Below are 57,671 nucleotides of genomic sequence, written 5' to 3' on the forward strand. Positions count from 1 at the left end.
TCTTGCTGAATCTCGGTTGATAAGGAATCGACAAGACCTTTTAGTTCTCCTGTTTCCAAAGCAAAATCCATACATAATGAATCTATTACAGAATCATCAAATAAAAACTTTTTCCAATTTGAATGTTGCCAGTTGTATTGCATTGAGTTATTTAATCTCATTAATCGCCTCAAATATAGTGTTTTTTTGAGGCGATTAACGCAATTAATTGCCTCAATTTTCAGTTTAATCCAATTTATACAGGGATTCAAGTTGAAAATAGAATTTGTCGCAAAGATTCAAAATTGTAATTAAATTTAAAACCGTAAATTTGTTTTTTAAAATACAATGAAAAGCAAATTCCTAAAACACATCAACAATCCTACCGATTTGCGCCAACTCGAAGAAGCCCAGCTTCCCGAAGTGGCACAAGAATTGCGCAATTTTATAATTGCCGTTGTAGCGGTCAAGGAAGGACATCTTGGCGCAAGCCTTGGTGTGGTAGAGCTTACCATTGCCTTGCATTATGTTTTTGATACGCCAAATGATTTATTAATTTGGGACGTAGGACACCAAGCCTATGGACACAAAATACTCACTGGTCGAAGAGCCAATTTTCATACCAATAGACAACTCAACGGCATTTCGGGTTTTCCCAAACGTAGCGAAAGTGTTTACGATGCTTTTGGCGTAGGGCATTCTTCGACTTCTATTTCGGCAGCTTTAGGAATGGCAATTGCTTCCAATTTGAAAGGAGATTTCGAGAAACAGCATATTGCTGTAATAGGCGATGCTTCTATCGCATCTGGAATGGCATTCGAAGGATTGAATCACGCCGGAGTTACAGATGCTAATTTACTAGTCATTCTCAACGACAACGCTATCGGAATTGACCCTAGTGTTGGCGCTTTGAAAAATTACCTCACTGCCGTAAAAGAAGGAAAAAACCACAAGCAAAACAACATGATTAAGTCCCTGAATTTTGATTATTCAGGACCCATTGATGGGAATGATATTTTTGCCGTAATCAAGGAATTAAAGCGTTTGCAAAAAATTAAAGGCCCCAAGTTTTTACACCTCATTACCACCAAAGGCAAAGGGCTACAACAAGCCGAAGATAACCAAGTACAATACCATGCGCCTGGTAAATTTGACGCCAACACAGGTGAAATCCTACCCAAATCCGAAGCAAATTTACCTCCAAAATACCAAGATGTTTTTGGGTTAACCATTTTAGATTTGGCGAAAGCCAATGAAAAAATAATCGGAATTACCCCTGCCATGCCATCAGGAAGTTCCCTGAAATTTATGATGGACGCGTTCCCAAAACGTGCTTTTGACGTGGGAATTGCAGAGCAACACGCAGTAACATTAGCCGCTGGAATGGCTACGCAAGGAATGGTTGTTTTTTGCAATATTTATTCTACTTTTTTGCAACGAGCTTACGACCAAGTCATACATGACGTGGCTTTACAGGATTTACCAGTTATTTTTTGTTTGGATAGAGCAGGTCTGGTTGGCGAGGATGGCGCCACACATCACGGTGTTTTCGATTTGGCCTATTTGCGTTGTATTCCTAATATGATGGTGTATGCTCCTTTGAACGAAATTGCCTTACGCAACATTTTATACACCGCACAATTGGGTTTAAATCATCCTATTGCAATTCGTTATCCTCGGGGTCGAGGGCAAATTGTGGATTGGCAAAAACCGTATCAAAAAATCGAAATTGGTCAAGCCAATTGCCTCAAAAAAGGAAGCCAAATAGCCGTTTTATCTAACGGAACTATTGGCAATAACGTGACTTTGGCATTGGCCAAAATGAACAATCCAGAAAGCATTGCGCATTATGATTTTGCTTTTGTAAAACCAGTAGACGAACCACTATTGCACACTATTTTCTCGGAATTTGAAAGTATTATAACTCTGGAAGATGGGGTTATAAAAGGAGGATTTGGGAGCGCAATTGTTGAGTTTGCAGCATCCCACAATTATAAATCCAAAATTGAAATTCTAGGCATTCCAGACGAATTCATCGAACAAGGAACCGTATCCGAGCTACAATACTATTGCAAAATTGACGTTTTCAGTTTAGAAATAATTTTTGCTAATGCCCTTTTTAGTTAAAATTTAAAATGGGATAATTACTTCAAATAATTATTTTTGCAAAAAAAAACAGATCAATAATGAAATTAGTGCCTACTCTTTTTTTACTACTATTACTCACTACAACAACTGGTTTTGCTCAAGAAATCACAAATGTAACACCGCAAGATACCGTTTCGAATTGGATTAAAAAAAATAGTGTGGGATTTGACATTTCCCAAATTGCTTTTGTAAACTGGAGTGCTGGAGGAACCAGTTCTGTATCCGGACTTTTGAAAGGAAATTTCCAACGAATTTACAAAAAAGACAATTACATTTGGGCTAACGAGCTTATTGTCAGATACGGTTTAAACAAACAAGACGGAATTGGCGTTCGCAAAACCGATGATGCGGTTCATATAAATTCCACTTTTGGCTACCGAAAAGACACTTTGACAAACTGGTACCACTCGGCTAAATTTAATTTCAACACGCAATTTACAAATGGATATTCGTACCCAAATAAAGAAATTGCCATTTCAAAACCTTTTGCACCCGCTTATATTTTTATGGGTATTGGAGCTGAAAATATCAATAAAGAGAAAAAAAGAAAGTTTTACATCTCCCCTTTTACGTTCAAAAAGACACTCGTTTTAGACCAAACGCTCGCTGACCAAGGCGCATTTGGTGTTACAAAAGCAACCTATGATTCCGAAGGAACAATGCTTACCAGAGGTAAAAGAACCAAGACTGAACTGGGTTTCTTGGTAACAACGCAGTTTAAAAAAGAAATTTTTCAAAATATAAATTTCGAAAACCGATTGAGTTTGTATTCGGATTATCTTAACCATTTTGGCAATATCGATATTGACTGGGATATGCAACTCGAATTAATTGTGAACCGCTATGTAAAAGCTACTATTGGTACACATTTTATATATGACGACGACATAAAATCCAAAAAAGAAGTAGATGGAATTCAAATTACCGAAGGCCCAAAAGCACAATTGAAACAACTTTTAGGCATCGGGATTTTATATGAATTTTAGGTTAATTATTTTTTCTGCCATTTATCATTTCGTATAATTTCAGGGCATTCCCATCAGTCAACATCGATACATAATGACAAATATGAAGCAATCGCTCGTATAGATTTTCTTTTTCTATATGATGCTTTTCGGGTAGCATTTTTAGAATCAAAGTATCATAATTAGACGCTTTCCCTTCGAATTTATTGCTAAAAGCGGTAATCATTTTATCTAATAATGTTTGAATAATTTGATACCCCACAATTTCCTTCTCGATGACTTCTCGGCTTTGGTAAATTGTATTTACACTCAACTTAATCACATCGTCCATTTGGGCTTTGTACTGGCTTTTATCCATTATCGAAAACGGAAATCTTCCTGCCAAAATCGCTTCTTCGTTTTCGATAAAAACTTTTACAGCATCATTAATCAAGCTACCAATTGCCAAAGCACGCAAATAACTGATGCGATCCTCCTTGGTGGTCAAAGTTTTGTATTTTTCGACGCCAATATTGTCTTTTACTAATTTTATCAAATATTCTAAAGCAAAATCCTCGGAAACTAAACCCAGATTTATTCCGTCTTCAAAGTCAATAATAGTGTAGCAAATATCATCGGCGGCTTCGACCAAATAGGCCAAAGGATGTCTCTCATAACCAATATCATCGCCCGTTTTATTAGGAATCAAACCCAATTCTAAAGCAACATCTTCAAAGAATTTTTTATCCGTTTGAAAAAATCCGTATTTTTTATCGGCTATGTTTTTAGTCGGTTTTTTAGGCAAGCTTTCTTTGGGATATTTCATGAACGCTCCTAAAATGGCATACGTAAGTCTAATACCGCCAGAAACTCCCGGACGGGAACTCGACAAAACCGAAAATCCATTGGCATTCCCTTCAAAATCGATTAAATCCTGCCATTCTTTGGCGGAAAGTTTATCTTTATATTGTTGTCCTTTTCCTATCGAAAAATATTCCCCAATGGCTTTTTCGCCTGAATGCCCAAAAGGCGGATTTCCAATATCATGCGCCAAAGATGCTGCAGCCACAATAGCCCCAAAATCATTCATTTGATAGCCATGAACTTCCTGTAAATACGGGTGTTTTTCGATTATTTTCTTCCCTACCAAACGACCCAAGGAACGCCCAACTACCGAAACCTCCAGACTGTGCGTGAGCCGAGTGTGCACAAAATCGGTTTTTGACAACGGAATCACTTGCGTTTTGTCCTGTAAACTTCTAAAAGCCGACGAAAAAATAATACGGTCATAATCGACTTCAAAACCCAAACGCGTTTCGTCTTGCTCAATTCGCAATCGCTTGCTTTTATCGCCTTGGCGCTTTAAGGATAATAGTTGTTCCCAGTTCATAGTGATTGTGGATTGTGGTTTAAGTATTTGTGAGGTTGGGAAAACAATTATAAACGGGGTCTTTGTGACCAATTTTTAGGAGAACGAGAAGTATGAAAAACACCAATAACTGTTATTTGATTTTTAATAAATACGTAATGAATTCCATAAGGGAAGCGTGAAATAAATCTAATTTTGATATGTTTATATCTTTTTTGAAACGCCTCGGGATTTCTTAAAACTGCTTCAATTTCTGCTTCTAAACAAAGTTCAAAATCATACGAAAGTCCTATTCTTTGTTCCTCATACCAGAGAACAACAGCTTCAATATCGAATAATGCTTCATTCGTAAATTGAATTTTATTCGTCATCGAATAGACTTCAAATGGTTTTTTACCTCATCCCAAGAATGCAACTCTGATTTTCCCTCTTCAAAAATTTGCAATCGAATATCTAATTCTCTTTTCAATTCGTCAGAAATTTCTATTTCATTTTTAGAAACACTATCCCATAATTGCTCGGCAAGTACAATCTTTTCGGCATTGCTATAGTTCAATAAATTCTTGATTTCCATAAATTCACATTTAGTGTTTACAAATTTAAACAAATAAAATTATAAAATCATATCAAATCGCCAATGCCGTGCTGTGCTTAATTTCGCCCATGACAAAAACGCTCTGCGTATTGCCAATATTCTCGATGGTCGATAATTTGTTCATTACAAAATCTTGGTAACTCGCCATATCTTCGACCAAAATTTTGAGCATAAAATCGTAATCGCCAGCAATGTTGTAGCATTCAATTATTTCGGGTAGTGCAACGATGTCTTTTACAAAATTGCTTCCTACATTTCGGGCGTGTTCTTTGAGGCGCACGTTGCAAAAAACGGTCATGCCAAGATTCAATTTTTTCTTATCTAATAAGGCTACATATTTCATAATATACCCCTCACGTTCTAGGCGTTTGATGCGTTCATAAACGGGGGTAACGGTCAGGAAAAGTTTGCTCGCTAGCTCTTTTGTGTTGCTATTTGAGTTCTCCTGCAGGTGTTTTAAGATTTGTAAATCGATTTTATCTAAATTTTCCATAGTTTTTTTTACTGCCAAAGTTCTTTTTATAACTTAATTACCAAACAAATTACTACAAAAACCTCCATAAAAACCTCATTTTACTGAAATAATTTCATTTTTAAAGTATAAAAATCTATTGCAATACATTTGTACCGTAAAAAAAACTTTTAAAAACATGAAAACAAACAACCTGGGTTACCCAAGAATTGGGAGCAATAGAGAACTAAAAAAAGCAAGCGAATTGTATTGGGCCGGAAAAATTTCGGCCGATGAATTGCTAGAAGCAGGAAAAAAAATCCGTGCCACAAACTGGCAATTGCAAGCCGAGGCAGGTATCGATTTGATTCCGTCTAATGATTTTTCTTTTTATGATCAGGTTTTGGATTTGAGTTTGACTTTGGGAGCAATTCCGAAACGTTACAGCGAAATCGCCAAAACAAACTCCGCTTTGGATTTGTATTTTACCATGGCTAGAGGTTCGCAAAAAGAAGGGCAAGACGTAGTGGCCATGGAAATGACCAAATGGTTTGACACGAACTACCATTATATTGTACCAGAATTTACAAAAAATCAAAAATTTGAATTGTTTTCGACCAAAATAATTGACGAATTTAAAGAAGCAAAAAACAACGGCATCATCACCAAACCCGTGCTTATTGGCCCCGTTTCTTATTTGCTTTTGGGCAAAGAAAAAGAAGCTGGTTTTGAAAAAATTGATTTGATAGAAAATATATTGCCCGTTTATTTTGAAATTTTAAAGGCTTTGCAAACCGAAGGCGCAAAATACATACAGATTGACGAACCCTTTTTGGCCTTGAATTTAACCGATAAAGACCGTGCTGCCATTACAAATGTTTACAACCAAATCAACAAAAAGTTCCCTTCTTTAAAAATAATTTTGACCAATTATTTTGATTGTTTTGGCGAAAATTTAGACACCGTTTTGGCTCTACCCGTTGATACTTTGCACCTAGATTTGGTGCGCTGCCACTCACAATTGGATGATATTTTAGATTCCGGAAAATTGGCTGCCAACATAAACCTTTCTCTTGGAGTGGTGGACGGAAGAAATATTTGGAAAAATGATTTCAAAAAATCTTTGGCATTAATCGAAAAAGCAACCAACGCAATTGGGAAAAACCGAGTTTTAATTGCACCTTCCTGTTCGCTAATTCACTCGCCTTGCGACTTGGATTTAGAAACCAATGACGCTACATTAACACCCGAAATCAAACAATGGCTGGCTTTCGCCAAACAAAAAATAGAAGAAATTGTACTGCTTCAAAATTTTGCTACAGACGAGGTAAGTCTGGTGGATTCGGTTTCATTTCAACAAAATACTATTGCGAATGAAAACCGTAAAACTTCAAAATTAATTCATAATGATGCCGTAAAAAATAGAGTAAAGAGCATTACAACTGGCGATGACAAAAGAGAAAATGCTTTTGCTATTCGAAGAGAAAAACAAATTGAAGCTTTGAATTTGCCTTTGTTTCCAACCACTACCATTGGATCTTTCCCACAAACTACCGAGGTAAGAAGCTGGAGAGCCCGATTTAAAAAAGGCGAATTATCACAAACAGCATACGATCATTTATTGCAAAAAGAAACCGAAGAAACCATTCGTTTTCAGGAAGAAACGGGCATTGATGTGCTGGTTCACGGTGAGTTTGAGCGCAATGATATGGTAGAATATTTTGGCGAACAATTGAGCGGATTTACCTTTACCAAAAACGGTTGGGTACAAAGTTACGGCAGCCGTTGCGTGAAACCGCCCGTCATTTATGGCGATGTTTCGCGCCCAACGCCCATGACTGTAAAATGGGCGCAATTTGCACAATCACTAACGCCAAAATGGGTAAAAGGAATGCTTACTGGCCCAGTAACCATCTTGCAATGGTCATTTGTGCGCAATGATCAGCCACGATCTGAAACTTGTACGCAAATAGCCTTGGCCATCCGTGATGAGGTGGTTGATTTAGAAAAAGCGGGCATCAAAATCATTCAAATTGATGAGCCAGCTATTAGAGAAGGATTGCCTTTGCGCAAAGAAGAATGGGCTAATTATTTAAACTGGGCCATCAAAGCCTTTAGAATTTCGGCCTCGGGCGTGAAAGACGATACGCAAATTCACACCCACATGTGCTACAGCGAATTTAACGACATTATTCAAAACATTGCCGATATGGATGCCGATGTAATCACCATTGAATGCTCGCGCTCACAAATGGAATTGCTGGATGTTTTTGCCGATTTTAACTACCCCAACGAAATTGGGCCTGGGGTCTATGACATCCACTCGCCACGCGTGCCTTCTCGCCAAGAAATGGTGCATTTATTAGAAAAAGCCGCCGCCGTGATCCCCGCAAATCAACTTTGGGTAAACCCCGATTGTGGCCTCAAAACCCGCCATTGGGACGAAACCAAAAAAGCATTAATCGAGATGGTCGCTGCTGCAAAAGAAATGCGAGTGGCTGTTGAGAATGTTGCATTGGTTTAAAAGCTATTATTTATAACCAAAAACCCCTAGTAGATTTTAGATTTACTAGGGGTTTGGTTTTTAGAAACTATAATTTATGTATTCCTTTTCGAGCATCATAAAATGCTAAAAGAGGAATGTTTTCATCTTGAATTTGATAATACAAAATAGTTTTTTTATTAATTACCGCTTTCCGAATTTCATTTTTATGTTGATAAACTGCAAAAAATTCCGGATTTATTTCAATATCTTCAACGGTTTTTGAAACATCAAAATAATATTTTTCAGCAACCAAATTCCCGAATTTATTTTTAATATAATCTATAATTTCGTCTAAAGTTAACTCCGAAGTTTCAGTCCAAACGATTTTCATTTTTCAGCGAACTTTACTTCAAAACGCTTTTTTACTTCTTCGTTCGAACTAACATTCCCTGATGAAACATCATTCAATCCTTTTTGAATTAGCTGATTTTCAAAAAACGAAAACTCATTTTTCTCTTTAAAACCTAGGATTTCTTGAATGCTTTTTTCATCATCAATTTTTTGAATCCATTGAATTATATTTTTCTTTTCGATTGAGATATCCATAATGATAAAATTGAATTATAAAATTACAAAATATTTTGATTGTTAATCAGAAAAACAAATTCAGAATTACTAATTTACTGAAGCTCTGAAAACTCCTTTTTACTAACCTCTAGCTTCTCTTTTTTAACCACAAATGTACCCGAATATTCATCATGCAAGCCTAGTCTTCTCCCTTTTAAAAAAGTTAAACACTCAAAGGGCATAATTCTTAATGTTGTTCTAGTTAAAATAGCAATGAAATTTGGTTTTGAGCCGTCTTTCAAAACAACAATTGTTTTTGTGAAATATTTGGCAAGTGTCCGAGCTAGAAAATATTCAGTAAATCCGTAATAGAAAAAACAGATTATGGTTCTATAAATTATTTTCTTGTAGGGATCAAATGAATCAATCCAATCTGAAACTAGAGGAAAATCTGCATTAAACTTTACAAAGCTAGCCAACAAATACGCTATTGAAAACACGATATTAATAAAAAAAACATCAACAACAAAGTGCAACATACGAGTGTTTTTTGAGGCTAAAATATAATTTGGTATTGTATATTTTGTCTTCATTTGATTATAAATATAAAACAAAAACAGCTACCGTAATTGATAGCTGCTTCTTTTATTCTATTTTCTAAAATTACGAACCACACATTTCACAATCTTCTGGCCCTGCGTTTTTGGCTAATTCGATCATGGCTCGGTATTCTGCTGGAGTCATTTCTACGGCATCGTTTAGAACAGCAATAGGCTGTAATTTCTGTTCTGCAATTGGCTCTTTTACCTCTAATGGTTCTGCTTTTTTATCGTTGTTCAAGGTGAATTTTATAGCATCAACAGCTGCTTTGGTTCTCAAATAATACATTCCTGTTTTCAATCCAGATTGCCAAGCGTAGAAGTGCATCGAAGTCAATTTAGAGTAATTGGCGTTTTGCATAAACAGGTTCAACGACTGTGATTGGTCTACAAAATACCCTCTATGACGGGACATATCGATAATATCTTTCATGGACATTTCCCAAACAGTTTTGTACAATTCTTTCAATTCTTGTGGAATATTCAAGTTCTGAACCGAACCATTTTCACGCATTAATTCTTGTTTCAAGGTTTCGTTCCAAAGTCCACGTTCTACTAAATCGTTCAACAAATGCTTGTTGACTACGATAAATTCTCCCGAAAGTACTCGCCTAGTATAAATATTGGATGTATATGGTTCAAATGCTTCGTTGTTTCCTAAAATTTGGGAAGTTGAAGCGGTTGGCATTGGCGCAACCAAAAGCGAATTTCTTACTCCGTGTTGCATCACTTCTTTTCTCAAGGAAGCCCAATCCCAACGTCCAGAAAGTTCTTCGTCCTTCATTCCCCATAGGTTGTGTTGGAATTCTCCTTGCGAAATTGGCGAGCCTTTAAAACTAGAATACGGTCCTTCTTCTTTGGCCATTTCCATCGAGGCGGTTACAGCTGCAAAATATAAAGTTTCGAAAATTTCTTGATTTAATTTCTTGGCTTCGTCACTCGTAAACGGCAAACGCAATAGTATAAAAGCATCGGCAAGTCCTTGAACGCCAAGCCCAATTGGACGGTGACGCATATTAGAATTTTCGGCTTCTTTTACAGGATAGTAATTTCTATCAATCACTTTGTTCAAGTTACGCGTTACTCGTTTGGTAACAGTAAACAGTAATTCGTGATTGAATTTTTTGTTTTCTACAAACATTGGCAACGAAAGCGAAGCCAAATTACAAACAGCAACCTCATCAGCAGAAGTATATTCCATAATCTCGGTACACAAATTCGATGACCTAATGGTGCCAAGATTTTTTTGATTTGATTTCCTGTTGGCTGCATCCTTGTACAACATGTAGGGCGTTCCAGTTTCAATTTGTGATTCTAGAATTTTTTCCCATAATTCATGCGCTTTAATGGTTTTTCTACCTTTACCCGCTTTTTCATAATCAGTGTACATTTTTTCGAAGTCTTCACCGTGAACGTCATACAAACCAGGACATTCATTAGGGCACATTAGCGTCCAATCGCCGTTTTCTTGCACTCTTTTCATAAACAAATCCGAAGTCCACATGGCAAAGAATAAATCTCTGGCACGCATTTCCTCTTTACCTGTATTCTTTTTCAAATCCAAAAATTCAAAAATATCAGCATGCCAAGTTTCGATATAAATGGCAAAACTTCCTTTGCGTTTTCCACCACCTTGATCTACATAACGAGCGGTATCATTGAAAACACGCAACATGGGAACAATTCCGTTGGAAGTTCCGTTGGTACCCCGAATGTAAGAACCCGTTGCCCGAACGTTGTGAATAGAAAGCCCTACTCCACCCGCCGATTGCGAGATTTTGGCAGTATTTTTTAGCGTATCGTAAATGCCATCAATACTATCGTCTTTCATAGCTAGAAGGAAACAAGACGACATTTGCGGTTTTGGAGTTCCAGCGTTAAATAAAGTTGGTGTGGCGTGAGTAAAGAATTTTTTCGACATTAAGTCGTACGTTTCTATTACTGATGTTAGGTCGTTAAGGTGAATCCCAACCGAAACACGCATTAACATGTGTTGTGGTCTTTCGACAATTTTACCGTTTATTTTCAACAAATAAGAACGTTCTAATGTTTTGAAACCAAAATAATCGTAATTAAAATCTCTGTTGTATATAATGTGTGAATTCAAAAATTCAGCATTCTCCATAATTACTTTATGCACTTCATCGGACAGTAAAGGAGCATATTGTCCGTTTCTAGGATTGACATAATGAAACATTTCGTTCATCGTTTCCGAGAACGATTTGTTGGTATTTTTATGCAAGTTGGAAATGGCAATTCGAGCCGCCAATTGGGCATAATCAGGATGAGCAATGGTCATTGAAGCGGCAGTTTCAGCAGCAAGATTGTCTAATTCCGAGGTGGTAACTCCGTCATACAATCCCTCAATAACTCTCATGGCTACTTTTACTGCATCTACCAAATCATTCAAACCATAGCATAGTTTTTTAATTCTATCCGTGATTTTGTCAAACATTACGGGCTCTTTGTGGCCGTCTCTTTTTACTACGTACATAATAATCTTGTTTTTTTTAAAATAGAAAATCCCTTTTCTATTTTGTCGAATTTGTATTAATGGTTTTGGGAAACTAATCCCGTTGAATTATTAGGTATTTTTGCCACGAAGTCACAAGGCGCAAATTTTTTTGGCTTTGCCATTCGTACTTAAATTAAGAATTCTTATTTTATATTTTTCTTCGTGGCTTGGTGCCTTTGCGGCGAAATATTAAAAATCAGCGTCAAATGTGATTTTTTGCGCTTCGGAATCGGTGTTCATTACGCCCGCTTTTTGATATTCAGCTACTTTTTTCTCAAAGAAATTGGTTTTTCCTTGCAATGAAATCATGTCCATAAAATCAAACGGATTGGTGGTATTGTATTCTCTTTCGCAACCTAGTTCTACTAACAATCTATCCGCAACAAATTCTAGGTATTGCGTCATCAAAACGGCATTCATACCAATCAAACTCACAGGAAGCGACTCGGTAATGAACTCTCTTTCAATATTTAAGGCGTCGACAATAATGCTTCTGATTCGTTCATTAGGCACTTTATTAACCAAATGGTGGTTGTGCAAATGCACCGCAAAATCGCAATGCACGCCTTCGTCACGAGAAATCAATTCGTTCGAGAAGGTTAATCCTGGCATCAAACCTCTTTTTTTCAACCAATAAATGGAGCAAAAAGCGCCTGAAAAGAAAATTCCTTCCACTGCTGCAAAAGCTATTAAACGCTCTGCGAACGAATCGGATTCAATCCATTTCAAAGCCCAATCTGCTTTTTTCTTAATCGCTGGAAAAACTTCTAACGCATTGAATAATTCCTCTTTTTCGGCTTCATCTTTCACGTACGTATCAATCAACAACGAATAGGTTTCACTGTGAATGTTTTCCATCATGATTTGAAAACCATAGAAGAATTTAGCTTCGGCATATTGCACTTCGTTAACAAAGTTTTCGGCCAAGTTTTCATTTACAATTCCATCTGATGCGGCAAAAAAAGCTAAAATATGTTTGACAAAATACCGCTCATCATCGGACAACTTATGATTCCAATCGTTTAAATCTTGGGACAAATCAATTTCTTCGGCGGTCCAAAAACTGGCTTCCATACTTTTATAAAACTCCCAAATATCATGGTGTTTGATTGGAAAAATAACGAAACGGTTTTTGTTTTCTTGTAAAATTGGTTCTAGTTGTGACATGGGATGTGTTTGTTTTTTTGAATTATCAGCCTATTTTTAGTCGTTCAGCGGATTACAAAGATTGTAAAATAATGCGGTTATAAAAAGCCAAACTTATTCACAATCGCTACTAGTTTTTAACAAAGCACCGAAATAAGAATGATTTTCATACATTTTTTAAATTACTGAAAATCAATATTTTAAAAACACAAAAACACGCTAAAACACCGCCAACTATAGGATTTTTAAAATAAGAAACAAGGAAACAACCGCTTTTTTTTATTTATTTTTTTAGGTCTTGAGCCACTTTTTCTAGCTCTAAATACCAATCTTCGCCAAACTTGCGAACCAAAGCTTCTTTGACGAATTTGTAGATGGGAACTTCTAATTCTTGTCCTAATGAACACGCAGGATCACAAATGTCCCAACGGTCGTAATTAACGGCAACAAACTCGGTAAAATCTTTTACTCGAATGGGATATAAATGACAAGAAACTGGTTTTTTCCAATCGATTATACCTTGATTGTAGGCTTGCTCAATACCACAAAGTGCGGTTTTGCCATCAAAAATCACATACGCACAATCCTTGTTGTCTATCAATGGTGTTTCGAGATCACCATCAGTTCCTGTTACCCAAACACCTTGCGCTTCGATGGCTTGAATGCCTTGTTTGCGAAGAAAAGGTTTCACTTTTGGATAAATAGTTTCTAGAATCTTGGTTTCCTCTAGGCTCAAAGGAGCTCCAGCATCGCCGTCTACACAACAAGCACCTTTGCAAGCCGATAAATTACACACAAAATCTTTTTCGAGTATGTCTTCTGACACGATGGTTTTTCCTAATTGAAACATTATTTTGAGGTACTGGGATTATATTTTGCAAAGGTAATCAATCTATGGGATTCTATTTTAGAATCTAAAAAACAATAGTTCAAAAAGGAGAACCCTAATCGCTACAACACGCATCAAAAAACACAAAAGTCCAAAACAATTTCACCGCATATTTTATTGTTATACCCTGAAATTCTATTCATTACGCTACCTTTGCACAAAAAATTGTTATGTTAGAATTTAGCTTCAAAGAAATTATTACCGTAGGAATGGTACTTTTTGCCGTTATTGATATTGTGGGATCCATACCTATTATTGTGAATTTAAGAGCCAAACATGGCCACATCGAATCCGAAAAAGCCTCATTAGTAGCGGGTTTAATAATGATTGTTTTCCTGTTTATAGGAGAGGAATTTTTGAGTTTGATAGGTATTGACGTGCATTCCTTTGCGGTAGCAGGTTCCTTTGTCTTGTTTTTTCTAGCCTTGGAAATGATTTTAGGCATCCGGATTTATCGCGATGAGGAAGCTAATTCGGCTTCGATTGTACCTTTGGCTTTTCCGTTAATTGCAGGCGCTGGAACAATGACTACTTTACTCTCGTTGCGGTCGCAATTTCATACTGTAAATATTGTAATTGGAATTATTTTGAATATCATATTAGTGTATGCGGTTTTAAAATCTTCGGGAAAAATAGAACGAATGTTGGGCAAAAACGGTTTGGGAGTGGTTCGCAAAACCTTTGGGGTGGTACTTCTTGCTATAGCTGTTAAATTATTCGCTGCTAATGTTAAAGGTTTGTTTGTCTAATATTTTTTTTTATAAATTTACCCACTAACTTTTAGTATTCGCAGACGGATTTAAAAAAACTGTTCTGTTTTTTATAAAAAACTACCTTCATGAAAATTTTTACAAGCATTTTAATTGTTTTAGCCCTTGCATTAATTGTTTTTAATGTGACGCTATTGGATTTTAGTAATCCATTGCAAGGAAATAGCATGGTTGCTTTTGTTGGAATTGCAGCTTCCTTTTGCGCTGTTTTGATTCTATTAATTTTTAGAATGTCTAAAAAAATAGAAGAAAAAATGAGAGACAATAATTAATATGTTTGATGTATTAATCATTGGTGGCGGGGTTTCTGGAATGTCATGTGCCTTGGTATTGGGTTCCGCCAAAAACAAATCTTTTGTCAGCACAAAAAACATTGGGATTTTTACCCATCAAAAATCGTCTTCGCTACAAGAAGCACTTTTTAATAATGCGTATGGCATTGCACCAAATACACTAGGCGCAGATTTGCTCACTCAAAGTACCCATCATTTAGCCACTACCTATCCGCACATCACACAAATTCCCGACGAGAAAGTACTTAAAATAGAAGGTAAGTTTCCTGAATTTAAAGTTTTTACCACAAAAAATTTGTACACAACCAAAACTATTGTCGTAGGAATTGGATCTGCTAATACTTTTGCCATTGAAGGTTTACTGTCGTTTATAGAACCTCATCAAAAATCACTCCCAGAGAAACAACGCATTCAATTAAAAAACACGGATCATCTTGTCGCCCAAGGCATTTATGCCATAGGAACATTGGCAGGCTGGAGAAGCCAACTAGCCGTAGCTGCAGGAAGCGGCGCAGCGGTTGCCACCGATATTTTGACTTTGTGGAATAACGGGATTCAAACACATGCCCACGACAGCAATCGCTAATAGCAAAATCTACTGTTTCAAAACGGCTTTTACCATTGTATCCTCTTTCAAAATAATTTGATAAAAATAGTCTTCGCCCAATAACTGCCGGGCTAATTCAGCGGTGAGTTCGGTTTTGACCAACGCTTTATTTTTGTCCAAGTTCAAATCCAATCCATTCTGGGAAACATACTTTTTAAAAGCGGTAAAATAGCGATCCGAAGCATTCATTTTGGTTTTTAGTTGTTCCAAAGTTAAACCGTTAAAATCGCTTCTATTTTTATCTAAAAGTTCAAAAATACAATGCCCCACAACTCCCGATTGCAATAAATAAGCACTACTTTCGGTTCCTTTTTCTACTTCTAAAGGGACAAAAATATCTGGGACAATCCCGCCACCGCCATAAACGATTTTGCCTTTTTTGGTTTTAAAACGCAAGGAATCAATCACTTTTATACTGTCTTTGGAATACATTTCGCCAGTTGCAAAACGAGAATCGGATTCTTTAAAGTAGTTTTCATTTCCTTTGGAATACGGTTTTTGGATGGAACGTCCCGTAGGAGTATAATACCTCGCAATGGTCAATCGCACGGCAGAACCATCGTCAAAATCCATTTCGCGTTGCACCAATCCTTTTCCAAAAGAGCGGCGACCAAGAATGATTCCACGGTCGTTATCTTGTATTGCACCTGCCAGAATTTCGCTTGCTGATGCACTGTTTTCGTTTAGTAAAACAAAAACTTTTCCGGTTTCGAAACTGCCTTTTTCGGTGGCAAATGTTTTTTCGATACTGCCTTTTTTATTTTTGGTAAAAACAATTAATTGCTTGTTTGGCAATAATTCGTCGGCAATGGCAATGGCTTCTTCCATGTAACCGCCACCATTATCACGAAGATCGATTACGAGTGATTTTGCCCCTTGTTTTTTCAACCTGTTTAATCCCGTCAAAAATTCTTGGTACGTGGTTTCGGCAAAACGATTGATTTTGATATATCCCGTTGTGGGGTTCAAGAGCAAGGCGGCATCTACACTTTTTATAGGAATAACGGCTCTTTTTACTTTTATTTTGAATTTTTTATGTGCCGATTTGCGATACACAAGGAGTTCAATTTCCGAATCCACTTCGCCTTTTAAAGTGGTAAACAAAGAGTCGTTGGGTAATTTTCGTCCAAATAATTTGGTTTTTCCAGCATATAAAATACGATCTCCAGACAGGATTCCCGCTTTTGCCGAAGGGCCATTTTCAATAGGTTTTATAACCGTAACGGAATCTTTGTACATGTAAAAACTAATCCCAATACCTACGAAATCGCCTTTCATACTTTCGGCAACTTCGGCTTGTTCACTGGGCGGAATATATACCGAATGGGGATCCAGTTTAGCGAGAATGGTATCTACGGTCAGATTGACAATAGAATCCGTATTGACAGCATCAACATATTCATTATCAATAAAATCAAGGAGTTTATTGAGCTTGTTTTTAGTGTTATTTTTGGCAAAAAAATGATTTTGATCCGGAAAATTCAAATTCCCACCAATCCAAATTCCTGTCGCAAGAGTGGCGCCAATGAGCAAGGGTAGGTATTTTGGATTTATTTTCATTTATTGGTCTAAATTAGCAATATGCACTACTTCTATGCCTGCTTTTATCAAAAACTGAATGCCTGAATCGTCCTTATATCCCGTTTGATACACGACTCTTTTCACGCCAGACTGATGAATTAACTTACTGCATTCCTTGCAAGGAGATAGCGTAATATATAAGGTAGCGCCTTCGCAAGATTGGGTAGAACGAGCTACTTTTAGAATCGCATTGGCTTCTGCATGCAAAACATCCCAGCGAGTCAATCCGTCTTCATCCTCGCAACAGTTCTCAAAACCTGATGGCGTACCGTTGTATCCATCCGAAATAATCATGCGGTCCTTGACGATAATTGCCCCTACTTGCTTGCGTTTGCAGTACGACAAAAGACTCCATTCTTTGGCAATGCGCAAATAGGCTTTGTCGTATTTATTTAATTTATTTATATTCATTTTTTATCTTAACCAAATTTTACTAGCAACAATCATAGGCAACACAACACCTACTATAAAGGATGACATGACCAATGTCCAATCTCTTTTAGAAAATCTAAAAACGGTTTGAACCATATAAGAGAGTATTAAAACCACAAAAACCACTACAATTTGAGCCGCTTCAATTCCTAATGCAAACTCGCCCAAGGGAACCAATTTAGAACTTGGACTACCTCCTAGTATGGTTTTGAAATAATTAGAAAAACCCAAACCGTGAACAATTCCAAAGAACAAAGTCACAAAAAACACCAAACTTATACTTTCTTTTTTGCTTGATTTTCCTGCGGTAAATAAGTTAAAAAGTGCCGTTATTAATATCGTAATAGGAATTAATAGTTCGACAACATTTACTTTTATAGCCACGATTTCATAAACCGAAAGCAACAACGCCAGCGTATGTCCCACGGTGAACATAGAAACTAAAAGCAAAATGCGTTTCCAATCGCTAAACGAAAATGGGACGGCCAATGCTATCAAAAACAAAACATGATCGTAAGCATGAATATCTAAAACATGGCGCAATCCTATTTGAAAATAAATCCAAAAATCTGACATAGGTAGTATATTATTGATGTTGGGGTTGTAAACTTACGATTAATTTTGAAAATGAAGGATTAGGAGTTGCAATTCCTTTAAATAAAAAGCCAGACAACACTGCTCCTTTTTGTCAGGGCATTCGCTTTTAAAACAAAAGACTTTAAATGCAAAAACATGCCGCAGAGCAGCCAATTTTTGAATTAGTGCAATAAAACAGGACTATTTTATTTTTAAAATCTGTGAATCTGCGATCAACTTTTTAAAAGTGAATCCCATACCTTTTTAAAGAAAAAATGAAACTTTATAAAAAAAATCAGTATCTTTAGTATAAACAAAAATCAAACATACTATGTCACTTTCAGATTTATTCGATAGCGAATTCAAACAAAGAAATAAAGGTCATTTTTCGGCCATTGCGCGTGTAGCACTTGCAGATGGGGAAGCAACTCAGGATGAATTGGCATTTTTATCAAAACTAGCCACTCGACTTGAAATTTCTCCAGCAGAATATGAAGAAATTTTAGAAAATCCTTTGAAATATCCCATCAACCCACCTTATTTGCATAGTCAACGATTAGAACGTCTCTATGATTTAGCCCGAATGGTCAACACAGACCACCATCTGGGAGACAATCAAGATCGATTGTTGCGAAAATTTGGTTTGGCATTGGGTTTTACCCCTGGTAATGTTAATTATATTGTTGATAAAGCCTTGGTATTGGTTGATCAAAAAGTCGATTCCGATACATTTGTTTACGAAATGCAAAATATGAATAAGTAACAATTTTGTTGATAAATAGCTTTTCTTTTAAGTCCAAATCCAAAAAAATGGATTACTAAAAGATTTACCATGTAAGGCATTTAAGGTCATATAAGTGTGATGCTAAAAAAATTTGGCTTCTAAAACCAATGGTACAACAACAACCTTATGTGACCTTGAATAACTTATATGGTTTAAAAAATAATTTTGTAGATAAATGGCTTTTCTTTTTAATTCCAAATCCAAAAAAATTTATTACAAAAAAAATTTACCATGTAAGGCATTTAAGGTCGTATAAGTGTGATACTAAAAAAATCTGGTTCTTAAAACCAATAGCACAACAACAACCTTATGTGACCTTGGATAACTTATATGGTTTAAAAAATGATTTTGTAGATAAATGGCTTTTCTTTTAAGTCCAAATCCAAATAATAGATTACTAAAAGATTTACCACATAAGGCATTTAAGGTCATATAAGTGTGAAACTAAAAAAAATTGGTTCTTAAAACCAATAGTACAACAACAACCTTATACGACCTTGGATAACTTATATGGTTTAAAAAAAGCCCTTTATTCTGGATATCGCTCGTAAACTGCTGTTTGTTAGTCCAAATCCGACTCTTACTTTTTGGCGTTACGCATAAAATCCTCCGCTTTTTCGACCATAGCATAACTTCCACAAAAAAACGGAACACGTTCATGCAATTCAGTTGGTCGAATTTCTAAAATTCGTCCAAAACCATCCGAAGCTTTTCCGCCAGCTTGTTCGGCAATAAACGCCATGGGATTACATTCATACAACAAGCGCAACTTGCCTTTTGGCGCTTTGGAACTCGTTGGGTACAAATAAATTCCACCCTTAATCATATTGCGATGAAAATCCGAAACCAAACTTCCAATATACCTTGACGTATACGGCCTATCGCCTTCTTCGAGCTGGCAATACTTAATATAATCCTTAACCCCTTGCGGAAAATGAACATAATTCCCCTCGTTGATAGAATAAATAATTCCCTCCTTCGGAAACATCATATTAGGATGCGACAAATAAAAAGTACCAATTGCAGGATTCAACGTAAAACCGTTCACGCCATGACCCGTTGTGTACACCAACATTGTTGACGTTCCGTAAATTACATATCCAGCAGCAACTTGATTCACGCCAGGTTGCAAAAAATCCTCTAACGCAACAGGTGTTCCTACAGGAGTTATGCGCCTGTAGACCGAAAAAATTGTCCCCACCGAAACATTTACATCAATATTCGACGAGCCATCAAGCGGATCCATCAACACGACATATTTATTAGTATGACTGTTATCCGACCCTCGAACGGTTATGAAATCATCATTTTCTTCGGAGGCAATGCCACATACAATTTCTCGATTAATAAGGGTTTGAATAAAAATCTCATTGGCATACACATCCAGTTTTTGTTGGTCTTCGCCTTGAATATTTTGTTCACCAGCGGCACCCACAATATCGACTAAACCCGCTTTGTTGACTTTGTAATTTACGACTTTTGCCGCTAAGCGGATGGCATTAATAATTCGAGATAATTCTCCTGATGAATACTGGAAAGATTTTTGGTTTTCGATGATAAATTCCCCTAGTGTTTTGTTGTGTTCTTTCATTACGAAATCGTTGTAGTTGTGTTGAAGTCACAAATATCGTTTTTTTTGTGAAAATGAATTAATAATTAATTGGATACTTTATCACTATTGTATATTTGCTATCAAAAGTGCTTTTACAAGCTGCTAAAGTGTTGGTTTTTTTATACTTTTAGCACCAAAAATTATAGAATTATGAATATTAGACAAGGAAGACCAGAGGATATGGAAGGCGTTTTGGCACTGATACAAGAATTAGCCGTTTTTGAAAAAGAACCCAATGCCGTTTTAATAACCGTTGCAGATTTGGTTCGCGATGGCTTTGGTGCTAATCCTTTATTTCATGTTTTTGTTGCTGAAGTTGCAGCTGAAATCGTAGGAATTGCATTGCATTATTACCGCTATTCGACTTGGAAAGGCAAAACCATCCATTTAGAAGATTTGGTGGTCAAAGAAAGCATGCGCGGTACCGGTTTGGGATACGCTTTGTACTCCGAAATTATCAAGCAAGCCAAAAAAGATCAGGTAAGACGCATTGATTGGAATGTTTTGGACTGGAATACAACGGCTATAACTTTTTATGAAAATTCAGGCGCCAAAGTATTAGACGAATGGCGTGTAGCACAAATGGATGAAGCAGGAATCAACTTTTTTGTTGAAAATAAATTAAAATAATAATAAAATACGGTTTCGTTTTTGGTCAAAAACTAAAAATTCGAAATCTAAAATCTGAATTAAAAATGAGAGTATTCAAATTTGGTGGTGCTTCTGTAAAAGATGCAGATGGGATAAAAAACGTATATGACGTTTTACAAAAAGTAGGATTCGAGGATGTTTTACTCGTAGTTTCGGCTATGGGAAAAACTACAAATGCCTTGGAAGAAGTAATAAAAAACTATTTTGAAAAATCGGCAGAGTTGAACTCCTCTGTACAAGAAGTAAAAAAATACCACAATCAAATCGTAATGGATTTATTTGAGGACGAAAAAAATGAAGTTTTTGCTGCTATAAATGCACAATTCAGCGATTTAGAATACTTCTTGGCACACAATAAATCACCAAATTACAACTTTGTTTACGACCAAATTGTAAGCTACGGCGAATTGATTTCGACTACCATTTTAAGTCATTTTATGTCCTTTATGGGTATCCAAACACAGTGGGTAGACGTTCGAAATTTAATCAAAACCGACGCAAATTATAGGGATGCCGAGCTAGATTGGAGTTTGACCCAAACCAACATTAGCAAAAACATCAAACGTAAAATCCTGAATATCACACAAGGTTTTCTGGGTTCTGACGAAAATAATTTTACAACCACACTAGGACGAGAAGGCTCGGATTATACCGCTGCCATTTTTGCCTATTGCTTGAATGCCGAGAGTGTGACCATCTGGAAAGATGTTCCTGGAGTGATGAATGCCGATCCGCGTTACTTTGAAAATGCGAGTTTGCTCAATCAAATTTCGTATCGGGAAGCTATTGAATTAGCCTTTTATGGCGCCACTGTAATTCATCCAAAAACCTTACAGCCGCTACAAAAAAAGGAAATTCCACTCTATGTAAAATCCTTCATCAACCCCTTATTAAAAGGAACTAGCGTGGCCAAAGGTGTTGACTTGGAACCGTATTTACCGTGTTTTATTGTCAAAAGAAACCAGCTTTTAATTTCGCTTTCGTCCATAGATTTTTCGTTTATAATGGAGGAAAACATCAGTGAGATTTTTGGGTTGTTTCACCAATTCAAACTCAAAGTTAATTTGATTCAGAATTCAGCGATTAGTTTTTCGGTTTGTGTAGAAGACAAATTCGACAATTTCAACGCTTTGAATGCACTACTTTCAAAAAAATTCAAAGTCGATTTTAGCGAAAATGTAACCTTATATACCATTCGCCATTTTAACGATCAAGCGGCACAAACGGTAGAAGAAAACAAGACCGTTTTGCTCAAACAAGTCAGTCGCGAAACCATGCAGGTGGTTATCAAAGAAAATTAAACAGCAAATCCCTTAAAAATTTTAAGGGATTTTTTTTGAGAAAAAAGGAAGGATTGGCACCAAGAATCAAACACAATTTTCCCAATTATAAATACTACTTTTGAAGCCTAGACGTTATACTTTTTATGTTTCAAAAACTAGTGCTGTTGTTGGTTCTTATTTACTTTTCTGGGCTTCATGCGCAGGAAGTGAATTCCGCATACAGTACCAAAAAAATTCCGTTCACACGGGATACTATTATTATTGAAAAAAAGAGCTTTAACCCCAGCTATTTCAAAATAATTGATTCAAATAACGAAGTATTAAATCCTGCATTATACGAAGTAAATTTCCAGAAAGGAACTCTTTTTTTTAAACAAAATGTCGCTGTAAAATTAGATTCTATAACCATCGAGTACCTACAACTTCCTGAAATGCTTACCAAAGAATACAGCATTTACAAGGACAGCCAAGTGATAAGCGACCCAAACGCAAGCTCCATTTTATATAAAATTGAAAGCAATACTACCAAAAAAGCAATCCCTTTTGACGGCTTAAATACCTCTGGAAGTATTACGCGTGGCATCACCATAGGGAACAATCAAAATGCCGTTTTAAACTCGAATTTAGACTTACAAATCACAGGGAAAATATCCGAAAAAGTGAGTTTAAGAGCCTCCATACAAGACAACAACATTCCGCTACAAGATGGTGGTTACTCCCAAAAACTAGATCAATTTGACAATATTTTCATGGAATTGTTCAGCACAAAATGGAGCATTCGAGCAGGCGATGTATTTCTAGAAAACAAGAAAACACAATTTTTGAATTTCAACAAAAAGGTGCAAGGACTCGCCACTAGTTTTGATTTTGGAAACGAAAATAGCAAAACAGCTATTTTTGCATCGGCGGCATTGGTCAAAGGACAATATTCGAAAAGCACTTTTATAGGGCAAGAAGGCAATCAAGGGCCGTATAAATTAAAAGGGCAAAATGGCGAGCTGTATGTATTGGTCATCTCGGGTTCGGAGCGCGTTTATGTGAATGGAATGCTGCTAAAAAGGGGAGAAAACAAGGATTATACTATCGATTACAATGCTGGCGAAATTGTATTTACGCCTTTGTTCACCATCACTTCCGAAATGCGGATTACAATCGAATACCAATATTCGGACAGGAATTACACGCGTTATGTAACCTATGCAGGTGGCACTCACGAAGAAAAAAAATGGAGCTTTGCCAGTTATTTGTATGCCGAAAGCGATTTGAAAAACCAGCCTTTGCAACAAAATTTATCCAAAGAACAAGCGCAAATACTCGTCAATGCTGGCAACAATCCGGATTTAATGAATGCTCCGTCAGCCTACCAGGATACATACTCGGACAATAAAATATTGTATAGAAAAACGAGCATAAATTCAGTTGCTGTTTTTGAATATTCCAATAATCCCGATGACGAGCTCTACAATGTGCGGTTTAGTTTAGTGGGGGCAAACAAAGGCAATTACGTGCTAAAAAGCAGTGCTGCTATTGGTCGCATTTATGAATATGTGGCTCCCATAGGAACCCTTTTGCAAGGAAATTATGAACCTACAATTCCACTAGTTGCCCCAACCAAAATTCAAGTGGCTACTTTTTTAGGAAACTACCATCCTACCGAAAAAAGTACAATCGATTTTGAAATTGGGGTAAGCAACAGCGATAAAAACTTATTTTCGAGCATAGACGACAGCAATAATAAAGGATTGGCGACCAAAATCAATACCAAACAACGGCTATATTCTGGAAAATGGGATCTGGATGCCTATGCCAATTATCAATATGTTGCCCAAAATTTCAAAACAGTCGAGCGGTTGTACACCATAGAATTCAATCGTGATTGGAATCTAGGCAGTGCTTTAGTGGGCAATCAAAGTTTACTGGTTTCGGGGTTGCAATTTAATTTGAATCCAAGAACAAGTGGCAATAACCAAGGAATGGCCAATTATCAATTCGAAAAATTGGATTTTTCAAACTCTTTTTCGGGGAGCCGACACAGTGTAAAAGGGTTGCTTCAGTTCAATAAATGGACATTTCAAAATCAAGGTAGTTTCTTAAAAAGTGACAATACCAGTACCACTTCAAACTTCATTAGAAACCAATCGCAACTGCGGTATCATTTTGACAAAAACTGGATTGGCAGCAGTTTTAGGATAGAAAACAACCAAGAAAAAAATAAAAATACCCAAGCCCTAACAGGAATAAGCCAGCGTTTTCAGGAATACGGTTTTTTTACGGGTCGCGGCGATAGTACTAAAGTTTTTGTAGAATTAGGCTATTTAAAACGAACGAATGACAGCTTGCAAAACGGAATTCTACAACGTGTAAACAACTCCCAAACATTTGTTTTAAAGTCCAAAATTATTCAAAACAGCAAAAGCGATTTGGCTATTTATGCTAATTATCGGGTGTTGGATTTTGTGAATTCCAACTATAAAAAAGAACCATCCTTGAACTCTAGAATTGTATATAACGACCGCTTTTTTAATAAATTAATACAAAGCACATCCGTTTACGAAACCAATTCTGGTACCATTGCCCAACAGGAATTCACCTATTTAGAAGTTCCCGCAGGTCAAGGTGTCTATGCTTGGAACGATTATAACGGCAATGGAATTCAGGAATTATTGGAGTTTGAAGTAGCTCCATTTGCGGATTTAGCCAAGTACATTCGGGTGTTTTTGCCCAATCAAGTGTATATAAAAACGCATCAAAATAAATTTTCGCAATCCGTAATTATCAATCCAAACCAATGGCAAAACGAGACGGGATTCAAAAAATTAGCTTCCTATTTTTACAACCAAACCTCCTTTATAATGGATCGGAAAATAAAAAACGATGGGGAAAATTTTGATCTAAATCCGTTTAGCATCGGCACCAAGGATGTGTTGGGATTGAATTCCAGTTTTAGAAACAGTTTGTTTTACAATCGCGGGAAGCAACAGCATTCCGTAACCTACACCTATTTGCAAAACCAGACCAAAAACTTGCTTTCGATAGGCTCACAAGAATCAAAAACGGCATCGCACCAATTGCAATACACGCATTTGTATCAAAAAAGTTGGTTGCTTGGGTTGTTTTGCAAAACGATAGCCACCTCCATTATTTCCGAAAATTATTCCGAAAAAAATTATACACTAACAGGCTATCAATTAGCACCAAAAATTAGTTATTTGTTTTCTAAAAATGCCAGTTTAGAGTTCTTTTATGAATTACAAAACAAGAAAAACCAAATTGGAAATTCCGAAACACTAGTACAAAACCGCTTGGGTACCGCATTTTCCTATGCTAGTAGTAAAAAATTCACACTTAATGGGGAGTTGTCTTTTTATCAAAACAAGTTTACAGGCAACGAACTTTCGGCGGTAGGATTTCAAATGCTGGAAGGATTGCAATCCGGACAAAACATGACTTGGCGATTGCTTTTGCAAAAAAATCTGACCCAATTTCTAGACATAAACTTCAATTACCAAGGGCGAAAAAGCGAGACAAGTGACACCATTCATACGGGAAACATTCAATTAAGAGCTTATTTTTAAAACAGTAATACTTTTTTTAAAATAAAAATAGTAGCTTTATTAAAAATTTACCTAAAACCTTAAATCATGAAAAAATTATTTTTGTTCTGTTTCGTTTTTATCCTAACGAACTCTTTTTATGCCCAAGAAGCGGCAATGAAAACCTCCCTTTCGGCAACCGAAAAAGCGGCAAAAACCAAAGCCTCTAACGAAAAAAGAAAGGCAACAATAGCTGCCAAAAAAGAAGCCGCAGCCACTGCCGATGCCGCCAAAGCCGAAAAAACCAAAGCATCAAACGAAAAACGAAAAGCGACAAATGCTGCCAAAAAAGAAGTCGCAAAAGCTACTGAAGCCGATGCAAAAGCAGAAAAAACAGTAGCCAAAGCCAAAAAAGAAGCCGCAAAAACTACCGATGCAACCGCAAAAGCAGAAAAAACAGTAGCCGACAAAACGGTCAAAGCCAAAAAAGAAACTGCTGTGTCCAAAAAATCTTCGGCTAAAATTAAAGAAACTACAGAGAAAGCACCAAAAGTAGCCGATAAAATCACTGGAGAATACAATGGTAAAAAAGTATATACCGGCCCTCGTGGTGGCAAATATTACATTAATGCTAACGGAAACAAAACCTATATTCAGGATTAATCCCTAGTTAAAAAAAAAAACAAAAAAGAGGCTTTCCTAAAACGGTTGGCCTCTTTTTATTTAACTCTTTTTATGCTTTAAATTAATATTTTGGTAATACAACAGCAATAATAGAACCCATTAGTTTGAGTATCTTTCGATTTCAAAACAAGATAAATAATTACATAATGACTTTGGATTCTACCAATAAAACAATACTTATTGCTCCTTTAAACTGGGGATTAGGACATGCCACCCGATGTATTCCCATTATAAAAGCCCTTCAAGACGAAAATTACATTCCCATAATAGCCTCTGATGGAATTGCCCTAGAATTGTTAAAAAAAGAATTCCCTTATATTCAAACGTTGCACTTGCCTTCCTACCAAATCGAATATGCTAAAAACGGCAAAAATTTTAAATGGAAATTAATACAAAATTTACCTAAAATGATCGATGCCATTTGGGAAGAAAAAAGATTGGTTCAAAAATGGGTCAAACAATACAACATTGAAGGCATTATATCGGACAATCGGTTGGGAGTTTTTAGTCCAAAAGTCCCTTCGGTATTTGTCACGCACCAGCTCCATGTAATGACTGGCAATACCACTTGGTTTACCAGTAAAATTCATCAATATATTATCAAAAAATACACCCAATGCTGGGTACCCGATCTTGAAAACGCTCCCAATCTAACTGGGAAATTAGGGCATTTAAAAACCAAACCATTCCCCATAAATTATATCGGGCCTTTAAGCCGATTGCACAAAAAAGAAATTCCAAAAGTATATGATTTGATGATTATTCTCTCTGGACCAGAGCCACAGAGAGGTTTTTTGGAATCTAAATTGCAAAAAGAAATACTCGAATACAAAGGAAATGTTGTTTTTATAAAGGGAATTATCGAAAAAGAACAAAAGAAAGAAGAGATAGGAAACGTTACTTTTTACAATTTTATGAATACCCGACAATTGGAACAAACCTTTAACGAAAGTGAAATAGTGCTTTGTCGGTCAGGGTATACCACCATTATGGACTTGGTAAAACTGGGTAAAAAAGCGTTTTTTATACCCACACCTGGGCAGTATGAACAAGAATATTTGGCACAAAAACTAGATGAAGAACGCATTGTTCCTTGTGCAACCCAAGAGCAATTTAAAATAGCTGATTTGTCTAAAATCAAGGATTACAAAGGACTGTCCCAAATGAATAGTACGATTGATTGGGAACTTCTTTTTGAAGTGTTTGAAAAATAAAACAGGGTTTTGATGCTAATTTACAAGAACAAAATTCGTTTTTTTAACCTATTTTACTTTTTATTATTTTTCATGAATATGGTTTATAACCCAAAAAAACCTCCCTTTCAGGAGGCATTTTGTTCATTCTTTTTTAAACTCATACTTTTTTACAAGCCTGTTAATTTCTTTTTCGAGATTTAAAATATCTATTGGAATTTCATCCCTTAAAAAAATCGTCTTTTGTTTTTCAAGACTATTTAAAATCAAAATTCTTAAATGTAAATCCGTTCTTTTGGATGTGTAATCGGTTTTGAGATTTTCATAATCGAGTTTATTAATTAGTATTTTGATTTTTTTAAAATCAACTGTTGTAATTTTGGCATAAAATTTACCACTTTTTTTAGTATTCTTAAATCCGTCGTATTCCATTTTTTTATCCTCAAAAAGCGTTAGACTAAAAGCTTCACATCTCCCGTAACATGGTTTACTTTCATAGACAACTACCCTTTTTGAAGTGGTATTTTGCTTTATATTGCTAGCACAAGAAAAGTGAAAAATGGCAAAAAGGAACACGATTTTTTTAAACATGATGCCACTTATTTTTTTACTATGATTTTTCTAACGGCAGTTTTACCTTCTTTTGTTGTAAGCTTTAAATAATAAATTCCATCGCTTAATTGACGAATATCTATTTTATTATTTTGAGCTATTGTTGCGGTGTTGGCTTTTTTTATAACCTGACCAGCGGTATTTATCAACTCATAATTAGTAAAAAGAGTCTCTAGATTGTTTATTGACAAATCGTCTTTAACAGGGTTTGGGTATGCAACTACTGCGCTATTCGCAAAATTTTCTAGCCCCAAAGCGGTGTATTTACTAATATTCAATTCATATTGTTCCGAATTTGTATCGGCAACATTATCTGCTCTAAATACAATTAAAGTATAGGCATCATAATTTTGATAATCCGAAACCGAAATTTCCAAAACACCATTAACTACTACAGCTTCGGAGACTGCTACAGTGCTTTGAGTTGAATTGTATTTCAACAATAACATTGAAACAGGAGAACTAGCACCAATAGCGCACTTTATTTTAAAATTTTGATTTGTGGTAAGGTCAAAATAATCAGCCCCAAATCTCATTAATGTTCCATTTCCTAAAGTTGTATTGGCGATTACCGTTGTATTGCTAGAATGTAACAATGTTGTTCCCGTAAAATTAAATCCATTTTCATAACAAACACTACCACAACTTTGATACTTTGCCAAGCTGCTTTTATAAGTTGCTGCTCTTGAATAGGTATATGGAGCAAGTGAAACCACATCAGTTAAAACATCTAACGAGATTAAATATTTTTTATACATTGTTTCGAAATCACTTGAATAATCGGAGTTCAATACCGTTTCAATCGCAAATATCTCATCATTTTCGGTAATTGTTTCCTTATAAATTTTTCTGATAAGGTCTGAACTTGTTTTTTCGGTAAGGTATCTAAAAAACAACCATCCACCATACCAGCGACTGTCATAGAGAGCTCCGTCATCACTATTCCAATTTAAAGCAACATCAGGCTGGCTGAACATGGGAGGCAAGTATTGCAAATTATCATCTATACCAGGATAAACCTCATCCTCGGACCAAGCTGCGGTAGCTTCGGCAATAAAATTAGTAGTATGTGATACGGTTCCAAACTGAACTGCATGAAAAAACTCATGAGCTGCTGTGACTTTTATAGCGTCTAATTCAGGCGTTGGAGCTACCCAAGAATAATCTTTATTCATTCCCATCCAACTCGAATAAGCATCCACCTCTGTTATAGTAGTTGATTGTGGATTATTTCCTATGGCTACATCTGGGCTTACAAAACCATAAAGACTACTCCCTAAATCACTAATATAAATGTCATATTTAGTAGAACCACCTCTAGTTCCATCCAGCGGGGGCATGGTATAATTTCGGTTTTTATATTCTAACCAAACATGCTCAAACACGGCAGCCATTTGCTCCACATAATCAGGAGTTCCAGAGGCATCCGCATCAGTAGTAGGCACAGCATCGGTTCCTGCAACATCATAATGAAAAGAATAATTTGTGGTATTAAATGTTTTTGACAAGACAGGTCTAGTAGTATATATCTTGAAAATTCCTTGCGCTTTTGGAGTTAGTTTACTCCAATTCTTTTTGGCTTCCAAGATTATCGAGGAAATACACGAACTTGTAATTGCCTTGTTCTTGACTTGCTTTCCAGTTTGTGTTTTGGTTTGCTGCAATTGGTTGATTAATTTATTGGACAATTCGACATCTTGTGCATAAATAGTTTGATTACAAATCAAAAAGATAAAAATGATAAAATAGTAAAGTTTTGCTTTCATATAAATAAATTTAAAGTAACACAATAATTGAGATAAAGATACAAAATCATTTAGTACGGTTTTTCGCAAAAATATATTTTTTTCGAAAATGATTTTTTTTGATTTCAAAAAAAATACCTCACTTTTATGAGGCACTTTAGAATAGTAAAAAAATTAGGTTCTTCGCCAAAAACAGTGGAATTTAAAAAAGGCAATTTATTAGTGAAACATAAAAAAATCTGCTAAATCTGCGGGAAGCAATTTAAAATTTATCCCGCAGATTTAGCAGATTTAGCGAATCCCATAGCTACCGAAAATTGATTTTCCATTAATTATGGCGAAGAACCAAAAATTATTTCAAAGCGTCTACTTTTGCTTTTACCTCCTCCAGAGATCCTTCAAAAACTTGAGTAGTTACAGCCCCTTTTTCGGTTGTGGTAACTGTTGCTTTTGCATTGCCATTAGTCGCAACAACAGTTACTTTAACCTGCTTTTTGGTCAAGGCATCGGTATTAAAACAAGATGTTTTGGTCGCATTAGCATACGTTCCGTTTTTGTCATAATGCGACAAACACATTTCTTTTTCTTCGGGAGAACATCCTTTTTTGTCACACATAGCGGCACATTCGGCTTTGGTCATAGTCGCCATTTTTGCTGGATCACATTTTCCCATCAAGGCAGATTTGTCTTTGCAACACGACATTTCTGAATTGTTTTCTTTGACCATCATAGTATTATGGTTTCCATTTCCTAAAATAGGCGCTATTACTAATCCTATCAAACAGGTTAATTTGATCAATATATTCATAGATGGGCCAGAAGTATCCTTGAACGGATCACCAACCGTGTCACCAGTTACGGCCGCTTTGTGCGCATCAGATCCTTTGTAGGTCATTTCGCCATTGATTAAAACGCCAGCTTCAAATGATTTTTTGGCATTGTCCCAAGCACCTCCAGCATTGTTTTGAAAAACTGCCCAAAGCACGCCCGATACCGTAACTCCAGCCATATAACCACCCAGCATTTCGGCGATTAATTGGTGGTTATCGCCATAAACAAGCAATCCCAAAAGGACAATGGCAATAGGAAAACCAATAGTCATAACTCCAGGCAACATCATTTCACGAAGGGCAGCTTTGGTCGAAATATCTACACATTTGGCATATTCTGGCTTACCCGTTCCTTCCATAATCCCCGGAATTTCCTTGAATTGTCGGCGTACTTCATACACCATATCCATAGCGGCTTTTCCAACAGAGTTCATGGCCAAAGCCGAGAAAACTACAGGAATCATCCCGCCCACAAAAAGCATCGCTAAAACGGGTGCTTTGAAAATATTAATTCCGTCGATTCCTGTAAAAGTGACATACGCAGCAAACAAAGCCAAGGATGTTAATGCCGCTGATGCGATTGCAAAACCTTTTCCTGTTGCCGCAGTCGTGTTTCCAACAGAATCCAAAATATCGGTTCTTGTACGCACTTCTTTTGGCAATTCGCTCATTTCGGCAATTCCTCCAGCATTGTCAGAAATGGGACCAAAAGCATCGATTGCTAATTGCATTGCGGTAGTTGCCATCATAGCCGATGCCGCCAATGCCACACCATAAAATCCTGCAAAAGCATACGAAGCCCATATCGCTGCTGCAAACAATAATACGGTAGGAAACGTAGAAATCATTCCTGTTGCCAAACCAGCAATCACGTTAGTTCCTGCTCCAGTCGACGATTTTTGAACAATAGCCATAACGGGTTTTGTCCCTAATCCCGTATAATATTCGGTTACGGATGAAATGGTTGCTCCAACGACCAATCCTACAATTGTAGCATAAAAAACCCGCATCGACGAAATGTCTTTTAGGCCTTCGCCAAAGAAACTCATTTTCATCGTTTCAGGCAGCATGTATTTTACCAAAACATAGCAAGCAATGGCAGTTAATGCAATCGAAATCCAGTTTCCTATATTTAATGCTTTTTGAACTTGTGCTTCTTTGGCAGTATCATCAGATATTTTTACGACCATAGTACCTATTATGGAGAACAATATTCCGAAACCAGCAATTGACATTGGCAACAAAATAGGGCCAATTCCGCCAAAGATATCATCAATTCTTCCGCCCATATCCTTGATCACGTAGTTTCCTAGCACCATGGCTGCCAGAACTGTGGCTACATACGAACCAAATAAATCGGCTCCCATTCCCGCAACATCACCTACATTATCCCCCACATTGTCAGCAATTGTGGCTGGATTACGAGGGTCGTCTTCAGGAATTCCAGCTTCGACTTTGCCTACTAGATCGGCTCCAACATCGGCAGCTTTGGTATAAATTCCGCCGCCAACACGCGCGAATAATGCAATCGATTCGGCTCCAAGGGAGAAACCAGCCAAAGTTTCGAGTACTTTGGTCATGTCTTCGGATGAAGTCCAAACACCGTGCATAAAATATTGAAAAAACACAATAAAAAAACCTGTTAATCCTAGAACGGCTAAACCAGCTACGCCCAATCCCATAACCGTTCCGCCACCAAACGAAACCTTTAAGGCTTGTGGCAAACTCGTACGAGCGGCTTGTGTGGTACGAACATTCGTTTTGGTTGCGATTTTCATTCCCATATTTCCAGCCAAAGCCGAGAAAAAGGCGCCAAATACAAAAGCAACAACAATTAAAATATGTGTTGTGGGTACTACAAACGAAACTCCTGCTAAAACAATACTTGCCAAAAGAACAAAAACGGCTAGTAATCGATATTCGGCTTTTAAGAAAGCCAAAGCCCCTTCGTAAATGTAATCTGAAATGGCTGCCATTTTGCCATCTCCAGCATCTTGTTTTAAAACCCAAGACTTTTTGATAGCCATAAAAGCCAGTCCAATAAGCGCCATCACAATTGGCACATAAATCATAATTGTATTCATAAAAAAAAGTGGTTTTGGTTAGTAATAGTTCAATGTATAAAACGAATTTAAACAAAAAAAGCAATACTCATTGCTGAATATTGCTTTTTTTATAAAAATATCGAGTAAAATTTATCTAATACTAAATAATCCCTCTGGTTTATTTTCAATTTGATTAAAACGCTCTGTGCATTCTATAATAATAGCGTGTGCTTCGCTCAAATCTCCCCATCCTTCGACATCTACTACTTTGTTTTCTAAATCTTTATAGACTTGAAAGAAATGTTCGATTTCCTTTAATAAATGCGGGTTGATATCCGATAAGTTTTCTAACGAGTTCCAAATTGGATCTGAAACAGGTACGCAAATTATTTTTTCATCTGGTCCTTTATCATCGGCCATGTGAAAAACGCCAATTGGTTTTACCTCCATTACACAACCTGGAAAAGTAGGTTCGTTTATCAATACCAAAACGTCTAATGGATCTCCGTCAAGTGCCAATGTTTCTGGAATAAAGCCATAATCGGCAGGATACATCATCGATGAGAATAACATTCTATCAAAACGCATTCTTTTTATTTCGAAATCATATTCGTATTTATTTCTGCTTCCTCTTGGTATTTCGATTAATACATCGAAAGATTTTAATTTTGCTGCGGTCATTTGTATTTTCTTTTTCTATAATTCGTTTGCAAAAATAAGAAAAATATACGTTTTTACCATCAAAAAGCAAGGTTATCTCTTCATTAAATTTTTAAGGATAGTCATTAATACACCACCGTTCTTTTTCTTTGTTTCAAATAATAATGCCAAAGCAAAAATGTAGCAACAGATCGATGCGGTTGCCATTGCTGGGCATAGGCTTCCATGGCGGGTTTGTCGTGAATATTCAAAAGTTCCTTAAGAGTAGTTATGACAGCCACGTCGCCTAAAGGAAGCAAGTCAGGCTCTTGCAAACAAAACATCAGGTAAACATCTATCGTCCAGTTCCCTATGCCTTTTATGGCAATGAGTTCCGCACGAACTTGCTCGGAACTTTTGGTCGACAAGCTTTCTAGATCAAGTTCTTTGTTTAAAATGGCTGTTGCCAAAGCTTTGATATACGTTGTTTTTTGACGGCTTACCCCAAGGATTCTAAAATCTTCGGCTGGCAAATCGATAAGTAGTTCAGGAATACAGGTTGTTACTTTGGCTTTTAATTTGTTAAAAGTCGCCTTTGCCGAGTCTATAGAAACTTGCTGTTCCAGAATCAACAATACCAATGTTTCAAAGCCTTCTGGTCGTTTAGGAATAACTGGCAAACCATATTTCTCGATGATATTCTTGAAAACAACATCCTTGGCACAAAGAAAATCTATAGCATCTTGCATGGGTTTATACTAGTTTTAAAAATGAAATCCAAATCCCGCTTTTACCGTAAACTGATTGGTGTCGGGTGTGTTTAAATAACTGCCACGCCACGCCAAATCGATTCGGAAAATTTTAAAAATATTCCCAATTCCCACATTGTATTCCCAGTAAATATTTTCGGGAGCATTGTACGGCAATCCCGATGCGTTGATGGCTCTATTCGCATCCGAAATCGTACCATAAACCCCTTTTACTCCTATAATTTCTCTCCAATTGAGCTTGCGCATAAACGGAATTCTAGCAAATAAGCGTCCGTTAAAATTATGTTCCCACTGCATCGTGGCGTATTGATCGCTTACAAATTCATAAAAGTTAAGATTACTAAAGGCATTATCTACCGTAAAATAGGTTTGATTTCCAGGAATGACACTCATCAATCCCAAGGGTACTGTCCCAAAAGTTTTTCCCACCTCAACAATAATGTTCGTTCGTCCCAAAGGGCCAATGATAATAGGTTGTTTGTAATACAATTGCAATTTATCGTACCTGAAATTGCTATTAAAAACTCCTTTGAAACCATGACTATAATTGATAAAAAAGCGACTATATGGATTGTCAACAACGCTTCGTTCTACCCCAAAATTAATCGTTTCGCGTTTGGGCGTAAACTCAATTTGCAAATTCATTTCGGATTGTCGGACATCGCTTTTAACAACACCCGCAGGATTTGCTGGCGTAGGCAAAGTGGTATAATAATCCAAACTAAACGTTGAGGAAGCCGATTCTAACGTTCGATTTGAAGCTCCCAATTGAAACGTTAAGTTCTTGATAGGTTCTATTTCGATAGAGGCTTTGGTCAAACTGATGTTGGTCAATTTCCCGTTGCTACCCGAGGTAAACAAGGACGAGGATGCCCCGCTCCTACCCAAAACATCATTGGTAGCGGTTAAACTAGAGCCAATTTGTTCAATATCCCGCCTATTCCCTCCCGAAATAATGATTCGGTTTTTCTTGTCAATCATCCATTTTCCGGAAATCCCGTATTTGAATTTATCGTCGTTAAAACCGTAAGCGGTATAGGCTTGCAGTCGCCAAGGGTCATTAGGACCAAAATACGTTCTTCCACCCGCACGCAACCGCACACCTTCGACTTCATTGTACCCAAAACTCGAAAAAATAGGCCCGTAATCAAAATTTTTATACTCAATATACCCACTTCCCAACACCGAAACTAAACTGTACAATTCCTTAAACTTACGCACCGTTTGTAGCGTATCGAGCATTTTATACACTCCCAATTCATCTTTGGTCAAATTCTCAAACCGGTTTTCTTTCCAATAATCATCCGTTTTATTATAGACTTCGTTGTCTATATAATTCACTTCTTCTTTATAAAAATTGGCTGGTTTTGGGGTATTAAAGTTGTGATTTCGATACAAAGTGGTTCTTTTGCCGTAGACTCCTTTTGATTTTTCTTTTTTGTTAAAAGCAAAATCCGACATCAAATAATCCTTGGTCAGCAAAAAAACCGAATCGTTGACCACGTCAAATTCTTGTTCGATATAAATGTCCTTTACCCAGTTAATATTAGCACTTTTGGTCACTGCCATATTGATTTTTTTGATGGCAAATGTGGTATCGCTTACCCAAAAATCACCTTTAAAAGTCAATTCATTTTTGCGTCTTGGATAAAAAACAATATTAAAACACCATTTTTTATCAATAAAAGCGCTGTCTTTCAAGACGTAATTATAAGTGTCAATTCCTGTTCTAGAAAGCGGACTCGTAAAACTTTTGTCAAAAAAAGTCAAGTGATTGTCATAAATATCATAATCCGAATACAAATCTTTGACAAAACCCAAAATTTGCTGATTGCCATTAAAACCAGCCGTTTTATTGGCTTTTATTTTTTGCTTTATCTTCTTTATTTTGTTGTCACCATAAACATCATACAAGGCCTCATTTATAAAAATGGGCAAGTATGTTTTTCCTGTAATTTTGGACGTATCGACTTGGTTAAAAATAAATTCCATGCCCTTAAAAAGTTTATTTTTCATAAAAGCACTATCAATCGTGTTCATGTCAAACTCTACTTTCTCGTATTTTTCCATTTGATATTGGTCAAACAGGTACAAACCATTTTTGCGCTTGCGTTCCCATATTTTGCGCAATATATCCAGAGCTGGGTTGGTTTTTTTGGAGGTTTTTCCGGTAAAAATGACCACTTCTTTTAGGTTTTCGGCGGCGTTGAGTACAATTTTGAAATTATAATTAATTGCTTTTTCCAAGGTAATTTCCTTGTCCGAAAATCCAACGGATGAAATCACTAATACCGAATACGTTTTGGGTGATTCGAGATAAAAACGCCCATCCTCATTGGTTACTATACCAGTATTAGAATCCTTAAAAACTACATTTGCAAACGGAATAGGAAGATTTTCTTTGTCCAAAACTATACCGCTCACTTTGGTTTGCCCCAAAACAGCATTGGCTACAGCAAACAAAAAAAACAGATAAAATACAGTACTTTTTTTCATAATTATCCAAAAAAAAACTTCATCAGAAAGCATTTCTGATGAAGTTTCAAATATAATTAATTAGAATTTTAGAACGATGCAATTGCTTGCTTTTCATCTAAAATTTAACCTAATATTAAGGGTTTCCCTTATTTTTTATACAGCACTTTTTTTACCGCTTTTACAACATCACCAGCATTAGGTAACCATTCTTTAAGCAAAACTGGCGAATAAGGTGCTGGAGTATCGGCAGTGGTAATGCGTTGAATTGGCGCATCCAAGAAATCAAAAGCTTGTTCTTGCACTAAATACGCAATTTCCGAAGAAACGCTAGCAAATGGCCAAGCTTCCTCGAGAATTACCAATCTATTCGTCTTTTTAACCGAAGTTAAAATAGCATCTTTATCCATTGGGCGAACCGTTCTTAAGTCGATAATTTCGCATGAAATCCCTTCTTTAGCCAATTCATCCGCAGCGATATAAGCCTCTTTGATAATTTTTCCAAAAGAAACAATGGTCACATCAGTACCTTCTCGTTTAATATCGGCAACCCCAATCGGAATCGTATATTCGCCATCTGGCACTTCGCCTTTATCCCCATACATTTGCTCTGATTCCATAAAAATTACAGGATCATTATCACGAATAGCTGATTTCAACAAGCCTTTGGCATCATACACATTCGATGGTACAACTACTTTTAATCCAGGTGTATTGGCAAACCAGTTTTCTAGCGCTTGTGAGTGTGTAGCTCCTAATTGTCCCGCCGATGCTGTAGGCCCACGAAAAACGATAGGAACATTAAATTGTCCACCAGTCATTTGACGCATTTTGGCAGCATTATTTATAATTTGATCAATTCCAACTAAACAAAAGTTGAACGTCATGTATTCTACAATAGGACGACAACCATTCATAGCCGATCCTACCGCAATTCCAGTAAAACCAAGTTCCGCAATAGGCGTATCAATCACTCTTTTTTCGCCAAATTCGGCCAGCATTCCTTTCGAAGCTTTATAAGCTCCGTTGTATTCAGCAACCTCTTCACCCATTAAGTATATGGACTCATCGCGACGCATTTCTTCACTCATCGCTTCGCAAATTGCCTCTCTAAATTGTATCGTTCTCATAGTTATATTTATATATTGTGTGTGTCTAATTTTTCGAAAAGCAAAAATAAATATTTTAAACCACTTAAAAGCATAAATCACGCTAAAATAATTAGGAGCTGTTTCCGGCTATACGCTATATCTTGCTGTGACTAAAGAAGTCACAGCAAGGATACCGCTGCTATCCGGGCTACGAAATCGATATAATGAATCAAACTCTTGTCCCAAATTCGTTTTAGAGTCCCAATCAAGCACGTTTAAGCAACAATTTCAAGTTTTTTTGTTGGAATTTTTGTTATCCTTTATACCGTATAACCCGTACACCAAAAGATAAAAACACCACAAAATAAGTATAGCATTTTGTTTGAAAAAACCTAACAGCCCGAAGCGCACTCGACCAAAAGAGAGAAAGTTGCGGTACATGTGAATCCTAAATTTCAAAACTTTATGCTTCTACCATTGTCATAAAAACAAACAAAACAACGAAATCGTAATAGGTATAAAAAATATTATGCACGCATAGTACTTTATTCAAATTATTATTTTAAATTTGTCAAGCATTTTTAGAAATTCAAAATAAACACCTATGAAAATATTAGTTTGCATCAGTCACGTTCCTGATACTACTTCCAAAATTAACTTTATCAATGACGACTCTCAATTTGACACCAACGGCGTTCAATATGTAATCAATCCTAATGATGAATTTGGTTTGACACGTGCCATTTGGTTTCAAGAACAACAAGGCGCAACAGTAACCGTAATCAATGTTGGCGGCCCAGAAACCGAACCTACTTTGCGCAAAGCCTTGGCCATTGGCGCAAATGAAGCCATTCGAGTAAATGCCACACCTACAGATGGTTTTTTTGTTGCCAAACAATTAGCCGAAGTCATTAAAAACGGTAGTTACGACATTATCATCGCCGGAAAAGAATCATTGGATTACAATGGCGGCATGGTACCGGGTATGCTAGCAGGAATTGTAGGCTATAATTTTGTAAATTCGTGTACGGGTTTGACCGTTGATGGTACAAATGCAACCGCAATTCGCGAAATAGATGGCGGGAAAGAAACCCTAACCACTAGTTTACCACTTATTATTGGAAGTCAAAAAGGATTGGTAGAGGAGAAAGATTTGCGCATTCCAAACATGAGAGGAATAATGACAGCCCGAACCAAAGTCTTAACTGTACTAGAACCAATCGAAGCTGGACAAACTACCAAAGCAGTAAAGTTCGAAAAACCAGCTCCAAAATCAGCCGTGAAATTAGTTGCCGCTGACAACCTAGACGAATTAATTAATTTATTACACAACGAAGCCAAGGTAATTTAAGAATTGGATTGAAGATTGATGAGTAACGATTTTTGATTGCTGATAGCAAAAAATCCAAAATCTTTAGTCCAAAGTCTAAAATCACAAGTCTAAAATCTAAAATCAAAATCATTATGTCAATAGTATTATACGCAGAATTCGCAGAAGGAAAATTCAAAAAAGTAGCACTAGAACTCGCTTCCTATGCCAAAAAAATTGCCGAGTCATTAGGAACTACAGTAACTGCCGTAACCATTAATGCCGGAGATGTTTCGGAATTATCGAAATATGGTGTCGATAAAGTACTCCAAGTTACCAACGATAAATTAGCAGGTTTTACAGCCAAAGCCTATGCCGATGTTATCAAACAAGCCGCCGAGAAAGAAAATGCCCAATTGGTTTTACTATCCTCCACAACAGATAGCATGTACCTCTCGGGATTAGTAGCCTTGGCTTTAAATGCTGGATTTGCTTCTAACGTAACGGGATTGCCTGTAAGCATTGCTCCTTTTCAAGTAAAAAGAACCGCTTTTTCTAACAAAGCATTTACAATTACTGAAATTAGCACCCCTATAAAAGTCCTTGGTCTTGCCAAAAACTCGTATGGGATTTTTGAAAACGCAAGCACTTTGACCCAAGAAGCATTTAACCCATCCCTTGCCGATGCTGATTTTGGTGTAAAAGTAACAGGAATAGAAAAAGCATCTGGAAAAGTGTCCATTGCCGATGCCGATATAGTCGTATCAGCAGGACGAGGTTTAAAAAGTCCCGATAATTGGGGAATGATCGAGGAGTTAGCTAGCGTTCTAGGAGCAGCAACAGCTTGTTCAAAACCCGTTTCGGATTTGGGTTGGAGACCTCACGGAGAACACGTAGGACAAACTGGTAAGCCGGTAGCTACTAATTTGTATATTGCCATCGGAATTTCGGGTGCGATACAACATATTGCAGGAATCAACTCTTCCAAAATAAAAGTGGTTATCAATAGCGACCCAGAAGCCCCTTTCTTTAAAGTCGCTGATTACGGGGTAGTAGGCGACGCTTTTGAAATTGTACCGGAATTAATCCAGAAATTAAAAGCATTCAAGGCGCAACACGCTTAATTTTTTTAAAATTCTAAACTTCAAATATAGCTTCCCAAAAATAAGATAATTGTATCTTTGCTTTGGGGAGCTTTTTTGTTCCATATTTTTTGATTAAAATTGCACCTTATATTCCAAAAAGAATCAACCCCATTAATGTGGTACTTTTGTACTTTTCATCTTTGCAACCATGAGTTTAGTTAAACTATCTATAAAAGGAATTTCTTACAGTCAAACCCAAAACGGCGCCTATGCTTTGATTTTGAACGAAGTCGATGGCGAACGGAAATTACCTATTGTCATTGGCGCTTTTGAAGCCCAATCTATCGCAATTGCTTTAGAAAAAGAGATCAAACCACCTCGCCCATTAACTCATGATTTATTCAAAAATTTTGCCGAACGTTTTGATATTGTAGTCAAGCAAGTAATCATTCATAAATTAGTAGATGGTGTTTTTTACTCGAGTATCATTTGCGAAAGAGATAAAATCGAAGAAATAATCGATGCTAGAACCTCGGATGCTATTGCATTGGCACTGCGCTTTAACGCTCCTATTTTTACCTACAAAAACATCTTGGACAAAGCGGGGATTTTCCTGAAAGCTAATCCGTCGCAACCCGACAAAGATGCTCAAGAAATAGATGATGTTCTCTCGCATCCTGACACTTTTGGACAGGAAGAAACCAATCAATCTGGGCAAACCTACTCGAATCATACCGTGCAAGAGCTCAACGAATTGTTAGATCAAGCTGTGGAACAAGAGGATTACGAAAAGGCAGCAAAAATTAGGGACGAAATCTCAAAACGATAATCTCATTCGTGTAATTTACTTTGATAATTCCGAGTAAATCCAGAAAAACGCATTCAAAAACCTAAACGATTACATTCAAATGAAACAATATTTAGATTTGGTACAACACGTAATGGAAAACGGTTGTCAAAAAGGAGACCGAACAGGAACGGGAACCAAAAGTGTTTTTGGATACCAAATGCGTTTTGATTTAAGTGAGGGTTTCCCTATGGTTACAACCAAAAAACTACATCTAAAATCGATTATTTTCGAGTTGCTCTGGTTCTTAAAAGGCGATACCAATATCAAATACCTACAGGAAAATGGTGTAAAAATTTGGGACGCTTGGGCTGATGCCAATGGCGATTTAGGCCCTGTTTACGGACACCAATGGCGCAATTGGAATAGCGAAGAAATAGACCAAATAAGCGACCTTATAACCGAACTAAAAACCAATCCGAATAGTCGTAGAATGCTCGTTTCGGCATGGAATCCATCCGTATTGCCCGATACGACCAAAACATTTACAGAGAATGTAGCCAATAACAAAGCGGCTTTGCCTCCTTGTCACGCTTTTTTTCAGTTCTATGTCTCTGACGGAAAATTATCTTGTCAATTGTACCAGCGTTCCGCCGATATTTTTCTTGGCGTTCCTTTTAACATTGCTTCTTATGCTTTGTTGACCATGATGATTGCACAAGTTTGCGGTTTAGAATCGGGAGAATTTATTCACACCTTTGGCGATGCCCACATTTATAACAATCATTTTGAGCAACTCGAATTGCAACTGTCACGAGAACCAAAATCATTGCCAAGAATGATTTTGAATCCAGACATAACAACTATTTTCGATTTTACTTTCGAAGATTTTACCTTGGAGGGATACGAGCCACATGCAGGAATAAAAGGAAGCGTTGCTGTTTAAACACAACTTTAAACTAAAAAATCCGCTTCACAGCGGATTTTTTTATTCTTATTACAACATTATAAGGCTATTTTCTGCACCAGCAAAATCATTCCAAATATACGAATCGGCTTCTGGCTCGTTTACAAATGCGCCGTCAACGATATATTTAAACTCATACGAAGTATCCTTGTTTAAATCGTAAGTTACTTTAAAAGTACCATTTTTTAATTTGCCCATAACACCTTCTTCGGCACTCCAATTGTTAAAATCCCCTACTACTGATACTGCAGTTGCATCTTTAGCTTCGACAGAAAACGTAACTTTACAAACTGGTTTCGACTTTATAAATTGTTTCTTAATTGACATAACTATTTCATTTTTAGATTTATGGGACAAAGAAAATAAATTCATTTGAACTAACAATAAAAAAAATGCAGATTTAGGATAAAAGTGAAAATTTTGTTAAAATTTGAAAAAATTAACAATTTTAAAGGACTAAAAACAGCATTTAAAAAGCACTTTCATCTTTTACAGTAAAGATTAAAAGAGAGGAAGTATCAATTTCCAAAATAAATTTTATCTTTATGAACTCAAAAAACAACCTATGGAAAGTACCCAACACGAACAATATGAATATGCCCGAAGTAGATTAAAACAAAAAAAGAGACTCTACTTTCATTTTGTTTTATTCGTATTAGTGAGTATATTTTTGTTTGTTGCCAATCACTTTTTCGAGATTTGTCCCCAAACCAATTGGTGTATTTGGGTGATTACCTTTTGGTTATTTCTATTTACACTTCATTTTATAAAAGTTTTCATCACCGATCGTTTTATGAATAAAAACTGGGAAAGGGATCAAATTAACCGATTGATGGCTTTACAAGAAAAAAAAATTAGTCAACTTCAACATAAAATAGAGGAAGACGACCTTACCAAAACACTATAGTTTATGATTATTATGATTGCTGCAGTTGCCCAGAACAATGCTTTGGGCAAAAATAATGAGTTAGTTTGGCATCTTCCTAACGACTTTAAACGATTTAAAACACTCACTTCGGGACATCATATCATTATGGGCCGAAAAACATTTGAAAGCTTTCCTAAACCGCTCCCCAACCGAACGCATATTGTCATAACACGCCAAAAAAATTACCATCCCGAAGGTTGTATTATTGCTGACAGCATCGAAAAAGCAATAGCCTCTTGCCCTGAAAACGAAGATGCCTTTATTATAGGTGGCGGCGAAATTTATGCACTAGGAATGCCTCTTGCCGATGCGCTAGAAATTACTTGTGTGCATCATGATTTTGAAGCCGATGCTTTTTTTCCTGAAATTAATACTACCGATTGGAAAGTAACCAGTGAAGAAGCCCACAGCAAAGACGACAAACACTTATACGACTATACTTACCTCACGTACCATAGAAAATAAAACAAAAAAACATCCTTTTTACAGGATGTTTTTTATTTAAAAGAAAAGAATGATTTTTGAGTAATGACCTACTCTTGATTCAGTATTTGATAAAATAAAATAAAAATACCAAAAAATAATAACGCTCCAGAAATGGAGAGAATTAGATTTGATACCTTCTCAGTGTACAACTCAAAATAGCCTTTAATACCAAATACCACGAAGATACTAAAGACAAAGAAAATTAAAATTTCCAAAAACAAATTTAATCCTAAGAACGTATTTTGCGCATTAAGATCTATCCCTTTTACGGAAATAGCTCCTTCAAAACCGCTTACAAGAACAAATGAGATCAGTAGCGCAAGCAAAAACCATTTGATTTGGGTCATTAAACAAAAATATATCATTAAACAATTTCTTTATGGGACAAATGTGACTATTAATTTGACACAAAACAATACCGGAAATTAGTGATTTTTTCATTTTTTTTCAAACCCCAAAAAACGCTTAAAAAAGATAAATTCTAATCCAAAAAGCCGTTACTGATTGATGTACTTTGTGCTATATTTGTACAAATTTAAAACGCAATGTCAAAAAATGTTACCCCTTATAAAAATTCTTCTTTAGGCAAAAAAGAACAAGTAGCACAAATGTTCGATACCATATCAGGCAATTACGACAGCCTTAATAGAGTCATTTCATTTGGCATAGACATAAAATGGCGAAAGAAAGTAGTAGCCATTATCGCTAAATCTAACCCGAAAATTCTCCTTGATATTGCAACAGGAACTGGCGACCTCGCTATTTTGATGGCGCAAACTAATGCCGAAAAAATTATTGGCCTAGATATTTCAGCTGGAATGCTGGAAGTAGGCGTACAAAAAATTGCCGCAAAAAAACTATCCAACCGAATCGAAATGCTACTGGGCGACTCGGAAAACATGCCCTTTGCAGACAACTATTTTGATGCTATCACGGTTGCTTTTGGGGTACGTAATTTTGAAACGCTCGAAAAAGGACTAGCCGAAATCTTGAGAGTTTTAAAACCAAATGGTGTATTCGTGATTTTAGAAACTTCGGTTCCTGAAAAATTTCCTTACAAGCAAGGCTACCACTTTTACAGCAAGAACATACTTCCCTTGATAGGAAAGTTGTTTTCTAAAGACAATACCGCTTATGGCTATTTATCGGAATCTTCGGCGGTTTTTCCTTATGGTGAAACCTTAAACAATATTTTAAGAAAAATTGGGTTTATAGAGGTTCAAGCAATGCCACAAACATTTGGCGTTGCCACTATTTATTCGGCTTCAAAAAAATAAAAACGAAACCTTTTTGGATTTACTATGAAAAAAATAACCATACTGATACTGTTAGTACTAGCAGCAAAAGGGAACGCTCAATTTAACAAACACCTGTTTAGCAAGGATCCTATAATCAATCTTGAAAACTTTCAAAAGCAACGATTGTACTTTGGGTTTTACATGGGTTTTAACGCCTATGATTTTAAAATTGATTACAAAACGGATGTTCCTGATATACTCGTAAAAAAAACTACTGGTTTCAATGTGGGTTTGGTAGCGGATTTAAAACTACAAGAATACGTCAACTTGCGGTTTGAACCTGGTTTGTATTATACCAAAAGGGATTTTTATTACCCTTCGAGTTATTTTCCAACTATTCCTTCAAACCAAGACAAAATAAGAGAGGTCAATAGCACGTACATTCACTTTCCGTTATTGGTGAAATTTTCGGCTTTGAGAACAGGAAATGTGAGGCCGTACCTAGAAGGAGGACTTTCTACAACGCTTAATTTATCGAGTAATTCGAAATCATTAGACGATAATTTAGACAATACGTTTAGGATGAAAGCCTGGACTACCAATTACGAATTGGGTTTTGGTATTGATATTTTCTCGGAATATTTTATTTTCTCTCCTTCCATTAGAGGCGTTTTTGGACTAAAAGACGAGTTAATTCGGGATAAAGATCCCAATAGCCCATGGACTAGCAATATCGAATCTATAAAAAGCAGGGCTGTATTTATCAATTTTACTTTCCATTAAATAAAAGTGGTTGGTTAGGCGTCTTAAATACTTCAAATTAACCCCGACGAAATTCACTCAATACAATTGCGGTGGCGGTAGCAACATTCAAGCTTTCGGTTTGTTGTAGTGCGCCAAAACGAGGAATGGTGAGTCGGTTTTTTATCAAATGCTCTAATTCTGCTGCAATTCCGTTTGCTTCGTTGCCCATAATGACAATTCCTTCTTGGGGCAAAGCAGTTTTATAAATAGAATCCCCATCCATAAAAGTTCCAAAAACGGGTAAACTTGTACTGCTCAAAAAATCAGTTAAAGACACATAATTTACATTAACTCGTGTAATAGAGCCCATTGTAGCCTGAACCACTTTGGGATTATAAACATCGACCGTTTCTCTAGAACACACCATTTGACTTATCCCAAACCAGTCGCACAGTCGCAAAATCGTCCCCAAGTTGCCTGGATCTCGTATGCTATCGAGTGCTAGAATGAGTCCCGCATTTTGAATATTGGCTTCGGCTGGCATTTTGAAAACCGCCAAGCAGGTATTGGGAGTTGCTAGAACACTTATTTTTCGCAAATCGCTCTCGGCAATATGGGATTTTTTATCCTTTGCAACAGCGTCAAAATCGTCTTGAGTGGTATATAAATGATCGAGTTCCAGAGAAGAATCTAGCAGTTCTTGAATGCATTTTACGCCTTCGGCAAAAAATAATTGATGGGCCAATCGAAATTTCTTTTGGTGCAAACTAGATATTAGTTTTATTTGGTTTTTACTAACCATAAAATAATGTACTTTTGAATTAAATATATTAGAACACTTGAAAAAGATTTCCACAAAAATAGTAGCATTTATTCTAATTGCAATATTTATTTCGGCATGTAATTCTTTAAAAAGAGTTCCTGACGGCAAACATCTCCTTACTAAAAACCAAATTTTAGTAAATGACAAAGCGGTAAAAGAGGAAGTGCTCTTTAATCAATTGTATCAAAAACCCAACAGCACCTTGCTGGGGTATAAACTGCGATTGAACCTTTACAATGCGGCAAATTTGAATCCTGACTCTACCTACCAAGCTAAATTTACCAATCATCCCGGAAAATACGAACGTATGTCGAAATGGTTATCTGCCAAGCAAGTGGATCGTTTAGGAAAATCATTTTACTACCATGGCATTCATGATTTTTTAAAAAAAGTAGGCGAACCTCCCGTAATAATTGACCGTACCAGAGCTGACAAATCCGTGTTGCGATTGAAATATTATTACATCAACAATGGCTATTTTAATGTAAAAACCAGTTATAGTATTGACACCATTGCTCCTAAAAAAGCGGCTATAAAATATGCCATTCAGTTGGGCAACCCCTTTCTTTTGGACTCTTTGAAAACGAGTATTCGAACACCTGCTTTGGATTCTTTGTACCAAAAAAACAAATTGAACAGCGTTATAAAAACTGGAAATCAATACAAAGTAGCTGATTTTGAAGAGGAAAAAAATAGAATCAGTACCAATTTTAGAAACAATGGCGTCTATCATTTTCAGCCTAATTATGTAAGTTTCAACATTGACACCATTGGTAAAGTCAACAAAGCCAATGTCAATTTGATCATTAATAATTATTCCTATCAGGAAAAAGATTCCAGTAAAACCGAGCCGTTTCGAGTTTTCAAAATTAGTGCTGTCAAAATTTACACGGATTATTCGCCTACCAATAGCAACGCTACCGTGACGGACAGTACCACATTTAACAATTTTATATTGTATAGCCACGGCAAATTAAAATACAAACCTCACGCCATAACCGATGCGATTTTTATCAATAAGGGAATGCTTTTTGCTGATTTTAGAACCGTTCTGACCAACCGGTATTTGAACAATCTCAAAATTTTTAATTACCCCAGCATTCAATACGAAGTCGACAAAAAAGATTCCACCGCACATTCCTTGATTGCCAAAGTGTATTTGACACCCAGAAAAAAATATAGTTTTGGCTGGACTTCGGATATTACACATTCTAACATTCAAGATTTTGGAATTGGAATGAGCATTTCGCAATCCATTAGAAACGTTTTTAATGGTGCCGAAACCTTTGAGATTGCGGCAAGAGGCAACATTGGATCATCAAAAGATTTGGCCAATCCCAACAACGCCTTTTTCAATGTAACCGAATATGGTTTGGATTTAAAATTAAACATTCCCAGATTGTTCACCCCTTTTAATACCGAGAAAATCATTCCAAAAAGCATGATTCCGTATACACAAATTACAGCGGGTTTTGCCAAACAAAGAAACATAGGACTTGACAAAGAAAATTTCACTGGCGCCATCACCTACAATTGGACGCCCAAACGCAACAATACCGCTCGTTTTGATTTGTTTAATGTACAATTTGTTCGGAATTTGAATCCATTAAACTATTTTAATGTGTACAAATCCTCCTATAAAGCATTGAACGCCATAGGAAAAACGTACAATGTAGATCCGCTTAATTTTGACAATATTGACGATAAAAATTTACTTATACCATCGGGAACGACCGGGTTTACTCAAAATGTATTTGATCAAACTACCACTTTGAAACCTACCGATGCCAAATACAAAGAGGTCGAAAGCATTGAGGAAAGAAGAAAACGATTGACCGAAAATGATTTTATTCTAGCGACCAATTATACGTTTACCAAAACAACCAAGAAAGACTTGCAAGACAATACCTTCTATCAATTTAAAGTCAAGGTAGAATCAGCGGGCTCGTTGCTGACTATGATTTCTAAAGCCAGTAATTTGCAAAAAAATGCCAATAATAATTATGAAATTTTCAATCTAGAATATTCCGAATACTTAAAAACCGAGTTTGACTATATCAAACATTGGGATTTATCCAAACAAAAAGTACTGGCAGTGCGAACGTTTTTTGGTATTGCAATCCCTTTTGGCAACTCAAAATACGTTCCTTTTTCTAGAAGTTATTTTTCAGGTGGATCTAATGACAATAGGGCTTGGCAACCGTATGGACTGGGACCTGGGAGCAGCGGAGGCGTCAATGATTTTAACGAAGCCAATATGAAAATTGCCATTAGTGGCGAGTTTAGATTCAAGATATTGGGAAGTCTAAAAGGAGCTCTTTTTGCCGATGCAGGCAATATTTGGAATGTCCTAGACAATGTCACCGATGAAAAATCAACTTTTACAAGTCTAAAAGATTTAGAAGATATCGCTTTGGGAACTGGATTTGGTATGCGATACGACTTTAGCTTCTTTGTCGTTCGTTTTGATTTGGGCTTTAAAACCTACAATCCTGCCTATGTATTGGGCGATCGATGGTTCAAAGAATACAATTTTGGACACTCTGTTTTAAATTTTGGAATTAATTACCCATTCTAATTCAAGAAATTCTTATTTTTGCAAACTAAAAACTAAAAAACAATTTAAAAAAAAGGACAATGGCACACAACATAAAACCGGGAGTAGCTACAGGAGATCAGGTTCAGGAAATTTTTAATTATGCAAAAGAAAAAGGATTTGCATTACCTGCAGTAAATGTTACAGGATCTAATACAATCAATGGCGTTCTAGAAACAGCTGCAAAATTGAATGCCCCAGTTATCATTCAGTTTTCGAATGGTGGAGCACAATTTAATGCTGGAAAAGGACTTTCGAATGTAGGTGAAAAAGCCGCTATTGCTGGTGGAATTGCTGGAGCAAAACACATTCATACCTTGGCCGAAGCTTACGGAGCAACTGTAATTTTACACACGGATCACTGTGCCAAAAAACTATTACCTTGGATTGATGGTTTATTAGATGCTTCCGAAGCCCATTTTGCTGCAACAGGAAAACCATTGTTTTCGTCGCACATGATTGATTTATCCGAAGAGCCAATTGAAGAAAACATCGAAATTTGCAAAGGATATTTAGAAAGAATGAGCAAAATGGGAATGACACTAGAAATCGAACTTGGCATCACTGGTGGAGAAGAAGATGGTGTTGACAACTCTGATGTAGATAGCTCAAAATTATACACACAACCTTCAGAAGTATCGTATGCTTATGAAGAATTATCAAAAGTAAGCCCAAGATTTACAATTGCAGCTTCTTTTGGAAACGTTCACGGAGTTTACAAACCAGGAAATGTAAAATTGACACCAAAAATCCTAAAAAACTCTCAAGATTACGTTCAAGAAAAATTCAAAACAGGACCAAACCCAGTTGATTTTGTTTTTCACGGTGGATCAGGATCTACATTAGAAGAAATCAGAGAAGGAATTAGCTACGGCGTTATCAAAATGAACATCGATACTGATTTACAATTCGCTTTTACTGAAGGAATTCGTGATTATATGGTAAAAAATATTGATTACCTAAAAACACAAATTGGCAATCCAGAAGGTGCTGATGCTCCTAACAAAAAATACTACGATCCAAGAAAATGGTTGCGTGAAAGTGAAGTGACTTTCAATACAAGACTAGAACAAGCATTTGCTGACTTGAACAACGTGAATACACTATAAATTCAAATTATGAATTATAAATTATAAATTATGAATTACATGGTGTTCATAATTTATAATTCATAATTCATAATTCATAATTAAAATAATCATGGCTTGGTTTAAAAGAAAAGAAAAAGGAATCACAACAGCTACCGAGGACAAAATGGATGTTCCAAAAGGGCTTTGGTACAAATCCCCTACTGGTAAAATCATTGATGCTGACGAACTAGCGCGTAATTTATACGTAAGTCCCGAAGATGATTTTCATGTTAGAATAGGGAGTGATGTCTATTTCGAAATTTTATTCGACAACAATGAATTTGTTGAATTGGATAAAAACATGACCTCCAAAGATACCTTGCATTTTGTAGATACCAAGAAATATGCCGACCGTTTGAAAGACGTGATGGAAAAAACCAAACTCAAAGATGCGGTTCGCACCGGAGTTGGAAAATCAAAAGGCAAAGAAGTAGTTATTTGTTGTATGGATTTTGCCTTTATTGGCGGTTCTATGGGTGGCGTTGTTGGCGAAAAAATAGTACGTGGTATTGATCACGCTATCAAAAACCAATTGCCCTTTATCATGATTTCAAAATCAGGTGGAGCGCGTATGATGGAAGCAGCTTATTCCTTGATGCAACTGGCCAAAACATCTGTAAAACTAGCACAACTAGCCGAAGCTAAATTGCCATACATTTCCTTATGTACCGATCCCACAACGGGCGGAACAACGGCTTCCTATGCCATGCTAGGCGACATTAACATCTCGGAACCCGGCGCATTAATAGGTTTTGCTGGACCAAGAGTCGTGCGAGACACCACAGGAAAAGATCTACCCGAAGGGTTTCAAACCGCAGAATTCCTCTTGGAACACGGCTTTTTGGACTTTATAACCCCTCGAAAAGAATTGAAAGACAAGATCAACTTGTACATCGATTTGATTCAAAATAACAATATTAGATAAACAAAAATCCCGAGCCATCGGGATTTTTTTTGGTTTTGTGTTTTCTGTAAGAGCAAAAGAGGAATACGCTCTTGCAGGATAATCTAAATAAAAAAATGCAAAATCACCTGATAATCCGCAAGTAAGTTCCGAGAAAAATATACTTGTTTGAATGATGAGTTAGCCGTAATTGTGTTAAATTTGTTTTAATTGCTCTCGTAAGTAGGCACGGATTGCAAATCATAAGTGTTCGAAACATGATATGCATATTTATTTTGAACATTATTTTTACTCAAATTGAGCTTTTTTCATCAGAAAAACAAAACCTTTTAGCCGATTTAATTAGGTGTAAAATTTTAAAGACAAGGTTTCGAACACTTATGATTGCAAATCTGCGGTATCCTACACGAGAGGTTTAGTGAATATCCGAGCGATCGGGTTAATGTATTCCCTCCACCTTCTCAAAATATTTCTTATTTTTGAACACCAATACAATTCTAAACAATACTACTCATGCTACTAAAATCCGTAAACGGTAAATCTCCCGTAATTCCTGATGATTGTTATGTTGCCGAAAACGCTACTATTGTGGGCGATGTGCGTTTTGGATCCTCTTGTAGTGTGTGGTTTAATGCAGTACTGCGGGGCGATGTGAATTTTATAAAAATTGGGAATAAAGTCAACATTCAAGATGGTGCTGTGGTGCACTGTACGTATCAAAAACATCCTACCATTATAGGCAATAATGTTTCAATAGGACACAATGCCATTGTGCATGGTTGTACTATTCATGACAATGTTTTGATTGGAATGGGCGCTATCATAATGGATAATTGTGTGGTCGAAAGCAACTCGATTGTTGCTGCAGGTGCTGTTGTTACGCAAAACACTGTTATTGCTACGGGATCCATATATGCAGGCGTTCCTGCCAAGAAAGTGAAGGATATTGACCAATCTAATTTTGCTGGCGAAATAGAACGAATTGCTACTAATTATGTGATGTATTCGAGCTGGTTCAAGGACGAAGAATAAGTTATACCACTACTGCTTAAGTAGCTTGTAGCCATTAGCTTTAAAGTCAATGTTTTAAACTTTAAAAATATATTGTTAAATTATTTCAAGTACTTATAAAATAGTGTTGGTGTTATTACAAGTTAATCTTTTCGAAAAAAGCATTTTTATAGCTTTCGCTAATAGGAATGCGTTTATCGGCAATAATGACTTTGTTTTTTTGGATGGATTTCACGTGCTTGATATTGATGATATACGAACGGTGAATGCGAGCAAAACCTTTGGCCGAAAGTTGGTTTTCGAGTTTGATTAAACTAATTAAGGTTAAGGTATATTTAGTATCCGTAGTATAAATTTTTACGTAATCCTTTAAGCCTTCGATGAATAATATATCCGAAAAATTCAGTTTTACATTTTCATATTCTGCCCTTACAAACATAAAATCTTGTTCAATTTCTGGGGCTTGCAGTGCTACTGGAATTGGCGCAAGCGGTTGCGGATTAAAAAGTTGTTGGGCTCTGGAAACCGATTTCAAAAACCGATGAAACGGAATGGGTTTTACTAAATAATCCACCGCACCCAGATTAAATCCTTCGACAGCATAATTAGAATAGGCCGTTGTAAAAATGATTAGTGGTTTTTTCTCGATGGCATTTATAAAATCAATTCCTGAAAAATGTGGCATTTCGATATCCAAAAAAATCAAATCCACCGTTGTCATATTGAGTGTCGAGAGCGCATCGATAGCATTTGTAAATGTGTTCACGAGTTCTAACGAATCTACTTTACTAACAAATTCCTTAAGCAAATCGACCGCTAATGGTTCGTCATCTATAATTACACATTTCATTTTTTATCAATTTTTAGCCTTCCCGATAGCCTGTGGCTTACATAGAAGTCTGGATTTTATCTAATTTTAAATTCAAATGGACACTATATTTAGCATCCGACTCGGTAATGGTCAGTTGATGCGCATTTGGATACAACAAATTTAAACGATTTTCGATATTAGACAATCCAATTCCTGAATTATCGGGATCTCGTACGTACTCTTCGACTTTATTTTCTACAAAAAAATCCAAAACCGTTCCTACAATGGTAATTTTAATTTTTACATAAGCGGCTCCTTTGTAATCCGTGCCATATTTGAAAGCATTTTCTATAAAGGAGATTAAAAGCAGCGGCTCAATGAACTTATTCTTGGTATCGCCATGAATATTGATGGTGATATTCTCGATATTATTCAATCGTAATTTTTGTAATTCGATATAATTTTGAATGTAGTTGATTTCTTTTTCTAGGAATACAAATTTGTTATCCGTTTCATACAGCATATAGCGCATGAGTTCCGATAGCGTTACGATGGCATCCGGAACTAAATCGGATTTTTTGTGTGCCAAAGAATAAATACTATTGAGTGAGTTAAACAAAAAATGCGGGTTGGTTTGCTTTCTCAAATAAATCAACTCGGCGGCTTGGCGTTGTGCCTCGGCAATTAATTCATTTTGCTGGTTGTTGTAATACTCGGATAAGGTTTTGATAATGGTGCTAATGGCAACCACCAGAATATAAAAAAAAGAAGGGATAATTTTGAAAGCAAAAGGCTGTTTTCTATGAAAAAAACGGTCATTGAAAACCGCTTTCCCAGCTCCATTCATCATTTTGTGTTGTCCAAACTCTTTGGGAATTACCATTTGGAATTCCGGTATAAAATACAAAATTCGAAGGGTCATAAAAACCGTTATAAGCCCCAGAATGCAGGCTAAATAATGCCAGTATTTTTTTTCTAAAAGAAATAAAGGAATGAAATAGAAATAGTTAAGATAAAACAAAACGATTCCCGAAATCCATTGGGCATAAAAATCGCTATTGATTCTAAAAGGGCCTTCGTAAAACTGAATTAAAGAGGCAACTATAAAAAAACACCAAATAATACTATGAAACAGTATGGTATTCGAATCATTCTTTTTTAGTGTATTTAAATTCATTTTAGGTTTTTATAGCTAATACAATTAATTCATTTCTGGTTACAGTTGGCGACAAATCGGCTTTTAATTTTTGTAAAACAAGATTCCCAACTTTAAGGGCTTCTTCCTCGGTATAAAAACTTTTATTTTCACTAATTACAGGAATTACGGTTTGCTTGATAATGATTTTGCCGTTATTAGTAATCACATATCCCCAGCCTGTGGGCGTTTTTAAGGAAACTAGGTTTAAATTTTGTTTATTATGACAAGCAATGAAGAACATTAAACTGCCTAAAAGTAGTACTTTTTCTTTTGAAATTCCAAAAGAAAAATTCTTCTGGATTGTCGCCCAGAAGAATTTAGTGGTGGTATTAGTTATCATCGTCATTTTGCTCTTCTAAAGGTTTGAATTCCCAGGAGTCATCAAAATAAGCACTTCCTGATTTCCCAAGCATCAAAAATCCTCTTTGATTGATTGAAAATCCTGTTGCATCGGTGCGTGCTGATCCTTCAAGAGCTGTTTTTTCTTTCCAAATATCGGTTGTTGGATTGTATTCCCAAATAGTTTTGGTAGTTTCACCACAAACTACATACCCCAGACCGTTTATAGAGAAACTATTTGCATTCGAGCGGGCAATTAAATAATCGTCATGATCATCTTCATCGTCATCAAGGTCTCTTTTCTTTGTCCAAACTTCGGTAGCAGGATCAAAAACCCAAAAATCTACTTGGTAACTTCCGCTATTTATCCCAGTACCTAAATAGGCTTTATCGTCAATTACAAATACGGTTGCGTTGCGGCGTTTATTGCCGCTAAATCCATTTACTAGCGTCCAAGCATTAGTGGTTTGATTGTATTGGTAAAAATCTTTTAGATAATTGCCATCATAACCGGTTCCAAAATACGCTTTTCCACCTACTTGAAATCCTACAGCGCCATAGCGTGCGGTTCCTGCAAAATCAGTTTTTTGTGACCAACTGTTGCTTGTAGGATTGTATTCATAAAAATCTTTTAATTTATTGGTTCCGTCATAACCCAAACCTACATATCCTTTTTCGCCTAAAGCAAATCCCGAAGCTGAACTTCTGGCAGCCCCAATAAAATCAGCTTTTTGTTCCCAATAATCGCCTGTTGAGCTGTACGCCCAAAGGTCTTTCATGTATTCATCACCTGTATATCCAGTGGTTACATAGGCATAGGTTCCAATGACAAAACTGGTTGCACTGGATCTTGCTGGGCCATCAAAGGATGATTTTTTTACCCAGTTGCCAACCAAATCATCTGTACTATCATTGCTGCAGCCAACAAAAATTAAACTCATAAAGAGTGAAGTTACTAGTATTCCTTTTTTTAAACGATTCATGTTATTTAGCGTATTAATTAATGTTTGTATTGTAAGCCAACCGAAAAAGTAGGCCCGTTATTTAAATTATAATCCAAGACTGTGGTATTTGTATTTGTTGTTTTTTGGTATTCTTTATTAAAAACATACCCAGTTTTTAAACTGATGTACCAATTTTTATCCATGTTTCTTTGGAATTCCAAAGCGGTTGTCATTTGCGAAAAGCGAACTCTGTCCGCAGTATTATTTTCGTCAAGATTAGTTGTGTGATCCAATTTGTAATAGGTTCCCGCAAAATTGTTAGAGAGACTAAAACTGTTTCTAGTAGTATTAGCATAGACAATCCTTGAATTAGGAAACCCAATTTCGGCAAAAGTCTGCTTGTTTATTTGTTGAAAAAGAGACACATAAGGCAATATTTCTGATTGACCAAAAACAGTGCTTCGCATGACGCCAAGGTTTATTTTGGTAGTATTCACATTATACTCCAAGGAAAACTGTCCCAAAAAATTGAAACTGGAAAACGTTCCCGTGTTTTGAAAATTCAATGTTGGATGCAGCGTCAAGTTCCATTGAATAGCTTTATTTATTGGTCTAGAAAATGTAAAAACATTTTCGATACTGATAAAATGATTGTTAGAATTGTGTAAATCATAGGATTCCAATTGATAATTTATACTGGTATTGGTATACGAAAGCACATTTTTTAGGGTACTAAAATGACTATTTTTCTCATAACTAAAACCTATTTTAGTTTCATTGACCGTTGTGTTTTTAGTAGGTTCTGTTTTTATATTCAAATCTACAGCGTATCCGTTTTGAGCTTTTGCGGTATGAAATGCCATGGCTAACAATAGGATTATAAAAGTCTTTATTCTCATTATTTATTTATTGGTTCAAAAGTAGTTGGGTTATCTATCATAAAAAAAGAAGATATATGAATGCCCCCTTTTCATAGACAAATGGGCGTATTAAAAAGCCGAATGGTTTTTTGAAATCAGAATCGGGGCTGTAGCAACAAAAAGCCTTTTTATAGACAAAAAAAAGCCTTTGGTATATGTTGTAATGCTGTCTCAAAGGATGTCTTTTATATTTGCGAAAAAAATAATTATGTTTAAAGGAGTCGTAGTATTGTTTTTTGGAATGCTCATTTGTTCCTGTAATTCGGATGGAGATGCAGGAGAATTTGTTGTTGGTTCGGATTATTTATCGGTGACCAACAAAGTGCTTTTGATCGATACAATGGCTGTAGATATGGCCACCATTAACTTTGATTCGCTAGTTACCTCCAGTCAAAATAGGATTTTGATAGGGAATTATGACGATCCTATTTTTGGAAAAGTAAAATCCGAAAGTTACTTTCAATTAACCCCTACGAGTTATCGCCTCTATAATGACAACTCGGATACGGATGCGCCCAATTATGTTTTTGATTCTATAAAAATGGTTTTGAAACAAAGTCACTATTATTATGGCGATACCACCAAGGTACAAACATTTAGTATTCATCAATTGACCCAAAAAGTCAAACCAAGCGGTGAAAACAATACTAGTTTTTTTAATAATTCAACCTTGACATACAATCCTGAAGTTTTAGGGAGCGTATCGTTTAAGCCCAGACCCAATGGCAAAGATTCGATTGCTGTGACGTTAAGTCCTGATTTTGGGGAGGCACTTTTTCAAAAATTAAAACAACATCAAATTGCAAATTATGATGAGTTTACGCAATACTTAAAAGGCTTTGTCATTAAATCAACATCGGCAAATTCTGCTAATGTGATTGGTTTTAATTTAACCAGTGCGCTCCGATTGTATTATTCCAAATACCAAGATGAATCCGATGTTTCGTTGATAAAAAACTTCACCATACTAGACGCTTCTAAACAGTTTAACAACATTACACTAGACAAAAAAGGGACTATTATTGAAAATTTACCCGTCTCGTCGAGCAAACTTTCAAGCACGCTCACGGGGAACAAAGCCTATATACAATCTGGGACTGGTATTGCCTGTAGAGTTGATTTTCCAAATATAAAACAGCTCAAATACATTGCTACCAAAGGGACAATTGTTGATGCAGAGTTAGTCATAAAACCTGTTAACAATTCCTATTCCGAAGCCTATCCATTAGTAGATTCGCTCAAAGTGTACGTTGCCGACAAACTCAATAGGATAAAAGGGACGCTGAACACTAGTACAGGAACTCCTATTTATGCGATTTTAAATAAACAAAGTGATGAGTTCAATGAGAACATTGGGTATAGTATTTCGGTTGGGGCATTTCTTCAAAGCGAAATGGTCAAACAAACCGATGCCAAGTATTCCCTGATTCTAACTTTGCCAAGTATCAACAAAGCCGTAGACCGAATTGTTTTGGGCGATCAAAAAAATGCAGACAACAAAATCAAATTAAAAATCTATTACATTACGTATTAATGAAGACTACACTATTATTTTTGA

At 36.3% G+C, this 57,671-nt stretch carries 57 protein-coding genes (2 of these 57 running past the window's edge); 27 read left to right on the top strand and 30 right to left on the bottom strand.

The features are described 5' to 3' along the window. Nucleotides 1–161: the 5' portion of a Fic family protein gene (locus FNW21_RS03395; RefSeq protein WP_235889581.1), read on the bottom strand. It extends 964 nt beyond the left edge of the window; only the first 161 of its 1,125 coding nucleotides appear in the window; it begins with the start codon at nt 159–161; the stop codon falls past the left edge of the window. Nucleotides 162–327: 166 nt separating this feature from the next. On the opposite strand from FNW21_RS03395, the gene FNW21_RS03400 reads away from it, so the two are divergent. Both FNW21_RS03400 and FNW21_RS03405 read left to right on the top strand, forming a co-directional pair. Next, nucleotides 328–2,106, top strand: coding sequence for a 1-deoxy-D-xylulose-5-phosphate synthase (locus FNW21_RS03400; RefSeq protein ID WP_144255322.1), 1,779 nt, complete (start codon nt 328–330; stop codon nt 2,104–2,106). 59 nt (nt 2,107–2,165) lie between these two features. Continuing rightward, on the top strand, nt 2,166–3,113 hold the full coding sequence (locus tag FNW21_RS03405; RefSeq protein WP_144255323.1) for a DUF3078 domain-containing protein: 948 nt from the start codon (nt 2,166–2,168) through the stop codon (nt 3,111–3,113). Between the two features lies 1 nt (nt 3,114). Here FNW21_RS03405 and FNW21_RS03410 read toward each other — a convergent pair whose 3' ends face one another. From FNW21_RS03410 to FNW21_RS03425, 4 genes are read right to left on the bottom strand one after another with little or no spacing between them, the layout of a single operon-like run. Beyond that, nucleotides 3,115–4,461, bottom strand: coding sequence for a deoxyguanosinetriphosphate triphosphohydrolase (locus tag FNW21_RS03410; RefSeq protein ID WP_144255324.1), 1,347 nt, complete (start codon nt 4,459–4,461; stop codon nt 3,115–3,117). A gap of 47 nt (nt 4,462–4,508) precedes the next feature. Beyond that, a complete protein-coding gene (locus tag FNW21_RS03415; RefSeq protein ID WP_144255325.1) occupies nt 4,509–4,811 on the bottom strand; it encodes a type II toxin-antitoxin system RelE/ParE family toxin in 303 nt (100 codons plus the stop codon). After that, a complete protein-coding gene (locus tag FNW21_RS03420; RefSeq protein WP_144255326.1) occupies nt 4,808–5,014 on the bottom strand; it encodes an addiction module protein in 207 nt (68 codons plus the stop codon). The genes FNW21_RS03415 and FNW21_RS03420 overlap by 4 nt, the downstream gene beginning before the upstream one ends. Before the next feature lie 52 nt (nt 5,015–5,066). Then, a complete protein-coding gene (locus tag FNW21_RS03425) occupies nt 5,067–5,528 on the bottom strand; it encodes an Lrp/AsnC family transcriptional regulator (protein ID WP_144255327.1) in 462 nt (153 codons plus the stop codon). Nucleotides 5,529–5,685: 157 nt separating this feature from the next. On the opposite strand from FNW21_RS03425, the gene metE reads away from it, so the two are divergent. Then, entirely contained in the window at nt 5,686–8,010 is a 2,325-nt protein-coding gene (metE, locus tag FNW21_RS03430; RefSeq protein ID WP_144255328.1) for a 5-methyltetrahydropteroyltriglutamate--homocysteine S-methyltransferase, read from the top strand. Between the two features lie 67 nt (nt 8,011–8,077). Here metE and FNW21_RS03435 read toward each other — a convergent pair whose 3' ends face one another. The 6 genes from FNW21_RS03435 to FNW21_RS03460 all read right to left on the bottom strand — a co-directional run bounded on the left by FNW21_RS03435 (nt 8,078) and on the right by FNW21_RS03460 (nt 13,648). After that, nucleotides 8,078–8,362, bottom strand: coding sequence for a type II toxin-antitoxin system RelE/ParE family toxin (locus FNW21_RS03435; RefSeq protein ID WP_144255329.1), 285 nt, complete (start codon nt 8,360–8,362; stop codon nt 8,078–8,080). After that, nucleotides 8,359–8,577 carry a hypothetical protein gene (locus FNW21_RS03440; protein WP_144255330.1) on the bottom strand — a complete coding sequence of 73 codons (219 nt, stop codon included), beginning with the start codon at nt 8,575–8,577 and terminating at the stop codon, nt 8,359–8,361. The genes FNW21_RS03435 and FNW21_RS03440 overlap by 4 nt, the downstream gene beginning before the upstream one ends. A gap of 74 nt (nt 8,578–8,651) precedes the next feature. After that, nucleotides 8,652–9,131 carry an RDD family protein gene (locus FNW21_RS03445; RefSeq protein ID WP_144255331.1) on the bottom strand — a complete coding sequence of 160 codons (480 nt, stop codon included), beginning with the start codon at nt 9,129–9,131 and terminating at the stop codon, nt 8,652–8,654. Nucleotides 9,132–9,201: 70 nt separating this feature from the next. Next, nucleotides 9,202–11,631 carry a ribonucleoside-diphosphate reductase subunit alpha gene (locus FNW21_RS03450; RefSeq protein WP_144255332.1) on the bottom strand — a complete coding sequence of 810 codons (2,430 nt, stop codon included), beginning with the start codon at nt 11,629–11,631 and terminating at the stop codon, nt 9,202–9,204. A 210-nt stretch (nt 11,632–11,841) separates the two neighbouring features. Next, nucleotides 11,842–12,819 carry a ribonucleotide-diphosphate reductase subunit beta gene (locus FNW21_RS03455; RefSeq protein ID WP_144255333.1) on the bottom strand — a complete coding sequence of 326 codons (978 nt, stop codon included), beginning with the start codon at nt 12,817–12,819 and terminating at the stop codon, nt 11,842–11,844. Nucleotides 12,820–13,081: 262 nt separating this feature from the next. After that, complete coding sequence (locus tag FNW21_RS03460; protein ID WP_144255334.1) at nt 13,082–13,648, bottom strand: DUF3109 family protein; 567 nt, start codon at nt 13,646–13,648, stop codon at nt 13,082–13,084. Nucleotides 13,649–13,857: 209 nt separating this feature from the next. Between FNW21_RS03460 and FNW21_RS03465 the strand changes: the two genes are divergently transcribed. From FNW21_RS03465 to FNW21_RS03475, 3 genes are all read left to right on the top strand, one after another. Next, complete coding sequence (locus tag FNW21_RS03465) at nt 13,858–14,436, top strand: MarC family protein (protein WP_144255335.1); 579 nt, start codon at nt 13,858–13,860, stop codon at nt 14,434–14,436. 89 nt (nt 14,437–14,525) lie between these two features. Next, a complete protein-coding gene (locus FNW21_RS03470; protein WP_144255336.1) occupies nt 14,526–14,729 on the top strand; it encodes a hypothetical protein in 204 nt (67 codons plus the stop codon). A 1-nt stretch (nt 14,730) separates the two neighbouring features. Further along, complete coding sequence (locus tag FNW21_RS03475) at nt 14,731–15,336, top strand: FAD-dependent oxidoreductase (protein WP_144255337.1); 606 nt, start codon at nt 14,731–14,733, stop codon at nt 15,334–15,336. A 9-nt stretch (nt 15,337–15,345) separates the two neighbouring features. On the opposite strand, the gene FNW21_RS03480 is transcribed toward FNW21_RS03475, so the two are convergent. The 3 genes from FNW21_RS03480 to FNW21_RS03490 are packed head-to-tail and all read right to left on the bottom strand — an operon-like array spanning nt 15,346 to nt 17,946. After that, entirely contained in the window at nt 15,346–16,917 is a 1,572-nt protein-coding gene (locus tag FNW21_RS03480; RefSeq protein WP_144255338.1) for a S41 family peptidase, read from the bottom strand. Then, nucleotides 16,918–17,349, bottom strand: coding sequence for a deoxycytidylate deaminase (locus FNW21_RS03485; RefSeq protein ID WP_144255339.1), 432 nt, complete (start codon nt 17,347–17,349; stop codon nt 16,918–16,920). A gap of 3 nt (nt 17,350–17,352) precedes the next feature. Then, complete coding sequence (locus FNW21_RS03490; protein ID WP_144255340.1) at nt 17,353–17,946, bottom strand: HupE/UreJ family protein; 594 nt, start codon at nt 17,944–17,946, stop codon at nt 17,353–17,355. 331 nt (nt 17,947–18,277) lie between these two features. Between FNW21_RS03490 and FNW21_RS03495 the strand changes: the two genes are divergently transcribed. Both FNW21_RS03495 and FNW21_RS03500 read left to right on the top strand, forming a co-directional pair. Then, nucleotides 18,278–18,709 carry a TerB family tellurite resistance protein gene (locus FNW21_RS03495; RefSeq protein ID WP_144255341.1) on the top strand — a complete coding sequence of 144 codons (432 nt, stop codon included), beginning with the start codon at nt 18,278–18,280 and terminating at the stop codon, nt 18,707–18,709. 128 nt (nt 18,710–18,837) lie between these two features. Next, nucleotides 18,838–19,104 carry a hypothetical protein gene (locus FNW21_RS03500; RefSeq protein ID WP_144255342.1) on the top strand — a complete coding sequence of 89 codons (267 nt, stop codon included), beginning with the start codon at nt 18,838–18,840 and terminating at the stop codon, nt 19,102–19,104. Between the two features lie 206 nt (nt 19,105–19,310). On the opposite strand, the gene fbp is transcribed toward FNW21_RS03500, so the two are convergent. Beyond that, nucleotides 19,311–20,321 carry a class 1 fructose-bisphosphatase gene (gene fbp, locus FNW21_RS03505; RefSeq protein WP_144255343.1) on the bottom strand — a complete coding sequence of 337 codons (1,011 nt, stop codon included), beginning with the start codon at nt 20,319–20,321 and terminating at the stop codon, nt 19,311–19,313. A 171-nt stretch (nt 20,322–20,492) separates the two neighbouring features. On the opposite strand from fbp, the gene FNW21_RS03510 reads away from it, so the two are divergent. From FNW21_RS03510 to FNW21_RS03530, 5 genes are all read left to right on the top strand, one after another. Further along, nucleotides 20,493–20,972, top strand: coding sequence for a GNAT family N-acetyltransferase (locus FNW21_RS03510; protein WP_144255344.1), 480 nt, complete (start codon nt 20,493–20,495; stop codon nt 20,970–20,972). A gap of 65 nt (nt 20,973–21,037) precedes the next feature. Beyond that, nucleotides 21,038–22,294, top strand: coding sequence for an aspartate kinase (locus FNW21_RS03515; protein ID WP_144255345.1), 1,257 nt, complete (start codon nt 21,038–21,040; stop codon nt 22,292–22,294). Nucleotides 22,295–22,419: 125 nt separating this feature from the next. Further along, a complete protein-coding gene (locus FNW21_RS03520; RefSeq protein WP_144255346.1) occupies nt 22,420–25,851 on the top strand; it encodes a hypothetical protein in 3,432 nt (1,143 codons plus the stop codon). Nucleotides 25,852–25,917: 66 nt separating this feature from the next. Beyond that, nucleotides 25,918–26,472 carry a hypothetical protein gene (locus FNW21_RS03525; protein WP_144255347.1) on the top strand — a complete coding sequence of 185 codons (555 nt, stop codon included), beginning with the start codon at nt 25,918–25,920 and terminating at the stop codon, nt 26,470–26,472. Between the two features lie 167 nt (nt 26,473–26,639). Then, the gene (locus FNW21_RS03530) at nt 26,640–27,707 is read left to right on the top strand and encodes a glycosyltransferase (protein WP_144255348.1); all 1,068 of its coding nucleotides are present in this window, start codon (nt 26,640–26,642) and stop codon (nt 27,705–27,707) included. Nucleotides 27,708–27,830: 123 nt separating this feature from the next. Here FNW21_RS03530 and FNW21_RS03535 read toward each other — a convergent pair whose 3' ends face one another. The 7 genes from FNW21_RS03535 to FNW21_RS03565 form a co-directional block, all read right to left on the bottom strand. Beyond that, nucleotides 27,831–28,277 (bottom strand): DUF6438 domain-containing protein, encoded by a 447-nt coding sequence (locus tag FNW21_RS03535; RefSeq protein WP_144255349.1) that lies wholly within the window; start codon nt 28,275–28,277, stop codon nt 27,831–27,833. Between the two features lie 8 nt (nt 28,278–28,285). Next, complete coding sequence (locus FNW21_RS03540; RefSeq protein ID WP_144255350.1) at nt 28,286–30,064, bottom strand: T9SS type A sorting domain-containing protein; 1,779 nt, start codon at nt 30,062–30,064, stop codon at nt 28,286–28,288. Between the two features lie 331 nt (nt 30,065–30,395). Further along, nucleotides 30,396–32,957, bottom strand: a complete 2,562-nt coding sequence (locus FNW21_RS03545; protein WP_144255351.1) for a sodium-translocating pyrophosphatase — start codon at nt 32,955–32,957, stop codon at nt 30,396–30,398. 111 nt (nt 32,958–33,068) lie between these two features. Then, a complete protein-coding gene (locus FNW21_RS03550; protein WP_144255352.1) occupies nt 33,069–33,599 on the bottom strand; it encodes an inorganic diphosphatase in 531 nt (176 codons plus the stop codon). 104 nt (nt 33,600–33,703) lie between these two features. After that, a complete protein-coding gene (locus tag FNW21_RS03555; RefSeq protein WP_144255353.1) occupies nt 33,704–34,306 on the bottom strand; it encodes a DNA-3-methyladenine glycosylase family protein in 603 nt (200 codons plus the stop codon). 15 nt (nt 34,307–34,321) lie between these two features. Continuing rightward, the gene (locus FNW21_RS03560; protein WP_144255354.1) at nt 34,322–36,823 is read right to left on the bottom strand and encodes a DUF5686 and carboxypeptidase-like regulatory domain-containing protein; all 2,502 of its coding nucleotides are present in this window, start codon (nt 36,821–36,823) and stop codon (nt 34,322–34,324) included. Nucleotides 36,824–36,951: 128 nt separating this feature from the next. After that, on the bottom strand, nt 36,952–37,932 hold the full coding sequence (locus tag FNW21_RS03565; protein ID WP_144255355.1) for a pyruvate dehydrogenase complex E1 component subunit beta: 981 nt from the start codon (nt 37,930–37,932) through the stop codon (nt 36,952–36,954). A 565-nt stretch (nt 37,933–38,497) separates the two neighbouring features. Here FNW21_RS03565 and FNW21_RS03570 point away from each other — a divergent pair. The 4 genes from FNW21_RS03570 to FNW21_RS03585 all read left to right on the top strand — a co-directional run bounded on the left by FNW21_RS03570 (nt 38,498) and on the right by FNW21_RS03585 (nt 42,020). Beyond that, on the top strand, nt 38,498–39,244 hold the full coding sequence (locus tag FNW21_RS03570) for an electron transfer flavoprotein subunit beta/FixA family protein (RefSeq protein WP_144255356.1): 747 nt from the start codon (nt 38,498–38,500) through the stop codon (nt 39,242–39,244). A gap of 113 nt (nt 39,245–39,357) precedes the next feature. Beyond that, on the top strand, nt 39,358–40,326 hold the full coding sequence (locus tag FNW21_RS03575; RefSeq protein WP_144255357.1) for an electron transfer flavoprotein subunit alpha/FixB family protein: 969 nt from the start codon (nt 39,358–39,360) through the stop codon (nt 40,324–40,326). 169 nt (nt 40,327–40,495) lie between these two features. Beyond that, nucleotides 40,496–41,116 (top strand): bifunctional nuclease family protein, encoded by a 621-nt coding sequence (locus FNW21_RS03580; protein WP_144255358.1) that lies wholly within the window; start codon nt 40,496–40,498, stop codon nt 41,114–41,116. Nucleotides 41,117–41,195: 79 nt separating this feature from the next. Beyond that, a complete protein-coding gene (locus FNW21_RS03585; RefSeq protein WP_144255359.1) occupies nt 41,196–42,020 on the top strand; it encodes a thymidylate synthase in 825 nt (274 codons plus the stop codon). A 51-nt stretch (nt 42,021–42,071) separates the two neighbouring features. Here FNW21_RS03585 and FNW21_RS03590 read toward each other — a convergent pair whose 3' ends face one another. Next, nucleotides 42,072–42,368, bottom strand: coding sequence for an isoamylase early set domain-containing protein (locus tag FNW21_RS03590; protein WP_144255360.1), 297 nt, complete (start codon nt 42,366–42,368; stop codon nt 42,072–42,074). 238 nt (nt 42,369–42,606) lie between these two features. Between FNW21_RS03590 and FNW21_RS03595 the strand changes: the two genes are divergently transcribed. Together FNW21_RS03595 and FNW21_RS03600 are read left to right on the top strand one after the other, a co-directional pair. After that, complete coding sequence (locus FNW21_RS03595; protein WP_144255361.1) at nt 42,607–42,948, top strand: 2TM domain-containing protein; 342 nt, start codon at nt 42,607–42,609, stop codon at nt 42,946–42,948. Nucleotides 42,949–42,951: 3 nt separating this feature from the next. Then, on the top strand, nt 42,952–43,434 hold the full coding sequence (locus FNW21_RS03600) for a dihydrofolate reductase (RefSeq protein WP_144255362.1): 483 nt from the start codon (nt 42,952–42,954) through the stop codon (nt 43,432–43,434). Nucleotides 43,435–43,502: 68 nt separating this feature from the next. On the opposite strand, the gene FNW21_RS16420 is transcribed toward FNW21_RS03600, so the two are convergent. Then, entirely contained in the window at nt 43,503–43,802 is a 300-nt protein-coding gene (locus FNW21_RS16420; RefSeq protein ID WP_144255363.1) for a hypothetical protein, read from the bottom strand. Between the two features lie 198 nt (nt 43,803–44,000). Between FNW21_RS16420 and ubiE the strand changes: the two genes are divergently transcribed. Both ubiE and porT read left to right on the top strand, forming a co-directional pair. Then, the gene (gene ubiE, locus FNW21_RS03610; RefSeq protein WP_144255364.1) at nt 44,001–44,732 is read left to right on the top strand and encodes a bifunctional demethylmenaquinone methyltransferase/2-methoxy-6-polyprenyl-1,4-benzoquinol methylase UbiE; all 732 of its coding nucleotides are present in this window, start codon (nt 44,001–44,003) and stop codon (nt 44,730–44,732) included. A 24-nt stretch (nt 44,733–44,756) separates the two neighbouring features. Further along, nucleotides 44,757–45,476 (top strand): type IX secretion/gliding motility protein PorT/SprT, encoded by a 720-nt coding sequence (gene porT / locus FNW21_RS03615; protein WP_144255365.1) that lies wholly within the window; start codon nt 44,757–44,759, stop codon nt 45,474–45,476. A gap of 37 nt (nt 45,477–45,513) precedes the next feature. Here the strand turns inward: porT and FNW21_RS03620 are convergent, their stop codons facing one another. Continuing rightward, nucleotides 45,514–46,239 carry a TrmH family RNA methyltransferase gene (locus FNW21_RS03620; RefSeq protein WP_144255366.1) on the bottom strand — a complete coding sequence of 242 codons (726 nt, stop codon included), beginning with the start codon at nt 46,237–46,239 and terminating at the stop codon, nt 45,514–45,516. A gap of 37 nt (nt 46,240–46,276) precedes the next feature. On the opposite strand from FNW21_RS03620, the gene tamL reads away from it, so the two are divergent. The 4 genes from tamL to FNW21_RS03640 all read left to right on the top strand — a co-directional run bounded on the left by tamL (nt 46,277) and on the right by FNW21_RS03640 (nt 51,922). Continuing rightward, nucleotides 46,277–48,838, top strand: coding sequence for a translocation and assembly module lipoprotein TamL (gene tamL / locus FNW21_RS03625; RefSeq protein WP_144255367.1), 2,562 nt, complete (start codon nt 46,277–46,279; stop codon nt 48,836–48,838). Between the two features lie 59 nt (nt 48,839–48,897). Then, a complete protein-coding gene (gene fbaA, locus FNW21_RS03630) occupies nt 48,898–49,965 on the top strand; it encodes a class II fructose-bisphosphate aldolase (protein WP_144255368.1) in 1,068 nt (355 codons plus the stop codon). A gap of 91 nt (nt 49,966–50,056) precedes the next feature. Next, entirely contained in the window at nt 50,057–50,911 is an 855-nt protein-coding gene (gene accD / locus FNW21_RS03635) for an acetyl-CoA carboxylase, carboxyltransferase subunit beta (protein ID WP_144255369.1), read from the top strand. A 492-nt stretch (nt 50,912–51,403) separates the two neighbouring features. Beyond that, the gene (locus tag FNW21_RS03640) at nt 51,404–51,922 is read left to right on the top strand and encodes a gamma carbonic anhydrase family protein (RefSeq protein WP_144255370.1); all 519 of its coding nucleotides are present in this window, start codon (nt 51,404–51,406) and stop codon (nt 51,920–51,922) included. Nucleotides 51,923–52,037: 115 nt separating this feature from the next. Here FNW21_RS03640 and FNW21_RS03645 read toward each other — a convergent pair whose 3' ends face one another. Genes FNW21_RS03645 through FNW21_RS03665 form a run of 5 tightly spaced genes read right to left on the bottom strand, consistent with a single transcriptional unit; the run spans nt 52,038 to nt 56,092 of the window. Then, nucleotides 52,038–52,751, bottom strand: a complete 714-nt coding sequence (locus FNW21_RS03645; RefSeq protein ID WP_144255371.1) for a LytR/AlgR family response regulator transcription factor — start codon at nt 52,749–52,751, stop codon at nt 52,038–52,040. 37 nt (nt 52,752–52,788) lie between these two features. Continuing rightward, on the bottom strand, nt 52,789–53,889 hold the full coding sequence (locus tag FNW21_RS03650; RefSeq protein WP_144255372.1) for a sensor histidine kinase: 1,101 nt from the start codon (nt 53,887–53,889) through the stop codon (nt 52,789–52,791). A gap of 1 nt (nt 53,890) precedes the next feature. Continuing rightward, on the bottom strand, nt 53,891–54,250 hold the full coding sequence (locus FNW21_RS03655; RefSeq protein WP_235889582.1) for a DUF4907 domain-containing protein: 360 nt from the start codon (nt 54,248–54,250) through the stop codon (nt 53,891–53,893). Beyond that, nucleotides 54,240–55,232: a Kelch repeat-containing protein gene (locus FNW21_RS03660; protein ID WP_144255374.1), complete on the bottom strand. Its 993-nt coding sequence runs from the start codon at nt 55,230–55,232 to the stop codon at nt 54,240–54,242. Before FNW21_RS03660 ends, FNW21_RS03655 begins: the two co-directional genes overlap by 11 nt. A 17-nt stretch (nt 55,233–55,249) precedes the next feature. Then, on the bottom strand, nt 55,250–56,092 hold the full coding sequence (locus FNW21_RS03665) for a hypothetical protein (protein ID WP_144255375.1): 843 nt from the start codon (nt 56,090–56,092) through the stop codon (nt 55,250–55,252). Between the two features lie 229 nt (nt 56,093–56,321). Here FNW21_RS03665 and FNW21_RS03670 point away from each other — a divergent pair, with 229 nt between their 5' ends. Further along, nucleotides 56,322–57,647, top strand: coding sequence for a DUF4270 family protein (locus FNW21_RS03670; RefSeq protein ID WP_144255376.1), 1,326 nt, complete (start codon nt 56,322–56,324; stop codon nt 57,645–57,647). After that, nucleotides 57,647–57,671, top strand: partial view of a PorV/PorQ family protein gene (locus FNW21_RS03675; protein ID WP_144255377.1) — the 5' portion only. Its footprint extends 1,211 nt past the window's final position; the window shows 25 of its 1,236 coding nt (coding positions 1–25); its start codon is at nt 57,647–57,649; its stop codon lies beyond the right edge, outside the window. The genes FNW21_RS03670 and FNW21_RS03675 overlap by 1 nt, the downstream gene beginning before the upstream one ends.

The organism is Flavobacterium restrictum (assembly GCF_007097245.1).
Taxonomy (GTDB): Bacteria; Bacteroidota; Bacteroidia; order Flavobacteriales; family Flavobacteriaceae; genus Flavobacterium; species Flavobacterium restrictum.

What these genes read in the sequence shown, in the direction of transcription:
- FNW21_RS03580 (WP_144255358.1), top strand. Translation starts at nt 40,496, where the DNA reads ATGAGTTTAGTTAAACTATCTATAAAAGGAATTTCTTACAGTCAAACC.
- FNW21_RS03515 (WP_144255345.1), top strand. Translation starts at nt 21,038, where the DNA reads ATGAGAGTATTCAAATTTGGTGGTGCTTCTGTAAAAGATGCAGATGGG.
- FNW21_RS03420 (WP_144255326.1), bottom strand. Translation starts at nt 5,014, where the DNA reads ATGGAAATCAAGAATTTATTGAACTATAGCAATGCCGAAAAGATTGTA.
- FNW21_RS03415 (WP_144255325.1), bottom strand. Translation starts at nt 4,811, where the DNA reads ATGACGAATAAAATTCAATTTACGAATGAAGCATTATTCGATATTGAA.
- fbp (WP_144255343.1), bottom strand. Translation starts at nt 20,321, where the DNA reads ATGAAAGAACACAACAAAACACTAGGGGAATTTATCATCGAAAACCAA.
- FNW21_RS03410 (WP_144255324.1), bottom strand. Translation starts at nt 4,461, where the DNA reads ATGAACTGGGAACAACTATTATCCTTAAAGCGCCAAGGCGATAAAAGC.
- FNW21_RS03470 (WP_144255336.1), top strand. Translation starts at nt 14,526, where the DNA reads ATGAAAATTTTTACAAGCATTTTAATTGTTTTAGCCCTTGCATTAATT.
- FNW21_RS03645 (WP_144255371.1), bottom strand. Translation starts at nt 52,751, where the DNA reads ATGAAATGTGTAATTATAGATGACGAACCATTAGCGGTCGATTTGCTT.
- FNW21_RS03670 (WP_144255376.1), top strand. Translation starts at nt 56,322, where the DNA reads ATGTTTAAAGGAGTCGTAGTATTGTTTTTTGGAATGCTCATTTGTTCC.
- FNW21_RS03560 (WP_144255354.1), bottom strand. Translation starts at nt 36,823, where the DNA reads ATGAAAAAAAGTACTGTATTTTATCTGTTTTTTTTGTTTGCTGTAGCC.
- FNW21_RS03660 (WP_144255374.1), bottom strand. Translation starts at nt 55,232, where the DNA reads ATGAATCGTTTAAAAAAAGGAATACTAGTAACTTCACTCTTTATGAGT.
- FNW21_RS03490 (WP_144255340.1), bottom strand. Translation starts at nt 17,946, where the DNA reads ATGTCAGATTTTTGGATTTATTTTCAAATAGGATTGCGCCATGTTTTA.
- FNW21_RS03640 (WP_144255370.1), top strand. Translation starts at nt 51,404, where the DNA reads ATGCTACTAAAATCCGTAAACGGTAAATCTCCCGTAATTCCTGATGAT.
- FNW21_RS03455 (WP_144255333.1), bottom strand. Translation starts at nt 12,819, where the DNA reads ATGTCACAACTAGAACCAATTTTACAAGAAAACAAAAACCGTTTCGTT.
- FNW21_RS03440 (WP_144255330.1), bottom strand. Translation starts at nt 8,577, where the DNA reads ATGGATATCTCAATCGAAAAGAAAAATATAATTCAATGGATTCAAAAA.
- FNW21_RS03575 (WP_144255357.1), top strand. Translation starts at nt 39,358, where the DNA reads ATGTCAATAGTATTATACGCAGAATTCGCAGAAGGAAAATTCAAAAAA.
- FNW21_RS03655 (WP_235889582.1), bottom strand. Translation starts at nt 54,250, where the DNA reads ATGATAACTAATACCACCACTAAATTCTTCTGGGCGACAATCCAGAAG.
- FNW21_RS03545 (WP_144255351.1), bottom strand. Translation starts at nt 32,957, where the DNA reads ATGAATACAATTATGATTTATGTGCCAATTGTGATGGCGCTTATTGGA.
- porT (WP_144255365.1), top strand. Translation starts at nt 44,757, where the DNA reads ATGAAAAAAATAACCATACTGATACTGTTAGTACTAGCAGCAAAAGGG.
- FNW21_RS03590 (WP_144255360.1), bottom strand. Translation starts at nt 42,368, where the DNA reads ATGTCAATTAAGAAACAATTTATAAAGTCGAAACCAGTTTGTAAAGTT.
- FNW21_RS03550 (WP_144255352.1), bottom strand. Translation starts at nt 33,599, where the DNA reads ATGACCGCAGCAAAATTAAAATCTTTCGATGTATTAATCGAAATACCA.
- FNW21_RS03450 (WP_144255332.1), bottom strand. Translation starts at nt 11,631, where the DNA reads ATGTACGTAGTAAAAAGAGACGGCCACAAAGAGCCCGTAATGTTTGAC.
- FNW21_RS03475 (WP_144255337.1), top strand. Translation starts at nt 14,731, where the DNA reads ATGTTTGATGTATTAATCATTGGTGGCGGGGTTTCTGGAATGTCATGT.
- FNW21_RS03510 (WP_144255344.1), top strand. Translation starts at nt 20,493, where the DNA reads ATGAATATTAGACAAGGAAGACCAGAGGATATGGAAGGCGTTTTGGCA.
- FNW21_RS03650 (WP_144255372.1), bottom strand. Translation starts at nt 53,889, where the DNA reads ATGAATTTAAATACACTAAAAAAGAATGATTCGAATACCATACTGTTT.
- FNW21_RS03460 (WP_144255334.1), bottom strand. Translation starts at nt 13,648, where the DNA reads ATGTTTCAATTAGGAAAAACCATCGTGTCAGAAGACATACTCGAAAAA.
- ubiE (WP_144255364.1), top strand. Translation starts at nt 44,001, where the DNA reads ATGTCAAAAAATGTTACCCCTTATAAAAATTCTTCTTTAGGCAAAAAA.
- FNW21_RS03400 (WP_144255322.1), top strand. Translation starts at nt 328, where the DNA reads ATGAAAAGCAAATTCCTAAAACACATCAACAATCCTACCGATTTGCGC.
- metE (WP_144255328.1), top strand. Translation starts at nt 5,686, where the DNA reads ATGAAAACAAACAACCTGGGTTACCCAAGAATTGGGAGCAATAGAGAA.
- FNW21_RS03585 (WP_144255359.1), top strand. Translation starts at nt 41,196, where the DNA reads ATGAAACAATATTTAGATTTGGTACAACACGTAATGGAAAACGGTTGT.
- FNW21_RS03570 (WP_144255356.1), top strand. Translation starts at nt 38,498, where the DNA reads ATGAAAATATTAGTTTGCATCAGTCACGTTCCTGATACTACTTCCAAA.
- FNW21_RS03465 (WP_144255335.1), top strand. Translation starts at nt 13,858, where the DNA reads ATGTTAGAATTTAGCTTCAAAGAAATTATTACCGTAGGAATGGTACTT.
- FNW21_RS03405 (WP_144255323.1), top strand. Translation starts at nt 2,166, where the DNA reads ATGAAATTAGTGCCTACTCTTTTTTTACTACTATTACTCACTACAACA.
- FNW21_RS03595 (WP_144255361.1), top strand. Translation starts at nt 42,607, where the DNA reads ATGGAAAGTACCCAACACGAACAATATGAATATGCCCGAAGTAGATTA.
- FNW21_RS03565 (WP_144255355.1), bottom strand. Translation starts at nt 37,932, where the DNA reads ATGAGAACGATACAATTTAGAGAGGCAATTTGCGAAGCGATGAGTGAA.
- FNW21_RS03555 (WP_144255353.1), bottom strand. Translation starts at nt 34,306, where the DNA reads ATGCAAGATGCTATAGATTTTCTTTGTGCCAAGGATGTTGTTTTCAAG.
- FNW21_RS03435 (WP_144255329.1), bottom strand. Translation starts at nt 8,362, where the DNA reads ATGAAAATCGTTTGGACTGAAACTTCGGAGTTAACTTTAGACGAAATT.
- FNW21_RS03520 (WP_144255346.1), top strand. Translation starts at nt 22,420, where the DNA reads ATGTTTCAAAAACTAGTGCTGTTGTTGGTTCTTATTTACTTTTCTGGG.
- FNW21_RS03535 (WP_144255349.1), bottom strand. Translation starts at nt 28,277, where the DNA reads ATGTTTAAAAAAATCGTGTTCCTTTTTGCCATTTTTCACTTTTCTTGT.
- FNW21_RS03445 (WP_144255331.1), bottom strand. Translation starts at nt 9,131, where the DNA reads ATGAAGACAAAATATACAATACCAAATTATATTTTAGCCTCAAAAAAC.
- FNW21_RS03525 (WP_144255347.1), top strand. Translation starts at nt 25,918, where the DNA reads ATGAAAAAATTATTTTTGTTCTGTTTCGTTTTTATCCTAACGAACTCT.
- FNW21_RS03530 (WP_144255348.1), top strand. Translation starts at nt 26,640, where the DNA reads ATGACTTTGGATTCTACCAATAAAACAATACTTATTGCTCCTTTAAAC.
- fbaA (WP_144255368.1), top strand. Translation starts at nt 48,898, where the DNA reads ATGGCACACAACATAAAACCGGGAGTAGCTACAGGAGATCAGGTTCAG.
- FNW21_RS03495 (WP_144255341.1), top strand. Translation starts at nt 18,278, where the DNA reads ATGTCACTTTCAGATTTATTCGATAGCGAATTCAAACAAAGAAATAAA.
- FNW21_RS03500 (WP_144255342.1), top strand. Translation starts at nt 18,838, where the DNA reads ATGGTACAACAACAACCTTATGTGACCTTGAATAACTTATATGGTTTA.
- FNW21_RS16420 (WP_144255363.1), bottom strand. Translation starts at nt 43,802, where the DNA reads ATGACCCAAATCAAATGGTTTTTGCTTGCGCTACTGATCTCATTTGTT.
- FNW21_RS03665 (WP_144255375.1), bottom strand. Translation starts at nt 56,092, where the DNA reads ATGAGAATAAAGACTTTTATAATCCTATTGTTAGCCATGGCATTTCAT.
- FNW21_RS03600 (WP_144255362.1), top strand. Translation starts at nt 42,952, where the DNA reads ATGATTATTATGATTGCTGCAGTTGCCCAGAACAATGCTTTGGGCAAA.
- FNW21_RS03480 (WP_144255338.1), bottom strand. Translation starts at nt 16,917, where the DNA reads ATGAAAATAAATCCAAAATACCTACCCTTGCTCATTGGCGCCACTCTT.
- FNW21_RS03425 (WP_144255327.1), bottom strand. Translation starts at nt 5,528, where the DNA reads ATGGAAAATTTAGATAAAATCGATTTACAAATCTTAAAACACCTGCAG.
- FNW21_RS03620 (WP_144255366.1), bottom strand. Translation starts at nt 46,239, where the DNA reads ATGGTTAGTAAAAACCAAATAAAACTAATATCTAGTTTGCACCAAAAG.
- FNW21_RS03540 (WP_144255350.1), bottom strand. Translation starts at nt 30,064, where the DNA reads ATGAAAGCAAAACTTTACTATTTTATCATTTTTATCTTTTTGATTTGT.
- FNW21_RS03485 (WP_144255339.1), bottom strand. Translation starts at nt 17,349, where the DNA reads ATGAATATAAATAAATTAAATAAATACGACAAAGCCTATTTGCGCATT.
- accD (WP_144255369.1), top strand. Translation starts at nt 50,057, where the DNA reads ATGGCTTGGTTTAAAAGAAAAGAAAAAGGAATCACAACAGCTACCGAG.